Annotated in this window: 22 protein-coding genes and 1 pseudogene (1 of these 23 only partly in view); 12 read left to right on the top strand and 11 right to left on the bottom strand. The window is 70.7% G+C overall.

The features are described from left to right. Positions 1-210 precede the first annotated feature (210 nt). From ACFYNS_RS27440 to ACFYNS_RS27430, 3 genes are all read right to left on the bottom strand, one after another. Positions 211-1,116 carry a hypothetical protein gene (locus ACFYNS_RS27440; RefSeq protein ID WP_388605533.1) on the bottom strand — a complete coding sequence of 302 codons (906 nt, stop codon included), beginning with the start codon at positions 1,114-1,116 and terminating at the stop codon, positions 211-213. A 107-nt stretch (positions 1,117-1,223) separates the two neighbouring features. Next, positions 1,224-1,853, bottom strand: coding sequence for a hypothetical protein (locus tag ACFYNS_RS27435; RefSeq protein WP_388605532.1), 630 nt, complete (start codon positions 1,851-1,853; stop codon positions 1,224-1,226). 384 nt (positions 1,854-2,237) lie between these two features. Next, entirely contained in the window at positions 2,238-2,663 is a 426-nt protein-coding gene (locus ACFYNS_RS27430) for a hypothetical protein (RefSeq protein WP_075003322.1), read from the bottom strand. Between the two features lie 149 nt (positions 2,664-2,812). Between ACFYNS_RS27430 and ACFYNS_RS27425 the strand changes: the two genes are divergently transcribed. The 4 genes from ACFYNS_RS27425 (at position 2,813) to ACFYNS_RS27410 (ending at position 6,505) form a co-directional block, all read left to right on the top strand. Then, positions 2,813-3,454, top strand: coding sequence for a DUF998 domain-containing protein (locus ACFYNS_RS27425; protein WP_360292806.1), 642 nt, complete (start codon positions 2,813-2,815; stop codon positions 3,452-3,454). A gap of 42 nt (positions 3,455-3,496) precedes the next feature. Then, entirely contained in the window at positions 3,497-3,868 is a 372-nt protein-coding gene (locus tag ACFYNS_RS27420) for a YciI family protein (RefSeq protein WP_360292803.1), read from the top strand. 193 nt (positions 3,869-4,061) lie between these two features. After that, positions 4,062-5,279 (top strand): RNA polymerase sigma factor, encoded by a 1,218-nt coding sequence (locus ACFYNS_RS27415; protein WP_388605536.1) that lies wholly within the window; start codon positions 4,062-4,064, stop codon positions 5,277-5,279. Between the two features lie 890 nt (positions 5,280-6,169). Further along, positions 6,170-6,505, top strand: a complete 336-nt coding sequence (locus tag ACFYNS_RS27410) for a hypothetical protein (RefSeq protein ID WP_360292798.1) — start codon at positions 6,170-6,172, stop codon at positions 6,503-6,505. A 239-nt stretch (positions 6,506-6,744) separates the two neighbouring features. On the opposite strand, the gene ACFYNS_RS27405 is transcribed toward ACFYNS_RS27410, so the two are convergent. Next, positions 6,745-7,377, bottom strand: a complete 633-nt coding sequence (locus tag ACFYNS_RS27405; protein WP_388605531.1) for a helix-turn-helix domain-containing protein — start codon at positions 7,375-7,377, stop codon at positions 6,745-6,747. Positions 7,378-7,489: 112 nt separating this feature from the next. Here ACFYNS_RS27405 and ACFYNS_RS27400 point away from each other — a divergent pair, with 112 nt between their 5' ends. From ACFYNS_RS27400 to ACFYNS_RS27380, 5 genes are all read left to right on the top strand, one after another. Then, positions 7,490-8,563, top strand: coding sequence for an alpha/beta fold hydrolase (locus ACFYNS_RS27400; protein WP_388605530.1), 1,074 nt, complete (start codon positions 7,490-7,492; stop codon positions 8,561-8,563). Positions 8,564-8,966: 403 nt separating this feature from the next. After that, positions 8,967-9,554: a class I SAM-dependent methyltransferase gene (locus ACFYNS_RS27395; RefSeq protein WP_360292789.1), complete on the top strand. Its 588-nt coding sequence runs from the start codon at positions 8,967-8,969 to the stop codon at positions 9,552-9,554. A gap of 749 nt (positions 9,555-10,303) precedes the next feature. Next, entirely contained in the window at positions 10,304-11,662 is a 1,359-nt protein-coding gene (locus ACFYNS_RS27390; protein WP_388605529.1) for a rhodanese-like domain-containing protein, read from the top strand. Between the two features lie 103 nt (positions 11,663-11,765). After that, on the top strand, positions 11,766-12,131 hold the full coding sequence (locus tag ACFYNS_RS27385; protein ID WP_360292783.1) for a rhodanese-like domain-containing protein: 366 nt from the start codon (positions 11,766-11,768) through the stop codon (positions 12,129-12,131). Continuing rightward, entirely contained in the window at positions 12,128-12,871 is a 744-nt protein-coding gene (locus ACFYNS_RS27380) for a sulfite exporter TauE/SafE family protein (RefSeq protein ID WP_388605528.1), read from the top strand. The genes ACFYNS_RS27385 and ACFYNS_RS27380 overlap by 4 nt, the downstream gene beginning before the upstream one ends. A gap of 74 nt (positions 12,872-12,945) precedes the next feature. Here the strand turns inward: ACFYNS_RS27380 and ACFYNS_RS27375 are convergent, their stop codons facing one another. Next, a complete protein-coding gene (locus tag ACFYNS_RS27375; RefSeq protein ID WP_388605535.1) occupies positions 12,946-13,233 on the bottom strand; it encodes a metal-sensitive transcriptional regulator in 288 nt (95 codons plus the stop codon). A gap of 80 nt (positions 13,234-13,313) precedes the next feature. Between ACFYNS_RS27375 and ACFYNS_RS27370 the strand changes: the two genes are divergently transcribed. Continuing rightward, a complete protein-coding gene (locus ACFYNS_RS27370) occupies positions 13,314-13,889 on the top strand; it encodes a rhodanese-like domain-containing protein (protein ID WP_360292779.1) in 576 nt (191 codons plus the stop codon). A gap of 136 nt (positions 13,890-14,025) precedes the next feature. Here ACFYNS_RS27370 and ACFYNS_RS27365 read toward each other — a convergent pair whose 3' ends face one another. The 3 genes from ACFYNS_RS27365 to ACFYNS_RS27355 all read right to left on the bottom strand — a co-directional run bounded on the left by ACFYNS_RS27365 (position 14,026) and on the right by ACFYNS_RS27355 (position 16,172). Beyond that, positions 14,026-14,829 (bottom strand): SDR family oxidoreductase, encoded by an 804-nt coding sequence (locus ACFYNS_RS27365; RefSeq protein ID WP_360292776.1) that lies wholly within the window; start codon positions 14,827-14,829, stop codon positions 14,026-14,028. 119 nt (positions 14,830-14,948) lie between these two features. Next, complete coding sequence (locus ACFYNS_RS27360) at positions 14,949-15,707, bottom strand: SDR family NAD(P)-dependent oxidoreductase (protein WP_388605527.1); 759 nt, start codon at positions 15,705-15,707, stop codon at positions 14,949-14,951. Positions 15,708-15,875: 168 nt separating this feature from the next. Further along, entirely contained in the window at positions 15,876-16,172 is a 297-nt protein-coding gene (locus ACFYNS_RS27355; protein WP_388605526.1) for an Atu4866 domain-containing protein, read from the bottom strand. A 136-nt stretch (positions 16,173-16,308) separates the two neighbouring features. On the opposite strand from ACFYNS_RS27355, the gene ACFYNS_RS27350 reads away from it, so the two are divergent. After that, positions 16,309-17,160, top strand: coding sequence for a helix-turn-helix transcriptional regulator (locus ACFYNS_RS27350; protein WP_388605525.1), 852 nt, complete (start codon positions 16,309-16,311; stop codon positions 17,158-17,160). Positions 17,161-17,275: 115 nt separating this feature from the next. On the opposite strand, the gene ACFYNS_RS27345 is transcribed toward ACFYNS_RS27350, so the two are convergent. From ACFYNS_RS27345 to ACFYNS_RS27335, 3 genes are all read right to left on the bottom strand, one after another. Then, positions 17,276-18,448: a nitric oxide synthase oxygenase gene (locus tag ACFYNS_RS27345; RefSeq protein WP_360292765.1), complete on the bottom strand. Its 1,173-nt coding sequence runs from the start codon at positions 18,446-18,448 to the stop codon at positions 17,276-17,278. A 251-nt stretch (positions 18,449-18,699) separates the two neighbouring features. Beyond that, entirely contained in the window at positions 18,700-19,932 is a 1,233-nt protein-coding gene (locus tag ACFYNS_RS27340; protein WP_360690602.1) for a cytochrome P450, read from the bottom strand. A 54-nt stretch (positions 19,933-19,986) separates the two neighbouring features. Then, positions 19,987-20,709 (bottom strand): class I SAM-dependent methyltransferase, encoded by a 723-nt coding sequence (locus ACFYNS_RS27335; RefSeq protein WP_360690599.1) that lies wholly within the window; start codon positions 20,707-20,709, stop codon positions 19,987-19,989. Positions 20,710-21,558: 849 nt separating this feature from the next. Between ACFYNS_RS27335 and ACFYNS_RS27330 the strand changes: the two are divergent. After that, positions 21,559-40,498, top strand: a pseudogene (locus tag ACFYNS_RS27330) (non-ribosomal peptide synthase/polyketide synthase) (its annotated part continues 3,272 nt past the right edge of the window); the annotation flags it as partial.

Here is a 40,498-nt window from a genome sequence, read left to right as displayed (position 1 = left end):
CCCTGAACGCCTTCGACATCACCTTCGACGGCCGTCTCTCCGCAGCTCGTCAGTGACCCCAACCACCCTGGTTACACCGCTCGTTTGACAGACCCAAACAGAGCCGAACGATTTGCAGTCCTGGGGGTCGGCAAGCGGGGCGGATTCCGCTCAGGGGGCTCCCGTCGCAAGGCCGCCCCACTCCAGCTCGAGGGCAGGAGGACGTTCCTGTCAGTCCCGGACGATGGACTGTATTTCCTTGACCGTGACGGCTTGTTCGTAGGTGGAGTTGCCGGCGGGAAGGGTGGGCTCACCTACCGGCTGACCGTTCGGGTCGGCGGAGTCGGTCCAGGTGACGTCCCACACAACAGAGGCTGAGAAGGGGTACGTGTCCCCCGATCTCGAGGATCGCTTGTAGGTGATGTTGCAGTCCGCGTCTTCGGAGTCGACCTGGTAGCCCCCGTTGGCTTTGGACAGGCCGTATGTGCACGACTTCGGTTCGGCGTTGTCCGTACCCGCTTTCACGGTGAGTGCCTTGGGAGTGGCCACCGTGGTCGCCGCAATGTTGACCCCGAGGTGGTCGATGCTCGCGGTCACCCACACCCGGTTCAGCGGCTGCTTGAAAACGATCCGGGTCTCCAGGTTCACCACCTGGCGGCCCGGGCTGGGGCTCAGCTTCACCGGGGGCGTCGGGAGCTTGGTGTTGTCGTACGCGATTCCGGCGAGCAGTCGCGGATCAATGGCTGCCGGGTCTCCCGGGGGATTCCCCTTGGGTACCCAGATTTCGCGTTCCTTGGCCAGGCATTCTGCGTCATCCTTGCCTGCCTCATGGTGCAAGGACCACCACAGACCCTTCTTGCCGATGTTGTAGTTCTGCTTCTCCCGCTTCTTCTGATACGCCTGGTACTCCTCCGCGTAGTCGCCCAGCACCTGCGGGGTGGGGCTCTCCGACCGCAGTGCCTTCTTGTATGCCTTCGGCTTCCACATCGGTTCGTACCAGCACGCCGGAGGCTTCCAGTTCGCTGCGGGGGCGGGTGTCATCGGCGTACCGGAGGCGGGAGCGTTGCCGTGGACGGCGATGTGCATGCCCACGGTGTCATTGCCGTCGCTCTCCGGGGTGGGCCTCTCCTCCACCACCGTGCCACCCTGCCCGTCTCCCAAGCCCGCATGCGCTGGGGACGCCACGGCCAGCAGAAGGACTGTGGTTCCCGCTGTCGCCATGCACGTGCGTCCTGTACGTCTGCTCACGGTTGGCACTCCGTGGCCCCTTTGGTCGCTTGCGTCTGCGATACCTGCCACTGCTTGCCGTCGATCTTGACCAGCCCGGCCTTCCAGGCGACGAAGTCGTCCTTGCTGGGCGTCGTCTTGAGTGTCTTCCCCGACTTCTTGTCCTTGGCGAAGGCATTGCGCTGCGACTCGCAGTACCGCACCCATGCGGCCTTCTGCGTCAGGTCGGTCACCTTGAAGTCGTAGTAGCGGAGAGAGCCGGTGAACGTCTTGTTGTCCTTGGCGAACCTCGTGATGTCCTTGCCCCAGTACTGCAATGCGGGATGCTTCCAGTACCTGATCATGTTCTTCGTCGCCGGATCCGCCTTGGTGTACGCCTCGACACGTGCCTTCGCGGCATACTCCGTGGCCTGCAGGACCTCGTCTTTCCCGGCGTCCTCTGACCGCACGCCCTTGAAGTCCAGCTTGAGATCATCGGGAAGGTCGAATGTCGGCGCCTGAGCGGCCGGTGACTCCTCAGCGGGGGAGGACTCCGCCTCTTTTTCTCCCCTGTTCGCGCCCGCGATCTTCTCGTCCCCGCCCTCGCGCTCTCCGTCGCCACCGCAACCGGTCACGAAGAGGGCACACGCGAATCCCAGAGCAGCCATCGTCCTCGTGGCTCGGCGCGGAAGATGGCGACGACGATGCACGATGCGCTCCCTGGGGGAAGGTTCGGCGACAAGTACAACCCGCGATGATAACAGTGTTCGTCACGTGAACATGATGTCCGACTGCTCACGGTGATGGACTGCGCCACGTCTGTCGAAGGCTGGTCATGTTCTGGAGTTCCTGTTCTCGACCCGTTGCGTGGAACCACGGCTGCGGTTGAGGTCGCAGTTCCTTCAGCGAGTGTTCCCTCCCCGGGAACTGGGATCCGGTTCGAGGTGTGAAGAGCTCATGCGGATACCGGCTCCAGTCCGCTACATGACGACGGTCCGCTCAGGGGCGTCGTCATGCAGCGTGCCGGTCGTGCGGTCTGTCGTGGGCCGGGGTCAGATTCGCGTCATGGTCGAGGTGTATCCGCCTCCGCCGGGGTAGACCCAATCGCCGGTCGCGGTGGCGCCGTCGGCGCTGAACGTTCCTTCGTAGTAGGCCGGGCTGCCCTTCGCGCCGGCCCAGATGGTGAGCTTGTCGCCGACCAGTTCGTAGACGTAGTCGAACGTGTTGCCGATCGAGTCGTAGTACCGCGACACGACGTCCGCACCGGTCGGCTCGCCGAACGGGCGAAGGTTCCCGATCAGTTCCATGCCGGTGACCGGCTCGCCGAACTGGGTGAGTTCCACGTGCTGGATCAGGAAGTACCGGCCGGGCATCCACTCGTACCGCACGGTTCCCTCTGCGCCGCCGGTGACCGCCCAGGTGCCGACCAGACGGTCCAGAGCCGTGAGTTCGGCGCTCGGCGGAAGGGTCTCAAACATGTCGTCCTCCTCGATGGGATCTCGCAGCCACCTCGGAGCCGTCCGGCCGCCCTCGACGTCCAGCGCCTGTGATGTACGTCACGTACATGCCGGGTCGAGATCCCGGATCCGGCGACGAGGTAGCCGGGAGACCCGCCAAGGAGGAAGCCATGACCGCCCCCGCCGTTCCCGCTGTCGCCACCGCTCGCAACCCGGACCGTCTGCTGGCCGCCGGAGCGTTCGCCGGACCGGTCTTCGCCGCGTCCGCCGTCCTTCAGATGCTCACCCGTCCGGGCTTCGACATCACCCGGCACCCGATCAGCCAGCTCGCCACCGGCGGCCTCGGCTGGATCCAGATCACCACGTTCGTGCTCGCGGGACTCGGTGGTCTCGCACTGGCCGCCGGCATCGGACGCACACTCCACGACGGAGTCGGACGGCGCGCACTGCCGGTCTGCGTCGGTGTCTTCGGCGCCGGGCTGATCGCCGCGGGGGTGTTCACCATGGACCCGGAGAACGGCTTCCCGCTGGGCACCCCGGACCGGCCGGTCGCCCGGATGTCCTGGCACAGCATCGCGCACTCCGCCTCGGCCGCCGTCGCCTTCACCGCGCTGGCCGTCGCCGCCGTCGTGCTGGCCGTGCGGTGTGTGCGTCGCCGTGCGGCACTGCCGGCCGTACTGAACGCCGCAGCCGCGCTCGTATTGGTCCTGCCCATGTCCCCGGAGCACATGAGTGTCCAGATCGCCGTGAACGGCCTGGTCGCCTTCACCTGGACCACCGTCGTCGGCACATCCCTGCGGCGCACCCCGTGACCCGCTCTACCCTCACCGCATGAGATCGAAGGGGCAACTGCGATGAAGTACCTGCTGCTCGGCTACACCTCAGCCGCCGCCTGGGACGCCGCGACCGCCGAGGAACCGTCTCCGGAGGCGCTGGCCGCGTTCGCCGTCTACCAGAAGTTCGAGCGGGAGCTGCTCGACACCGGTGAGCTCGTCAGCACCGAGGGCCTGGGCCACCCGGCGGTGAGCACCACGGTCCACCGGACACCGGACGGCACGACGGCGACCGACGGGCCGTTCGCCGAACTGAAGGAAGTGCTGGCCAGCTTCGCCGTGATCGACGTGGCCGACCGGGAACGCGCTGTGGAGATCGCCTCGCGGATCGTGGAGGTACTGGGTGAGCCCATCGAGATCCGGCCGGTCATGGGCGAGGACTTCACGTCATGACCGGCGGATCCCCGCAGGGGCCGGTGCGGCAGCCCGCCGTGCCGCCCCGATGGCCGGTGCTCCGGTGAACGGCGGCCCGCCCAGCGGTGGTCCGCAGAACGGCGCCCCGGCCTGCGGTGGTCCGGAGAACGGCGCCCCGGCCGGCGGTGCTCCGTCGGACGTCGGGCCGAAGGGGGCCGCCGACGTCGAGGATCTGCTGCGCGCCGAAGCCCCCCAGGTCCTCGGTGCGCTGGTGCGGCGCTTCGGTCGCTTCGACACGGCCGAGGACGCGGTACAGGAAGCGCTGCTGGCGGCGGTCCGGACATGGCCGGACCACGGCGTCCCGGAGGACCCGCGCAGCTGGTTGATCCGGATCGGCTACCGACGGATGGTCGACCTGCTCCGCTCCGAGCAGGCCCGGCACCGGCGTGAGCGGGACGTGGGCAGGGCCGAACTGGCCATGCGGGAAACGGGCCGCCGGGAGAGTCCCCCGCAGGAGACCGACGACAGCCTCACCCTGCTGCTCCTGTGCTGTCACCCTGCCCTCAGCCACACTTCGCAGGTGGCGCTCACCCTGCGCGCGGTCGGCGGCCTGACGACCGCCGAGATCGCGCACGCCCACGGAATTTCCGAGGCCACCATGGGGACGCGGATCAGCCGCGCCAAACAGCAGCTCACCCGGGCCGGAGCACGCTTCACCGCGCCCACCCCCGCCGACCTGCCCGCCCGTATGAGGGCTGTCATGCGGGTGCTCTACCTGATCTTCAACGAGGGGTACGCGACCTCCGCCGGTGACGAACTCGCACGTCTCGACCTGACCGCTGAGGCGATCAGACTGACCCGGACTCTCGCGGCCGCCGTGCCGGACGACGCGGAGGTGACCGGTCTGCTGGCGCTGATGCTGCTCACCGAGTCGCGGGGCGCCGCCCGTAGCGGCGAGGACGGCCGACTGCTGCCGCTGGACGAGCAGGACCGGACCCGGTGGAACCGCCCCCTGATCCAGGAGGGCACCGGGTTGATCGACAAGGTCTGGAGCCGTGGCGAGCCGGGGCCGTACCAGCTCCAGGCGGCGATCGCGGCCCTGCACGCCGCCGGGGCTCCGCAGCGCACGGACTGGCCGCAGATCGCCATGCTCTATCTGTGGCTCGAGCGCCTCACCCCGACCGCGCCGGTGCGGCTGAGCCGGGTGGTCGCGGTGGCCCGCGCCTTCGGAGCGACCCGGGGGCTGGCACTGCTCGACGACCTCAACCGGCGGCACGGACTGGACCAGGACCCCCTCACCCGGCGACGGGAACGCGCGGTGCGCGCACACCTGGTGCGGATGACGGGTGACCCGGCCGGTGCCGCGAGGCTGTACCGTGAGGCGGCCGCCCTGACCGGCAACGAGATCGAGCGCCGCTACCTGCTCGACGAAGCCGACCAGCTGATCTGACCGCCCCGACGGTGCGGCAGAGCAGAGGGTCTTTCTCTCCCCCTTCTGGAATGTCCGCCCCGTCAGAACTGTCGGCTGTCTGTTCCCAAGACGCCGTGCGCGTATCAGAATCCCGGACGTTTCGCGTCGGAAGGGCCTCTGGTGCAGGGCATGCAGATCGCCAACACCGGGGACACCAGGGCCTCCCGTGAGGAACTGGTCGCCCTGTCGGTGGCGGCCGGGCTGAACATGATGACCTCGGTCAGCAGCAAGACCAGCGTCGTCGTCACCGACAACCCCCATGCCCGGTCCGTGTCCTGTTCGCCTCACGGGCGAGTGGTCGGGGCGGGGAGAGGGCTGTTCCGGACTGGTTGTGGCGTATCCGTACCTCACGAAGACTGCTCACGACCGGGTCAAGGGGGCCGGGGTCGTCGCGTACGGGTTCCGGCCGGATGCGGGGGCTGGTGGGGCCGTCCTGCGCGCCGTCAGGTGTCCGGATTCCGATCCCGCCGGCCCCCGCCGGTCCCCAGGGGAGCCACTGTGTCGCCATCACGCCAAGCACAAGAGTTCTTCACCGGACCTTCGCAGAATGGCGGGACCGTTCCGGGCGGGAGCGGGCGCGCGTTGTCCGCCCCCTGCTGCGATGTGACGATGAGCGCGCTCGGCGACCGGCGACTGCGACGCCCCGTCACAGTGCACCGAGCTGCCGGTCGTGCACCCTGGGCGACATCAGGAGGAGTCAGATTTCGATGATGCGATCGGGATTACTTAAGGCCGTTACCGCCGCCGCCGGTGTGGCGGCAATGGCTCTCGCGGGGCTCGCCGCGACACCCGCGGCAGCAGCCGCGTCCGAGCCGTCCGCCGGTGCTGAGGCGCCCCGGGTGTCCGCGTCCGGCTTCTGGGCTTGCACAGTGCCCGCGGGCAAGACCTACACGGACACCGACCGGCGCTACCGCGGGGACTGCAACCCGAGCGGCTACGGCACCAGCTACTACGTCGTCGACCCCGCCGACGGTATCTGGGCGTGCACGGTGCCCTCGGGATTCACCTACGACGACACCGACCGGCGCTACCGCGGAGCCTGCAACCCGCAGGGTTACGGGACGGCCTACCGGCTGCGCGAGCCCCGCACCGGGATCTGGGCCTGCACCGTCCCGTCGGGCTTCTCGTACACCGACACCGACCGGCGCTACCGGGGCCCCTGCAATCCGCAGGGCTATGGCACCAGCTATCTGCTCGTGGGCTGACGAGCCCGAGGGCGCGCGGTGGCCCGGCCCGCGGGGGCGGGTCACCGGCGGCCGAGCCCGCCCGGGGCGGAGGAGCCGCGGTGCCTTCCCGGACGACGTGACAGTCGGCTCCGCCTGAGAGCCGGCTCCGCCTGACAGCCGGATCCGCCCGCCTGCCTGCCCGCCTGCGGCGTGGCCACCGCTCCGGACGAGGCGGGGGATTCTTCGGGAAGCTGACATGCCCTCATGTCGGTTCGGGCTCACGTCGTCTGTCCAGCAGCGGGTTCGGTTTCGTCCCGCCGCCGTGCTCCGGCCGCGGCGGGAACATCCGTGAGGTGAACACGTTCGCCCTGCTGCCCGTAGATGGCGATGGTCTCCGCCGCGGTGTCCTCCCGGGCGTTGCCGATCCAGTGCGGGACGTTGGTGTCGAACTCCGCGGCCTCGCCCGCCGACAGCTCCGTCCGGGTGTGGGAGAGGACGAGCTGGACCGTCCCGTGGAGTACGTAGAACCATTCCCGGCCGGGATGCACATGGAATCTCGGCGGCGGGAGTTGCGAGGCCGGCGGATAGACGACCTTGTACGCCTGCAGGCCGCCCGTCTTCATCCCGAGCGGCACGAAGGTCATTCCGTGCCGGCGGAAGGGGCGCAGATGAACCCGCGGATCGCCGGTCGTCGGCGCGGCGACGAGTTCGTCGAGCGGCACGGCGTAGGCGCGGGCAAGCGGCAGGAGTTGTTCCAGAGTCGGCCGGATGTGGCCGCGTTCGAGCCGGGAGATGGTGCTCGGCGTGAGCCCTGTCCGCTCCGCGAGCCCGGTGAGGGTGATCCCGAGAGCCTTGCGGAAGCCCCGCAGCCTCGGGCCGACGTTCTGCAGTACCGCCAGGTCGTCCCCCACGGGCCCGGCACCTCCCCCCGGATCCGCTCGTCGATCCCTCGGACCCGCTCGGCGATTTGCGGTTCTGCAAAAGAGTATGCGTTTCTGCAAGGCTGCGCTCGACGATTGCCGCATGACACTGACCCGAAGTCGGACCTCCCCTTCCCGTCGGCGACTCCTCCTGGGCGCCGGTGCGCTGACCGTCTCACTCGCCGCGAGCAGCACCGTCGGGTGGACCGCGCTCGAAGATGCTGGTGCCGCACCCGCAACCGCACCCGGCACCTCCTCCCACGGCCCCACGGCGGCGTACGACAGTGCGACGGAACACGACGTGGAATTCAACGCCACGTTCCGGCACGAATTCGCGAAAGTCCGCGGGGTGCGCATGCACTACGTCATGGGTGGCAGAGGCCCCGCGCTGGTGCTGCTGCACGGCTGGCCGCAGACCTGGTACGAGTGGCGGAAGATCATGCCGGCCCTCGCCGAGCACCACACCGTGTACGCGCTCGACCTCCCGGGCCTCGGCGACAGCAAGGGAAGCCCGGAGGGCTTCGACAAGAAGACCCTGGCCCGCTACGTGCGCGGTCTGCTGCACGACCGGATCGGACTGGAGACATTCGACCTGGCGGCACACGATCTCGGCGGTGGGGTCGGAGCGCAGTACGTCGCGCAGTTCCCCCGGCAGGTCCGCTCCTATGTGCACATGGACTATCCGCTCCCCGGGCGGAAGCTTCCCGCGGCCCAGTACCGGACCTTCTCCTGGCACATGGCCTTCAACAGCCAGCAGAAGATCCCGGAGGAACTCGTCGACAACCGGAAGGACATGCGCGCATACATCACAGCCTTCTCCGCACAAGTCGCGCACGGCGGATCCGCTTTCGGCGGCGACAGGACGAAGTCCCCCTTCACCCGGGCGGAAATCGAGGAGTACGTCCGCACCTACGGCCGCCCCGACGTACGGCATGCGGGATTCGAGCTCTACCGGAGTCTGGACCGGGACGAGCGCGACAACATCGCAGCCACTCCCGCGCACACCCCCACGCTGCTCCTCACCGCGACCGGCTCACTGGCCGCCACCCGTCCGACCCTGGCACCGATGCTGCGCAACGTCACACGCGCGGTCGAGATCCCCGAGTCGGGCCACTGGCTCGCGGAGGAGAACCCTGAGGCCGTGGTGCGCGAGATCCTGGGGTTCACCGCCGGGTGAGTCGCCCGGAAGCAGCCTGCGGGGAGCAGGTGTCGCTCGGGCGGGACGGGTCGGACAGGCCGTCGTCCGGGGCCAGGTCAGCGGAGTGGCCGCAGTCGCCTCGGTCGTTGCGCGGCGCGGGCACGGGTGGGCTCGCCGCTCCTCATGCGTGCCCGTCTCCACGGCGCCACTGCCACCGGCACGGTCCCGGCGGGCGCGGCGGCTGCGACGACCGGGTCGGTGTCGCCTCCTGGCCGTGTCCGTGCCGGGCGGGGCCGCGACCGCCCGGGCAGGCGCCGGAACTGTGCGCGTGTGGCGCGACGGGTCGTTCAGCGGTACACGTAACGTGGCGGCAGGAGACCGGCGTGCCTGGCGGACAAGCGAGGGGTCGGACCGGCTGCCGGTTGCCGGGAGGAGGAGAGGCGTGGACGCGGACGCCTGGGACGAGCGGTACAGGGCATCGGAACGCCTGTGGTCCGCCGAGCCCAACCGGTGGGTGGCCCGGGAGGCGTCCGGGCTGGCGCCGGGCCGGGCGCTGGATCTGGCCGCGGGGGAGGGCCGCAACGCCCTGTGGCTGGCCGGACGCGGCTGGCGGGTGGACGCCGTCGACTTCTCACCCGTCGCCGTGCGGCGCATCGCCGAGGCCGCGGACCGCCGGGAGGCGGAGGTGCGAGCCGTGGAGGCCGACGTCACCCGGTACGCCGCCGAAGACGCCGCGTACGACCTGGTTCTTCTCTCCTATCTTCATCTTCCCCCGCAGGACATGGCGCGGGTGCTGGCCCTGGCGTGCCGGGCCGCCCGGCCCGGCGGCACGCTGCTGCTGGTCGGCCACGACGTGGCCAACCTCGAGCAGGGGACGGGCGGGCCGCAGGATCCGCGGGTGCTGTCCAGCGTGGAGGCTGTCAGGGCCGGGTGGGAACCGTGCGCCGATGTCGTCGTGGCCGAGGTCGCACGCCGCCCGGTGGGCGAGGCCGAGGCCCTGGACACGGTGGTCCGCGCCGTCCGCCGGTGAGGTGGCCCGACGTTTCCGCTGTGCCCTCTGCGCGCCTCTGTCGTTGTCCGGCGCGCGCCCTCTGCCCGTCCTTCGTCTGCTTTCTCTGTCCTTCTGCCAGTCTGGCGCGATCCGATGGCGTGGGCCCCTCGCGGGCCGGACGGGCAGGGGCGACAGGTCCGGGTGGGGTGTCCGCCGTCGGGGGTGCGTGGGGCCATGTGCTGCTGCGGATGCGGGGTTGGCCGCGCGGGGTTGCGGATTCACGCGCCCCGGACGGCCGGACCTGACACCGCGCGGCGGCGCTGCCGCGGGGCGGTCCGTCCGGGGGTGAGCGCGGTCGGTCGCTGACCGTCACGTTCCGGCGCCGGTCGAAGGCTCGTGTGTGTCCCGGTCCGGGGCGCTGGTTCCGGGGCCCCGCATGCTCTGATCCGGCCTTTTCCGGGCTCGCCGCCGTTCGGCGGGCCCGTCCGTACCGTCGCTGCAGCCCTCCGGGCGTTCTGACATGGGCAGGAAAACACGATCTCGGTCGGCGGACCGGTCCGCTCCGCCATGTCACCGACGGGTGCGGGTGCGGGTTCCGGTCCGCCGGGCCCGGCCGGTCGCGGGCCCCGGCTCGACCTCGTCCCTCGCCCTGTCCGGGGTACCCGGCGGCCGTGCCGCACAGCGGCAGCGGTCCGGGTGCGGCTCGCTGCGGAATATACCCCCCGGGGTAAAAGTGTTACGGTGGCGAGCATACCCACGGGGGTAATTTCTCGGGAAAGGAGTACCCGGTGTTCTTCGTCGACACGATCGAGATCGAGGGCCTGGGCAACCGCAGCTACCTCGCCGGTGGGGCGCGGACGGCGGTCGCGGTGGACCCGCCCCGCGACATCGACCAGGTGCTGGCGGCTGCCGCCCGGCGAGGGGTGCGCATCTCCCATGTGGCGGAGACGCATCTCCACAACGACTACGTCACCGGCGGCCCGGAGCTCGCCCGGATCATCGGAGCCGACTATCTCGTCCCGGCCGGTGCGCGGGTCTCGTTCTCCCGGATCCCGGTCGCCGACGGAGACACCGTCGACATCGACACGGAACTGACGCTGGCGGCCGTGGCGACGCCCGGACACACGCCGCACCACACCGCCTACGTACTCGGCGAGGCGGGGCGTCCGGTCGCCGCGTTCACCGGCGGCTCCCTGCTCATCGGCACGGTCGGCCGCCCGGACCTCGTCGAGCCGCGCCTGACCGCGCAGTTGGCGCACGCCCAGCACGCCTCGGCCCACCGCCTCGCCGATGCCCTGCCCGACGAGACCGCTGTCCTGCCCACGCACGGATTCGGCAGCTTCTGCTCGTCCGCCCAGGCCGACGGCGACACCACGACCATCGGAGAGGAGAAGGCCGCCAACACGGCCCTCACTTCCGACGCCGGCACCTTCGTCGCCGAGCTGCTCGCCGGACTGGAGGACGTGCCCGCCTACTACGCGCACATGGGCCCGGCCAATGCCCGGGGCCCCGCCCCCGTCGATCTGACCCGGCCCGCGGTCGCGGACCCGGACGGGATCGCGGCGCGGCTCGCGGCGGGTGAGTGGGTGGTGGACCTGCGCCACCGGGTCGCCTTCGCGGAAGGCCATGTCGCCGGCTCGTTCAACTTCGAGGCGGAGGGCAAGCTCGCCACCTACCTGGCCTGGATGATTCCCTGGGGCAAGCCGGTCACCCTGCTCGCGGACTCGGCGGAGCAACTGGCCGCCGCACAGCGGGAACTGGTCCGTGTCGGCATCGACCGGCCCGCCTCCGCTGCGACCGGTGGTCCTGCGGCCTGGCTTCGCGACGGGGAGCGCCCCGCCTCCTTCCCCCGTGCCACGTTCGCGGAACTGGCGGCGCGGGACGAGGAGGATGTCGTCGTCCTCGATGTGCGCCGCGACTCCGAGCGCGTCGCGGGATGGATAGCGGGGTCCGTCCACATTCCGATCCACGAGGTGCACAGCAGGCTCGGTGAGGTGCCCGGCGGAACGGTCTGGGTGCACTGCGCCGGCGGCATGCGCGCCGGTATCGCGGCCTCGCTGCTGGATGCCGTCGGGCGGCGGGTCGTTGCCGTGGACGACAGCTTCGACGCGGCTGCCGAGGCCGGACTGACCGTCGTCACCGGTTGAAACGCGCAGGGGCCGGACCGTCCGGCCCCTTGCCGCACCCCGGGACGAGACCCCGGGACGAGAACCCGGGACGAGAACCCGAACGAGAAAGGCGACGTCGACGATGTTCCTCTTCCGTAGGAGCGCACCGCGTCTGGCCGTGGACGAGGCCCGCACCCGTACCGCCGGGGACCGGCCCGCGGCGGTTCTGCTGGATGTGCGCGAGGAGTCGGAGTGGCAGGCGGGGCACGCCCCCGGTGCCGTGCACGCCCCGCTCACCGGGCTGGCAGCGGGCGCGGCCCTGCCCGCTGCCGCACAGCGCCGTCCGCTCGTGGTGATCTGCCGCAGCGGGCACCGCTCCCAGCAGGCCGCGAAGCTGCTCACCGAGCGGAACACGGACGCGGTGGACGTCGAGGGCGGCATGAACGCGTGGGCCGCTGCTGGGTTCCCGGTCGTCGACGAACGCGGGAAGACCGGCTCGATAGCGTGAGCCTCCTGGTCGTCGCCCTGATCGCCGGGGCCGTCGTCGGCCTGGCCCTCGGAGCGCTCGGCGGTGGCGGCAGCGTGCTCGCCGTACCGGCGCTGATCTATCTGCTGGGGTTCTCCCCGGCGTCCGCGACCACCGCCAGCCTGATCATCGTCACCGCGACCTCGGCCACTGCCCTCTACGGGCACGCCCGGGACGGCAACGTCGTGTGGCGGACCGGGGCGCTGTTCGCGGCCGCCGGCATCGTGCCCGCGGTCCTGGCGGGGGCTGCGGCGGGCCGCCTCCCGGCAGCCGCACTCACCACCGCCTTCGCGGTCATCGCCGCGCTGGCCGCCCTGCGCATGCTGCGGCCCGCGGACTCCGAGCCGCCCGAGCGGATACGTCCCGCCAAGGCGGCGGGGGCGGGTGCCGGGCTGGGAGCCGTGACGGGACTCCTCGGCGTCGGCGGCGGGTTCCTCGCGGTCCCCGCGCTGGTGGGGGTCCTCGGGCTGCGGATGAAGCAGGCCGTGGGCACCAGCCTGCTGGTCATCACCGTGAACTCGCTGGCCGCGCTCACCGCCCGGGCGGGTGGTGGCGGAGACCTGCGCTGGGAGGTGATCGCGCCGTTCACCGGAGCCGCGATCCTCGGGGCCTGGGACGGGAAACGCCTGGCCACGAAGATCACCGGCCGCTCCCTGCAGCGGATCTTCGCCGTCGTCCTGCTGGCGGTGGCGGCCTTCATGCTCGTGGACGTGGTCGTCTGAGGGCGCGAGCCGCCGGGCACCCGGGACGGACGGCTCGGCACGGTCGGGCGGGGCGGTGGCCCGGGGCGGTCGGATCAGGCCAGGGAGAGGAAGAGCTTCTCCAGCCGGGCGCGCATCTCGTCCCGGTCCTCTCCGGAGCGGCTGCCGTCCTCCATGTCGGTCAGGCACTGCTGCAGCCCGGTGGCGATGATCGCGAACCCGGCCCGGTCCAGCGCCCGCGACGCGGCCGCCAGCTGCGTGACGACCTCCTCGCAGTCCCGCCCCTCCTCGATCATCCGGATCACCCCGGAGATCTGGCCCTGCGCCCGGCGCAGCCGGTTGAGGACCGCCTTCAGTTCCGCTGCCGCCAGCTCAAGTTCCATCATCACTCCTCGCGAGATACCCCTAGGGGTAATCTACCGCCCCGAGGGGGCACCGCCGGAAGAAAAGGATGACACCTGCCATGACCACGCCCACCGCCCTCGGTACCGGAGAAGCCCGCACTCGGCTGCACGAGCTCACCGTCATCGACGTCCGCACCCCTGGCGAATACGCCGACGGGCACCTGCCCGGCGCGCTGAACGTCCCCCTCGACAAGCTCCGGCGGGCCCTGCCCGACATCCGCCATGCGGCCGACCGCGGCGACATCCTGGTCGTCTGTGCGTCCGGCGCCCGGTCCGAGAACGCCTGCCGGATCCTCGCCGAGCACGGCATCGAGACCGCCACCCTCTCCGGCGGCACCGGCGCCTGGGCCGCCGACGGCCACGACCTGCACCGCCCGCAGGGCGCCGGCGGCGCCACCTGGGGCATGGAGCGGCAGGTCCGCTTCACCGCCGGTACGGTCGTCCTCCTCGGCCTTCTCCTCGGCCTGCTCGTCCACCCGGCCTTCCGACTGCTCTCCGCAGGCATCGCCGCCGGGCTGGTCTTCTCGGCCCTCACCAACACCTGCGGCATGGCCGTCCTGCTCGCCAAGCTGCCCCACAACCGCCCGCGCGCCGCCGACCTCGACGCCACCCTGGCCGAACTCCGCAGCCGCTGAGTCGGATCGGTCCCACAGCCGGCCGCCCGCCGGCGCCGTCCCACTCCGTTCGGCCCCGCCTGCTGCGGGGCAGGACGGCGGCCGGCCCGAGGGCGGGACCACCGGGCCGACCGGGCCGACCGGGCCGCGAGCGGGGTCAGGCCGCGGTGAAGCCGCCGTCGGCAGCGACCACGGCGCCCGTGACGAAGCCGGACCTCGGCGAGGCGAGGAAGCACAGGACCTCGGCGATCTCCCGAGGCCGGGCCACCCGGCCCAGGGGGTGGGCATCGGCGAAGGAGGCGAGGTAGGCGCGGCTGTCGGTGCGGAACGTGTCGAGGAAGTCGGTCTCGACGACGCCCGCGGCGACGAGGTTCGCGCGGATGCCCAGCGGTCCGCCCTCCAACGCCAGCACCTTCGTCAGCTGGGCCAGCGCACCCTTCGAGGCGCTGTAGGCGGCGCCCTCGGGCAGGCCGACGGTCGACGCGTAGGAGCCCGTGCCGACGATGGCTCCGCCGCCGCGGTCCTTCATGGCCCGGAAGGCTTCGCGGGCGAAGAAGAACGCGCCACGGGCGTTGAGCGCCATGACGCTGTCCCAGTCCTCGGCCGTGGTCTCGGTGACGGGCCGGTTCAGGGCGCGCCCGGCGTTGTTGACCAGGATGTCCAGGCCGCCGAAGGCGTCCACGGCCGAGCGCACCGCGCGCATGGCGGTGTCTTCCGCGGTGACGTCGCCGGCCACTGTCGCGACCCCTGGGAACTCCTCGGGCAGCGTGGCGAGTTCGGGCCGCACATCGACGGCAGCGACGCGTGCGCCGCGCGCATGCAGGAGCGCCACGGTCGCCCTGCCCACACCGCGTGCGGCTCCGGTGACCAGGGCGACCCTTCCGGTGAATTCTGCCGCTTCGGCGGCCCCGGGAACTCCAGAGGCTTCGGGCACCGCGGCGGACGGAGTTGCAGAGGGCATGGTGTCCTTCCTGTGACGGGTGGGGTTGTGGCTCCGGGCAGGGAGCCGGAGGGGCAGCGGGGGCAGCGCCGCGGGAACCGGCCGTCGGCCCGCGCGGTGGGGCCGTGCGGCCGGACGGTTCAGTACGCGGTGAGCCCGCCGTCGACGAGGAGTTCCGCGCCGGTGACGAACGAGGAGTCGGCACAGGCGAGGAAGAGGACGGCGGATGCGATCTCGTCGGCGCGGCCGGCCCGGCGCATCGGGGTGCGCCGGATGTCCGGCTGCTGGTCGCCCTCCTCGTCCAGCAGGTCCTGGATCATCGGTGTGGCGATCACCCCGGGATGTATCGAGTTGACCCGCACGCCGCGTCGGGCGTACTCGACGGCGGCCGTCTTGCTCAGCAGCCGCACCGCGCCCTTGGACGCCTGGTAGGCCGCGGCCGCGCCGCTCCCCACGAGTCCGAGCACCGAGGAGGTGTTGATCACCGATGCGTCGCCGCTCGCGCGCAGCAGCGGCATCGCCGCCTTCATACCGAGCCAGGTGCCTTTCTGGTTCACGTCGATGACGCGGTCCCACGCCTCTTCCCGGGTGTCCTCGACGCCCGGCCAGTCCACGATGCCCGCGAGGTTCACGAGCACGTCCAGCGCCCCGAACCGGTCCCGGACGAGCCCGATCACCTCGTCCCACTCGCGCGCCGAGGAGACGTCGAGGCGGGCGCGGACGGCCTCGGCGCCGGCTGCCCCGACGCGGTCCGCCAGTTGCCGCAGCGGCTCCTCGGCGACATCGCTGACCACGAGCCGGGCGCCTTCGCGGGCGAAGAGTTCGGCGACCGCCGTGCCGATGCCGCCGGTCGCCCCGGTGATCAGCGCGACCTTGCCGTCCAGGCGTCGTCCCGTCATGGAATGCTCCTGTTCCTTCTCGATGTCTCCCGCCGCGGGGCCGGTTCCGCGTTCCGTCGGCCTCGGTCGCGCCGCAGCGAAGGGGGTGTAGGCGTCCGGCCGGACGCTGTCTCCGTCGTCCGGCCGGCCGCGGCGGCGAGGGGCCGCACCGGGCGGACAGCGCCCCGGCTACTTCCGCTCGCGATGGAGCACGAGGTGTTCGTGGTGGAGCACGCCGTCCCGGATCTCGCCCGTGGCGGTGAAGCCGGTGTCGTCGACGTAGTCGAGGTGGTCGCCGGTCACCGTGTAGCGGCCCGTGTACGCGCTGCGCCGGGTGCCCCGGGCCTCGTCGTAGCGGCCGTCCGGCAGCAGCTCCTGACGGATGTGGCCGTCCGCGGTGACCCACATGCCGACCACGTCGGCGTTCTCGGGGACGTTCTCGGGGACGTTCTCGGGGACATGGTCGGTGCGTGCGGTTCCGGTCATGTGAACGTCTCTCCTCGGTGCGGGGTGGGGTGCTGCACCGAGTCTGCGCAGGTCACAGAGAAGGCGACCAGGACGTCTCGAGCCTGGGTGCGGCACACCCGGGCAGCGCGGACGGCCACTGCCTAGCCTGGGGAGCATGGACGACAAGCACCTGGGGGAGTTCCTACGCGCACGCCGGGCCGGTCTGCGGCCGCAGGACGTCGGCATGGCGAGTCACGGCGTGCGCCGGGTCGCCGGACTGCGCCGCGAGGAGGTCGCAGTCCTGGCCGGGGTGAACGCCGATTACTACACCCGCCTGGAACAGGGCCGGGAGCGCAACCCCTCGCCGCAGGTGCTGGAAGCGCTCGGCCGCGCACTGCGCCTCGACACGGAGGCCCGGGCCCACCTTCACCGGCTGGCCGGGGCCGCGCCGGGCGGCCCCTCTCCCGTCCACGCCACCGACCGCGTCGGTCCCGCACTGCGTCAGCTCATGGACGGCTACGCCCGCACCCCGGCCCTCGTCATGAACCGCACCCTGGATCTGCTCGCCACCAATGCCCTGGCCGACGCGCTCTACGCCCCCTTCGGCCCGGCGGACAACCTGGCCCGTATGACCTTCCTCGACCCGGCCGGCCGGCAGTTCCACGCCGACTGGGACCGGGCGGCACAAGCGGCCGTCGCCAACCTGCGCCAGGCGCTCGGCTACGATCCCGACAGCCCGCGACTGGGCGAACTCGTCGGTCTGCTCACGGAGCAGAGTGCGGAGTTCAGCCGGCTGTGGCAGGCCCATTCCGTGCGCGGCAAGACGCAGGAGGCCAAGCACCTCGTCCATCCGGACGTCGGCGCACTGGCGTTGACCTACCAGTCCTTCGACGTCCGTGACGCCCCGGGCCAGCAACTCGTCATCTACCATGCGGAACCGGGCAGCCCCACGGCGCACGCCCTGGATCTCCTCGGCTCCCTGCACGCCACCCGGCGCCGGGCCGACTCCGATTCCGCCACCCCGTAGGACCGGGTACGGCACGACGGGGACGTGCCCCCGCGACGACGAGGCGGCCCCCGGTCCGCCGGGGGAACCGGCAGGAAGTCCGGACCGGCGCACGACCGGTAGACCCGATGTCCTCTCAGGCGGTGTCCCGCATACGGGCGGAGAGGTCGGCGCCCGGATGGAAGTTGGGGCGCTGTTCCACCTCGTCGTAGTAGCGGTGGAAGACCGGGGTGAGGCCACCGGAGACCGGAGGAACGATCCAGCTCCAGTCCGCGGTGACGGTACGGCCCTGCTGCTCCTCCTTGGCGAGGTGGGTGAGGAAGCGGCGCGACTCCGTGTGGTGATCGCTGATGCGCACTCCGGCGGCCTGAAAGGAGTGCAGTACCGCGACATTGATCTCGACGAGTGCGCGGTCCCGCCAGAGCGTGGCCTCGCTGCTGGTGTCGAGGCCCAGACAGGCGGCTACCGTGGGCAGCAGGTTGTAGCGGTCCTCGTCGACGAGGTTGCGGGCACCTATCTCGGTGCCCATGTACCAGCCGTTGAACGGGGCGAGGGGGTAGTCGACGCCGCCGATCCGCAGCCGCATGCCGGATATCACCGGGACCCCGTACCAGCGCAGGCCGAGCTGGTCGATCCGGTTGCAGTCCGGATGCCGGAGCGGAACCTCCAGGACCGCGTCCGACGGGAGGTCGAAGAGCCGGGGCTTGTCGCCGGGGGCGTCGACGACGAGCGGCAGCACGTCGAACATCCCCTCCGGGCCCTGCCAGCCCAGGCGGCGCACCGCCGCGGTCAGGTCGACGCTCACCGGGTCGCCCAGCACGCTGCCGTCCGCGCGGCGGTGGCCCGCGTACCGGACGAGTTGGTCGTTCCAGACCCGGGGCGCGGGACGTGCGGGTGTGTCGGGCGCGAAGACGGAGATCACGGGGCGGATGCGGCCGCCGTTGGTGGCCTGGCGCAGGTGATCGGTGAGGTGGTGGTGGATCTCCTCGGCCGTGTGCGCGTCCCGGCGGTCCAGCACCCGCAGGCTCTGCCAGTACAGACGTCCGATGCAGCGGGCGGAGTTGCGCCACGCCACCCGTGCTCCCCAGGTGAGCTCCTCCGGGGTGTGCCAGTAGCTGCCCGTCGCGTCGATGGCGGCCCGGACCTGCTGCAGTCGGGTGCTGAGCGGAACCGGCAGTCCCGGGTGCTCGGCGTGGAACTGGTGGAGGAACTCCTCCGCCTCGTCCCGGTCGGCGACAGGGCCCGCGGACGGTCCGGGGAGGCCGGAGGCAGCGGAGGACGCCGCTACGGGGCAGGCATCGAAGTGCACGGGTACCTCACAGAGGGGCGGAGGCCGCCCATGTCGCAGGCGAAGCCGGCCGACTGCGGCCTCGGAGAGCAAAGCTAGAGGTTAACGCCCCTGTCCAGCCGGCCGGCAGGCCGGAGGTCCCGGAAACCGATATGTCGGCGTTCAGTTCCCGCGCATCGGGTCGTCGCCGACGTTCCCGGCTTCGCCGCGGGCGTCCCGGAGTTCCGGACGCCCTCTTGGGCGCCCGGCGGCCTGGGCGCATCGCCCGCAGGTCAGGCGGGGCGCAGGACCACCGGAAGGCTGGTCATGCCGGACAGCAGGTTCGAATAGACCCGGCGGGGCTCCCCGTTCGGTTCGATCGTGGCCACGATGTCGCGGAGCGCGGTGAGCATGGCCGCGATCTCGGCGCGCCCGAGGTATGCGCCGAGGCAGAAGTGCGGCCCGTAGCCGAAGGCGATCTGCTTGTTCGGAGTACGGGCCAGGTCGAAGCGGCCCGGGTCCGCGAAGACCTCTTCATCCATGTTGGCCGAGTTGTTCCAGAGAGTGACGATGTCGCCGGCCTTGATCTCCTGCCCGCGGTCGCCGACCGGAACATCCTCCAGCGCGGACCGGCCGAAGTGGATCGCGGGCGTCGTCCAGCGCAGGACCTCCTCGACGGCCGTGGAGACATCCACCTCGCCGTCGAGCAGCGCACGCCACTGATCCGGGTGTTCGAGGAACGCCGCTACGGCACCCGTCATCGAGAGCCGGCTGGTCTCGTCGCCGCCGAGGATGAGGCTGTAGCAGTTGACGACGATCTCGTCCATCGTGAGCGGCTTGCCCTCGAGGGTGCCGGTGGCGAGCATGCTGACCGCGTCCGTACCGGGGTTCTTCCGGCGCTCGGTGGCCAGCTTCTCGAAGTAGGCGAGGATGTCGTTGCGTGCCTGCCAGGCGACAGCGGGGGACTGGGCCGCCCCGTCCGATCCCAGCGCCGCCTCGGTGCACTCCAGTACGAAGGGACGGTCCGCCTGCGGCACGGCCATGAGGTCGCAGATCGCGTTGAGCGGGATGTGCGCGGCCACGTCCCGTGCGAAGTCGCACTCCTCCCGCGCGACGGCGTCGAGCAGGAGCTGCCGGGCGGCTGCTTGGATGTTCTCCACCACCCCGGTGAGCACCCGCGGCGAGAACGCCTTGAGCAGGATCCTGCGCAGATCATTGTGACGCGGACCGTCCGTCACCGCGGCCATCATGCCCGCCGCCGAGTCACCGCCCATCAGGAGCGTGGTGAGAACATTCCCCTTCTCGGAGGTGAAGCGCGTGGTGTCGCGGTAGAGGGTGGAGACGTCCTCGTGGCGCGAAACGACCCAGAAGCCCTCCGACCCGCCCACCGGCCGGTGCTTGTAGAAGGGCTGTTCCTTCCGCAGCCGCTGCCACACCTGGGTGAGGTCATACTCGGTGTGCGTGCGCGGATCGGCCAGATCCAGTGTGTCCAGAGCACCGGAATCGGGCGTGATGAGGCTGGACATGCAGGGGGACTCGCCTTCGGTACGGAGGTACTGCGGAGCTGCGCCGGAAAGCATCTACCCGGGGTGCTGCGCTGGGGCGCCGTCCGAATGGGTGTAGAGCCGGGTCGTGTAATAGTCGGTGTCCGGTGAGGCCAGCGTGTCGCCCAACTGTGTCCAGGCTGCGCGCTGTTCCACCTCGGGAAGGAGAGCCGACCCCACCAAGCACATCACCGCTGAGCGCGGGGTCCGGGCGAGAGACGCCTCGATGTTGTCGAGGACTGTAGCGGCGACGGTGGCGGAGAAGGGTTCGTAGAAATAGAAGAACCCCGCGTCGTCGGGGATCTCGAGGTCCCTTGCGTCCTTGTGGTGGATCTCGATGGGGCTCCGGGGCGCCGGTGAGTTCTTGGTGGTGTGCTCGACATTCCTTCTGGCGGTTGCACAGAGATCGGAGGAGTAATCAACGCCGATGACTCTCTTGAAAGGGAACTCGGCCGCGATGAGCAGCACACGCCCCTTTCCTGAGCCGAAGTCGACGAAGGAGATCCTCTCGTACCGGACACCGGCTGCGGTGATGGCCGAGCGCACCGTGCGGACCGGGGTCGGCGAGTATCGTGAATTGTTCTCCAGGGTGCTGTCGTCGGCCTCCAGGATTTCCCAGGGCTCCACCGGTGCGCCTGTCTCCACGCCGAGCGACGTGTCGAATCCTTCAATGTTGTCGATCTCGGCCAACGTCCCATCGAACTGCTGCTGATTTTCCAGAATCTCCAGGGCGCTTCGCCGGGCATTGTTTTCTTGCATGAACTTTGCACGTCCCTCGAGTTCGGACGGGGGTCGTCCCTCGTACGGGTGGGTGGACGGTCCGTCCGCGCGCGGAGTCGGTCGGGCAGGCAGAGTGCAGCTCTCCCCGGACGAACGAAGTGGAAACGGTGTGAAAACAGGACGAATGAACGCAGAGAACACGGCCCCTGCCGTCACCGGCTGAACACGCTATGCGAGAACATTGACCTTGGCATATGAGGTAGATCACATTCTGGCGAGCCCGCGGAGGCCCGGACTGTCGGACTGTCCCGTTGGTCCGCGTTCCCACCGCAAGCCCCGCGGAGGGCCTTGCTCCACGAGCGTGTTGGATGCCCAACTCACCTAATAGACGGCGGGTTTGACGGTTACTGCGGCGGCCTGGAGGGTGCCGGGAATCCGACCTTGACACGTCGTGGGTCGGGTGTGTTTCACTCCGGGGGTACGCGGCCAATATGGCGCTGCCCGGGCGTAGTTACGCCCAACGAGACGACAAGGCGCTACGGGGGGCTTTGTGTTGGGGTCCGAAGACGACCGACGATGCCGGTGCGGTGCGCTCGTAGCGGGCGACCTCAAGGTGGGCGATTGCGGCGGGGTGCCACGTGGGGGACGCGGTAGGGCCGATACGCGATAGCCCCGGCTCCCGCACCGCGAGATCTGCCGAACAGCTCTGACACCACGGCTTCGGTCTTCATTTTTTGCAGCCGGCATTCCAACGCCGTCTTCCCTTTCCTCTTCCCAACCTGACTTTCTCACGCCTGCTGACAGCTACTCCGCTGTCCTCTTGCCACGCGGGCTCGTCCACCCGATGAGCCAGGTGCCGCGGGGGCGTGCCCAAGGGCTTTTGTCCGACGACCCAGAAGGAATCAGCTCGTGATCCCGTTGTCCTTCGCTCAGCGTCGCCTGTGGTTCCTGCACAAGCTGGAGGGACCGTCGGCCACGTACAACATGCCGCTGACGCTCCGGCTCAAAGGCGATGTCGATGCGGAGGCGCTTCGGGCGGCACTGCGGGACGTGATGGAGCGGCACGAGTCTCTGCGGACGGTTTTTCCGGAGGTCGACGGCGAGCCGCAGCAGCTCGTCCTTCCTTCGGATGCGTTCGAACTCGTCTGGGAGAGCAGGTCGGTCTCCGAGAATGAACTGCCGCATGCTCTGGACTCCGCTGCCCGCCACACGTTCGACCTCTCTTCGGACGTCCCTCTGCGTGCGTGGCTGTTCCGGCTTCGGCCCGACGAGTGTGTCCTGATGCTGCTCATGCATCACATCGCCGGTGACGGCTGGTCGATGGCTCCGCTGACGCGTGATGTGGTGGAGGCGTACACCGCCCGTGTCGAGCAGCGCGATCCGGAGTGGTCCGAACTTCCAGTCCAGTATGTCGACTACACGCTCTGGCAGCGTGAACTGCTGGGTGACGAGAACGACCCGGAGAGCGTGTTCTCCGAGCAGGTGGATTACTGGCGTGCGGAGCTGGCGGATCTGCCGGACCAGGTGACCTTTCCTACCGACCGGCCCCGACCGACCACGGCCGGCTACGAGGGCGCCCAGCTGACGTTCGAGCTGGACGCTGAGTTGCATCGGGGTCTGGTGGAGTTGGCGCGGCGGTCGAACACGACGGTCTTCATGGTGTTGCAGGCCGGTATGGCGGCGTTGCTGACGCGGTTGGGTGCGGGGACCGACATCGCGTTGGGCAGTGGTGTGGCCGGCCGTACGGATGAGGCCCTCGACGACCTCATCGGCTTCTTCGTCAATATGTTCGTCCTTCGGGCGGACACTTCCGACGACCCCGCCTTCGAGGACCTGCTCGCGCGTATCCGACGGGCGAGCCTGGCGGCGTACGAGCACCAGGATGTGCCGTTCGAGCGCCTGGTGGAGTTGCTGAACCCGAACCGTTCCACCTCCCACCACCCGCTCTTCCAGGTCGCGCTTGTCCTCCAGAACGCACCGACGGAGGAGTTCGAACTTCCCGGACTCCAGGTGCAGGCCGAGGTGATCGGTTCCGGGACGTCGCGGTTCGACATGCTCGTCTCCCTCACCGAACGCCATGACCGCGTCCATGGCCCGGCCGGCATCGAGACCGTCGTCGAGTTCGCGACGGAGTTGTTCGATCGGGGTTCGGTTGAGGGGTTGTTGGCGCGGTGGGTGCGGTTGTTGGAGCAGGTGGTGGTGGATCCGTCGTTGTCGGTGGGTGCGGTGGAGTTGCTCTCGGGTGTGGAGCGGGAGCGGCTGGCCGGGTGGAATGACACGGGGGTGGTGTTGCCGGAGGTCTCGCTTGCGGGGTTGTTCGAGGAGCAGGTGCGGTGTGACGGGGATGCGGCGGCGGTGGTGTGTGGTGAGGGGTCGCTGTCGTATGGGGAGTTGAATGCGTGGGCGAATCGGCTGGCGCATTGGCTGGTGGGGCGTGGTGTGGGGCCTGAGGTGTTGGTGGGGGTGGAGTTGCCGCGGTCGGTGGAGTTGGTGGTTGCGGTGCTCGCTGTGGTGAAGGCGGGTGGTGCGTATGTGCCGGTCGATCCGGAGTATCCGGTCGAGCGGCGTGCGTTCATGATCGAGGACGCGGATCCGCTGCTGGTGTTGAGGGACGAGGAGTTGGCGCAGGATCTGTCGGGCTTCCCGGAGATCGACCCCGGAGTGGCCGTCGAGGCGGCGCATCCAGCGTACGTGATCTACACCTCTGGCTCGACGGGCCGGCCCAAGGGCGTTGTGGTCTCGCACCGCGGTGTGGCCAGTCTGGCCCGTGCCCAGGTGGAGGGGCTGGGTGTCACCCCCCGCAGTCGGGTGCTGCAGTTCGCCTCACCCAGCTTCGACGCGGCGTTCTGGGAGCTGGTGATGGCTTTCGGGTCCGGCGCCGCGCTGGTGGTGCCGGAGGGCGGTCGTCTGGTGGGGAAGGACTTCCACCGCGTGGTCGCCGATCAGGCAGTCACGCATGTGACGTTGCCGCCGTCGGTGTTGGGGGCCGTGCCGACGGGTGCGGAGTCCGGGCTGCCGTTGTTGGAGTCGGTGGTGTTGGCGGGTGAGGCGGCGCCGCCGGAGTTGATCGGGCGGTGGTCGGTGGATGGCCGTCGTGTGGTGAATGCGTACGGGCCGACGGAGTCGACGGTGTGCGTGTCGATGAGTGGTGAGCTGGGCGAGGCGGACGCGCCGATCGGCCGTCCCCTGGTGAACACGCAGGTGCATGTGCTGGATGAGGTGTTGCGGCCGGTTCCGGTGGGTGTGGTGGGTGAGTTGTATGTGTCGGGTGCGGGGTTGGCGCGTGGTTATCTGGGGCGTGCGGGGTTGTCGGCGGAGCGGTTTGTGGCGTCGCCGTTCGAGCCGGGTGCGCGCATGTATCGGACGGGTGACCTGGTGCGCTGGCGTGTGGATGGCCAGCTGGAATTCGCGGGCCGCGCGGACGAACAGGTCAAGGTACGCGGCTTCCGCATCGAGCCCGGAGAGATCGAATCCCGACTGGCCGACTGTGAGGGAGTACGTCAGGCAGCAGTACTCGTACGGGAGGACGAGCCGGGCGATCAGCGGATTGCTGCGTACATGGTGCCGGACCTGGAGACGGCGGCCTCGATCGGGGCCAACAATGAGGCAGCGGCCCAGGTGGAGGAATGGCGCGAGACCTATGACTCGGTGTATTCGGGTGTGGGGTCGGGTGGTTTTGGTGAGGATTTCGCGGGGTGGGACAGTTCGTATTCGGGTGAGCCGATTCCGTTGGGTGAGATGCGGGAGTGGCGGGATGCGGTTGTCGAGCGGGTGCGTGGGTTCGGTGGTGGCCGGGTTCTGGAGATCGGGGTGGGGTCCGGTCTGTTGATGGGGCATTTGGCTTCGGGTGTTGAGGAGTATTGGGGTACGGATCTGTCGGGTGCGGTGATCGAGCGGCTTCGTGGTCAGGTTTCTGAGGCGGGGTTGTCGGATCGGGTGTGGTTGCGGTGTCAGGCGGCGGATGTGGCCGGGGATTTGCCGTTGGGGTATTTCGACACGGTGGTGCTCAATTCGGTGGTGCAGTATTTCCCGGATGGGGAGTATCTGTCCCGGGTGGTGGATCGTGCGCTGGGGTTGTTGGCCCCGGGTGGCCGGCTGGTGGTGGGGGATGTGCGGCATGCGGGTTCGTTGCGGGTGCTGCATGCGGCGGTGCATGGGGATCGGGGTGTGCAGGCGCGTGCGGTGGTGGATCGTGCGGTGTTGTTGGAGAAGGAGCTGGTGGTGGCTCCGGAGTTCTTCACGGACCTGGCGGAGGGTGATGGCCGTGTGGGGGCTGTGGATGTGCGGCTCAAGCGGGGTGGGTATCACAACGAGCTGACACGGCACCGGTATGAGGTGGTGCTGCACAAGGCGCCCACCACGGTGGTGGATGTCGCTGAGCTGCCTTGTCGTGCCTGGAGGCCGGAGTTCGACCTCGCCGAAGCGGAGTCACCGATTCGAATCACCGGCATCCCCAATGCGCGGCTGGTCGGGGAGGTGGCTGCCGAGCGCCGTCTCGACGGTCTCGACGCGGGGGATCTGGGTTCCGGGGTCGATCCGGAGGAGTTGGTGCTTCGGGGTGCTGAGCTGGGATTGCGGGTGGTGGTGACCTGGTCGTCCCGCTCGGTGGCCTTGTTCGATGCGGTCGTGCTGCCCGACGGCGGAGACGGGTCTGTGCTTTCGGGTGTGTATGTTCCGGCTGCTTCGGGTGGTCCGTGGGTGAACAGTCCGGTGGCTGCGCGGGGCATTGGGACTGTGGTGAAGGCTGCGCGTGAGCGGCTGGTCGAGGGGCTGCCGGAGTACATGGTGCCCTCGGCGGTGATGGTGCTGGACCGGCTGCCGCTCACACCGAACGGAAAGCTGGACCGCAAGGCGCTGCCCGCACCTGAGTATGCGGTGAGTGCGGGTGGGCGGAAGGCGCGGACTCCGCGCGAGGAGACGCTGTGCGGGCTGTTCGCCGAGGTGCTGGGGCTGGAGCAGGTCGGGATCGACGACAGCTTCTTCGACCTGGGCGGACATTCGTTGCTGGCCACGCGCCTGGTCAGCCGTATTCGCAGTGTGCTCGGGGTGGAGTTGCCGATCAGGGACGTGTTCGGCGCACCCACCGTGGCCGGTCTCGCCGGTCGGTTGAGTGCGGCGGAGGGGCAGATGCGCACCCCGCTGGTGCCCATGCGCCGGCCCGAGGCGGTGCCGCTGTCGTTCGCGCAGCGTCGCCTGTGGTTCCTGCACAAGCTGGAGGGCCCGTCCGCCACCTACAACATGCCCCTCGTCCTGCGGCTGCGGGGCGGCGTCGACGCGGAAGCGCTGCACACCGCGCTGCAGGATCTGGTCGTCCGGCACGAGTCGCTGCGAACCGTCTACTCCGAGGTCGGGGACGAGCCCTGCCAGGTGGTGCTCGATGCAGCGGGCGCGGAGCTGCAGTGGCAGCGTCGCCAGGTGACGGAGGAGGAACTCCCCGAGGCGTTGGGAAACGCCGCCCGCCATGCATTCGACCTCGCCTCCGAGATGCCGGTGCGTGCGTGGCTTTTCGAGGTGGGACAGGAGGAGTGTGTCCTGCTCCTGCTCGTGCATCACATCGCGGGTGACGGCTGGTCGATGGGCCCGCTGGCGCGGGATGTGGTCGCGGCGTATACGGCGCGTGCGCAGGGCGGTGTGCCGCAGTGGTCGGAGCTGCCGGTGCAGTACGCGGACTACACGCTGTGGCAGCGTGAACTGCTGGGCGACGAGAACGACCCGGACAGCCTCTACGCCCAGCAGGTCGGCTTCTGGCGCGACCGGCTGGCGGACCTGCCGCAGCAGGTGACGTTCCCGGCCGATCGGCCCCGCCCCGCGGTGGTCTCCTATGAGGGCGCGCACCTGCAGTTCGAGTTGGATGCGGGGTTGCATCGGGGTCTGGTCGGGTTGGCGCGGCGGTCGGACACGACGGTGTTCATGGTGTTGCAGGCGGGTCTTGCGGCGTTGCTGACGCGGTTGGGTGCGGGGGAGGACATTCCGCTGGGGTCGCCGATCGCGGGGCGTATGGACGATGCGCTGGACGATCTGGTCGGTTTCTTCGTGAACACGCTGGTGCTGCGGACGGACACATCGGGGAACCCGAGCTTCGAGGAGTTGCTGGGGCGGGTGCGGGAGTCGAGTCTGGCGGCGTACGCGCACCAGGACGTGCCCTTCGAGCATCTGGTGGAGCTGCTCAACCCGAACCGTTCGACCTCCCACCACCCGCTCTTCCAGGTCATCCTCGGGCTCCAGAACGCCCAGGAGGGCTCCTTCGAACTCCCCGGCCTCCACGTCACGGCTGAGGGCGTCGATCTGGGCGTGGCCAAGACCGACCTGGCGGTCAATGTCATCGAGCGGTACGACGACGCGGGCGAGCCGACCGGCATCGAGGCACTCGCCGAGTTCGCCGAGTCCCTGTACGACCGCTCCACGGTCGAGGGCTTCGCCATGCGGTGGGTGCGGCTGCTGGAGCAGCTGGTGGCGGATCCCTCGGCCCCGATCGGTCGGGCCGAGCTGCTGACCGGACCGGAGCGGGACCGGATCCTCTCCGAGTGGAATGACACGTCCGCCGAATGGAACGACGGTACGTCGGTCGAGCCCCCAGCCGAGACGTTGGCCGGACTGTTCGAAGCCCGGGCCCGCCGCACCCCCGAGGCCACCGCGGTGGTGTTCGCCGGCACGCGAGTCGGCTACGGGGAGCTGAACGCGCGGGCGAACCGGCTGGCGCACTGGTTGATCGGTCGTGGTGTGGGGCCGGAGAAGCTGGTGGCGGTGGAGTTGCCGCGGTCTGTGGAGATGGTCGTCGCCGTCCTGGCGGTGTCGAAGGCCGGCGGCGCCTATCTGCCGCTGGACCCCGACCTCCCGCGGGACCGCCGGAACCTCATGCTGGAGGACGCACAGCCGGTGCTGGTCCTGGATCCGGACACCATGGCACAGGATGTGTCCGGCCGGCCGGAGACCGACCCGCCGCGCGACGCAGCTCTCCACCACCCGGCGTACGTCATCTACACGTCCGGCTCCACCGGCACCCCGAAGGGCGTGGTCGTCACACACACGGGTGTCGCCGCGTTGGCGCGCACCCAGGTGCGGCGGCTGGGTGTGTCTCCCCAGAGCCGGCTGTTGCAGTTCGCCTCGTCCAGCTTCGACGTGGCCTTCGGCGATCTGTGCACCGCGTTCGCCGGGGGCGCCGCGCTCGTCCTTCCCGAATCGGGGCAGCTGTCGAGCGAGGCACTCCTGCGGCTGCTGGCCGATGCGGAGGTCACCCATGTGCAGCTTCCGGTCTCGGTGCTGCGCGCGCTCACCTTCGACGGGGTCGAGTCGGCCCTTCCCCACCTCGAGACCGTGGTGGCCGGGGGAGAGGTGTGTCCGCCGGAGCTGGCGGCCCGCTGGTCCGCGGGGCGCCGCATGCTCAATGCGTACGGTCCGACAGAGGCCACGGTCTGCGTCACCACCCACACCGTGACCGACAGCGAGCCGTCCTCCGGCGGCGTCGTCCCGATCGGACGGCCGGTGGCCGACACCCGCGTGTTCGTGCTCGACGCGGGCCTGCGACCGGTTCCCGCGGGCGTGCCGGGCGAGCTGTATGTGTCGGGTCCCGGGCTTGCTCGCGGCTATCTGCGGCGTCCCGGGCTGACGGCGGAGCGGTTCGTGGCGTCGCCGTTCGAGCCGGGTGCGCGGATGTACCGCACCGGCGACTTGGTGCGGTGGCGTGCGGATGGCCAGTTGGAATTCGTGGGGCGCGCGGACGAGCAGGTGAAGCTGCGGGGCTTCCGGATCGAGCCGGGGGAGATCGAGTCGCTGCTGGCCGGCTGCACGGGAGTGCGGCAGGCGGCGGTGGTGGCGCGTGAGGACGTGCCCGGTGACCAGCGACTCGCCGCGTACGTGGTGCCGGAGGAGTCCGAAGGGGCTGCCGTCGCCCTTGATCCGGCGACGCTCGTTGCGCGGCTGGCCGAGGGGCTGCCGGAGTACATGGTGCCGTCGGCGGTGATGGTGCTGGGCCGGTTGCCGTTGACGCCGAACGGAAAGCTGGACCGCAAGGCGCTGCCGGCCCCCGAGTACACGGCCAGTGCGGGCCGGAAGGCGCGGACTCCGCAGGAGGAGGTGCTGTGCGGGCTGTTCGCCGAGGTGCTGGGGCTGGAGCGGGTCGGCATCGACGACGGCTTCTTCGAGCTGGGCGGACATTCGCTGCTGGCCACGCGCCTGGTCAGCCGTATTCGCAGTGTGCTCGGGGTGGAGTTGCCGATCAAAGACGTGTTCGGCGCACCCACCGTGGCCGGTCTCGCCGGCCGCGTGGCTGCACTCGAGGGGCTGAGGCGTACCCCGTTGATCCCCGCTCCCCGGCCCGAGGCGGTGCCGCTGTCGTTCGCGCAGCGTCGTCTGTGGTTCCTGCACAAGCTGGAGGGCCCGTCGGCTACCTACAACATGCCCCTCGTTCTGCGGCTGGGAGGCGGCGTCGACGCGGAAGCGCTGCACACGGCACTCCGCGATGTCGCGACGCGGCACGAATCGCTGCGTACGGTCTTCCGCGAGCTGGACGGCGAGCCTCACCAGGTGGTGCTCGACCCTGTCGATATCGCGTTCGGCTGGGACCACCGAGCCGTGACGGAGGAGGAGCTGCCGGACGTTCTGGCCGAGAAGGCCCGGTACCCCTTTGACCTCGCTTCTGAGATACCGGTGCGTGCGTGGCTGTTCGAGGTGGGACAGGAGGAGTGTGTCCTGCTCCTGCTGATGCATCACATCGCGGGTGACGGGTGGTCGATGGGTCCGTTGGCGCGGGATGTGGTCGCGGCGTACACGGCGCGTGCGCAGGGTGGTGTGCCGCAGTGGTCGGAGCTGCCGGTGCAGTACGCGGACTACGCACTGTGGCAGCGCGAGCTGCTGGGCAGTGAGGACGATGCGGACAGCGTGTACGCGCAGCAGGTTTCCTACTGGCGTGACCAGTTGGCGGCACTTCCCGAGCAGGCGACGTTCCCGGCCGACCGCCCCCGCCCGGCCGTCGCTTCGCACGAGGGAGCCTCCCTCGCCTACGAGTTGGATGCGGGGTTGCATCGGGGTCTGGTCGGGTTGGCGCGGCGGTCGGACACGACGGTGTTCATGGTGTTGCAGGCGGGTCTTGCGGCGTTGCTGACGCGGTTGGGTGCGGGGGAGGACATTCCGCTGGGGTCGCCGATCGCGGGGCGTATGGACGATGCGCTGGACGATCTGGTCGGTTTTTTCGTGAACACGCTGGTGCTGCGGACGGACACGTCGGGGAACCCGAGCTTCGAGGAGTTGCTGGGGCGGGTGCGGGAGTCGAGTCTGGCGGCGTACGCGCACCAGGACGTGCCCTTCGAGCATCTGGTGGAGTTGCTGAACCCCAATCGTTCGACCTCCCACCACCCGCTCTTCCAGGTCATCCTCGGGCTCCAGAACGCCCAGGAGGGCTCCTTCGAACTCCCCGGCCTCCACGTCGAGACGGGCGGGGTCGACCTGAGTATCGTCAAGACCGACCTCGAACTGAACGTGATGGAGCGCCACAGCCTCGGCGGTGCTCCTGGCGGCATCGCCATGGCCGTCCAGTACTCGGTGGAGCTGTTCGACCGCAGGACCGTGGAGGCCTTCGCCGCGCGGTGGGTGCGTTTGTTGCGCGCGGTGGTTGCCCGGCCGGAGTGCCGGATCGGCGCGGTGGAGCTGCTGTCCGAAGGCGAGCGGGAGCTGGTCCTGGGCGAGTGGCCGGTCGGCGGCGGCCCCGGCCCGGCGACGGCTTCGTTGCCGCAGTTGCTGGAGGAGCGGGTCGTGGCGTCGCCGACGGCGGCTGCGGTCGAGGACGCCGACGGAGCGGTGTGGACGTACCGCCTGCTGAATGCGAGGGCCAATCGGATCGCCCATTGGCTGATCGGTCAGGGCGTGGGCCCGGAACAGCTGGTGGGCGTGCTGTTGCCGCGGTCGGCCTCGCTGCTGGCGGTGGTGTGGGGGATCCTGAAAGCAGGGGCGGCGTACGTGCCGGTCGACCCCGAGTACCCGGCCGAGCGCATCGCCCACATACTGGGCGACTCCAACCCGAGCCTGCTGCTGACCGATCTCGAACTCGTCGACAGGGTACCGGGCCAGGGCGTGCGCGAGGTCGCTTGTCTCGACTCTCCGGATGTCGAGGAACTGCTCGCCGCGCAGCCGGACAGGGACCCGGTGGACGCGGACCGGGTGGTGCCCTCGCACGTGCGGCAGCTCGCGTACGTGATCTATACCTCCGGGTCCACCGGCATGCCGAAGGGCACGGCGGTGACCCACACGGGACTGGCGGCACTGGGCGCAACGTTGCTGGAGCGGACCGCGGCGGATGCCGGCAGCCGGGTACTGCAGCTGGCCCCCATGGCGTTCGACGCCTCGGTGCTGGAGATGATGCTCGCACTGACCTGTGGCGGCACGCTGGTGGTTCCAGGTGTGGTGCGGCTGGCCGGGGAGGAGCTGGCACGCTGGCTGGTGGACCAGCGCATCACGCATGCGTTCATTCCGCCGTCGGTGCTCGCGACGCTTCCGCAGGGAGCGGAATCGAACCTGAAGGAGTTCCGTTCACTGATCGTGGGCGCCGAGGCGTGTCCGCCGGAGCTGGCGGAACGGTGGGCGCCGGGGCGTCGCATGGTCAACCTCTACGGGCCGACGGAGACGACGGTGGCCGCGACGATCAGCAGTCCGCTCAGCGGGCCGGAGGCGCCGATCGGATATCCGAACCAGGGGGTGCGCGCGTATGTACTGGACGCTCGGCTGGGGCCGGTAGCGCCAGGAGCGACCGGTGAGCTGTACGTGGCAGGGCCGGGGGTCACGCGCGGGTATCTGGGGCGTCCGGAGCTGACTGCTGGTCGGTTCGTGGCCGACCCGTTCGGCCCGGCCGGATCCCGCATGTACCGCACGGGAGACGTGGTGCGCTGGCGAAAGGACGGCCAGCTCGACTACCTGGGCCGCGGCGACGACCAGATCCAGATCCGCGGCTTCCGGGTGGAGCCCGAGGAGGTCCGGCATGTGCTGGCCGGGCATCCTGCTGTGTCCCGTGCGGTGGTGGTTCCGCGGGGGGACGGACACGGTGGTCTCGTCCTCGTCGGCTATGTCGTGCCGGACCGTGACACCGCCGAAGGCTTCGCTCCCGACCGGGTGCGCGCCGACCTGCGTCTGCAGGTCCCCGAGCACATGGTGCCTGCCGCGCTCGTGCCCCTGGCCGAGGTGCCGCTACTGCCCAGCGGGAAGATCGACCGGCAGGCGCTTCCCGATCCGGAGTTCGCCGCCGGCGGGGGCGCCGGTCGGGCGCCGCGTACTGTGCGGGAGGAGCTGCTCTGCGCGCTGTTCGCCGAGCTTCTGGGACTGGAGCGGGTCGGGATCGACACCAGCTTCTTCGATCTGGGCGGGCACTCGCTGCTCGCGACACGGCTGGTCAGCCGGATACGTCAGGCGCTGAACGTCGAAGTGCCGCTGCGTGTTCTGTTCGGTGCCCCCACCGTTGCCCAGCTCGCGGAGCACATCGTCGGCCGGCTCGACGGTGAGGCAGTCCGCCCCGCCCTGCATCGGGCAGGTGAACGCCCCGAGAGCGTGCCCCTGTCCTTCGCGCAGCGCCGCCTGTGGTTCCAGCACAAGATGGAGGGCCCGTCCGCCACCTACAACATGCCGCTGCCGCTCCGGCTGCGGGGCAGCGTGGACCCGGCGGCGATGCGGGCGGCCCTGCAGGACGCGGTCGGCCGGCACGAGTCGCTGCGTACCGTCTTCCCCGAGTCCGACGGTGAGCCGCGGCAGCGGGTCCTGGACCCGGCCGACGCCGCGTTCGGCTGGGAGCACCGGCAGGTGACCGAGGCGGAGCTGCCGACGGTGCTGGACGAGGCAGCCCGCCATACGTTCGACCTGAGCGGTGACGTGCCGTTCCGGGCCGCGCTCTTCGAGATCGGCCCCGACAACTGGGTGCTGCTGTTGCTGCTGCACCACATCGCCGGTGACGGCTGGTCCATGGGCCCCCTCGCCCGCGACGTGGTGACGGCCTACACGGAGCGCTGCCGGGGCCGGGCACCGGAGTGGGAACCGCTCCCCGTGCAGTACGTCGACTACACGCTGTGGCAGCGGGAGCTGCTGGGCGCCGAGGACGACCCCGGGAGCCTGTACGCGCAGCAGGTGGACTACTGGCGCGGACGGCTGGCGGGACTTCCGGAGCGGATCGCCCTGCCAGCCGACCGCTCCCGGACCTCGGCCGCCTCCTTCGAGGGCGCGTCCGTCGACTTCGCGACGAGCGCGGAGGTGCACCAGCGCCTGGCGGACCTCGCCCGCGAGACGGGCGCGACGGTGCCCATGGTCGTGCAGGCGGCGCTGGCCGCGCTGCTGACCCGGCTGGGCGCGGGCACGGATGTTCCGCTGGGCTCGCCGATCGCCGGACGGATGGACACCGCGCTGGACGACCTCGTCGGCTTCTTCGTGAACACGCTGGTGCTGCGTACGGACACCTCGGGCGATCCGAGCTTCCGGGAGCTGGTGGAGCGGGTGCGCGAGACGAACCTGGCGGCGTACGCGCATCAGGACGTCCCGTTCGATCACCTGGTGGAGCTGCTCAACCCGCGGCGCTCGTCCGCGCACCACCCGCTCTTCCAGGTCATGCTGGTGATGCAGGACAACCCCACTGGAGCGTTCGAGCTGCCCGGTCTGGAGGTCGCGGGGGAGCCGGTCGACATCGAGACCGCCAAGGTCGACCTGTCGGTGAACGTGCTGGAGCGGCACACCGAGTCCGGCGCGGCCGCGGGAATCGTCGGCGCGGTGAAGTACGCCACCGACCTCTTCGACCGCTCGACGGTGCGCAGCGTTCTGGACCGGTGGACGCGGCTCCTGGAGCAGGTGGCGGCCGACCCCTCGCTGACCGTCGGCCAGGTGGAACTGCTGGCCGAGGAGGAGCGCGGGCAGTTGCTGACCACTTGGAACGACACGGCCGTCGAGGTGCCGCAGGCGACGCTCTTCGAACTGTTCGAGACGCAGGTGCGGCGCAGCCCCGACGCCGTGGCACTGGTCTGCGGTGAGCGGTCACTCTCCTACGGGGAGCTGAACGCGCGCGCCAACCGGCTGGCGCACTGGCTGATCGGCCAGGGTGTGGGGCCCGAGAAGCTGGTCGCGGTGGAGCTGCCGCGGTCGGTGGAGATGGTGGTCGCCGTCCTGGCCGTGCTCAAGTCCGGCGGCGCCTACGTTCCGGTCGACCCCGAGTATCCGCGCGAGCGGCGTGAGCTCATCCTCCGCGACGCGGCGCCCGCCCTCGTGCTCGACGGGGGCACGCTCGCCCGCGACCTGTCCGGGGAGCCGGACACCGATCCCGAGATCGACGTCGAGATGGAGCACCCGGCGTACGTCATCTACACCTCCGGCTCGACAGGCCGGCCCAAGGGCGTGATCGTCGAGCACCGCGCCGTCGCCAACTACCTCAACTGGACCACGCACCATTACCCGGCGGCCCGGGGCGCCACGCTGGTGCCGACCTCGATCGCCTTCGACCTCACCGTCACCGGCCTCTACACGACTCTCGTGGTCGGCGGACGCGTCTACCTGTCGGCCCTGGAAGACGTGCCGACCGAGAGTGGCGGCGTGCCGGTGGCGCTGGCCAAGACCACGCCCTCGCATCTGCCGATGCTGAGCGAACTGCCCAAGCACCGGTCGCCCGGCGAGATGCTGATCCTCGGCGGTGAGGCGCTGACCGCCGAGGCTCTGGCCGAGTGGCGCGCCGCGCACCGCAGGGTCACCGTCGTCAACGCGTACGGGCCCACCGAGACCACCGTCAACTGCACCGAGTTCCGCATCGGCCCGAAGGACAAGCCGGCCGCGGGAGCCGTCCCCATCGGGCGCCCCTTCTGGAACATGCGGGCCTACGTACTCGACGCGCGCCTCAACCCGCTGCCGGCCGGCGCCGTCGGCGAGCTGTACATCGCCGGCGCCCAGCTGGCCCGCGGCTACCTGGGCCGCACCGGTCTGACCGCCGAGCGTTTCGTCGCCTGCCCCTTCGAGCCCGGCGCGCGCATGTACCGCACCGGCGACCTGGCAAGGTGGCGTGCCGACGGCCAGCTCGAGTATTCCGGCCGCGCCGACGAGCAGGTCAAGGTGCGCGGGTTCCGCATCGAGCCGGGTGAGGTGGCCGCCGCCCTGCTCGACCACCCCGAGGTGGGGCAGGCCGCCGTCGTGGCCCGCGGGACCGAGCGGGACGACACCCGCCTCGTCGGCTACGTCGTACCGGCCGCCGGGCACTCCTCGGTCGACTACGCCGCGCTGCGCGCCCACCTCGCCGACCGGCTCCCGGAGTTCATGGTTCCGGCCTCGGTCGTCGTCCTCGACGAGCTGCCGCTCACCCCCAACGGCAAGCTGGACCGGCAGGCCCTGCCCGCCCCGGAATTCACCGCGCTCAGCGACGGACGCACTCCCCGAACCCCCGAGGAGGAGCTGCTGTGCGGGCTGTTCGCGCAGGTCCTCGGCGTGGAGCGGGTGACCGTCGATGACAGCTTCTTCGACCTGGGCGGCCACTCACTGCTCGCCACCCGGCTGGTCGGCCGGATCCGTGCGACCCTGGGCGCCGAGGTGCCGATCGCCGCCGTCTTCGAGTCGCCGACCGTGGCCGGGCTCAGCGCCCGCCTCGACGCCGGCGGCCGGACCCGCACCCCGCTCGCGCCCATGCCGCGGCCGGAGACGATCCCGCTCTCCTTCGCACAGCGCCGCCTGTGGTTCCTGCACCGGCTCGAAGGCCCCTCGTCCGCGTACAACTGGCCGCTCGCGCTGCGCCTGTCCTCGGCGGTCGACCAGAACGCGCTGCGCGCCGCGCTGAACGACCTGGCGGTACGGCACGAGTCGCTGCGCACGGTCTTCACGGAGACGGACGGTGAGCCCCACCCGGTCGTGCTCGACCCGTCCGAGGCCGCCGTCCCCCTCGACGTGGAGCACGTGCCCGCCTCCTCGCTGCACCGGGCCGTGCAGCAGGCGATCGGCCACCGCTTCCGCCTCGACAGCGCGCCCCCGGTGCGGGCCTGGCTGTTCCTTCCCTCCACCGAGGCCGCATCGGACGGCGCGGCGGCAGCCGAACCGGCCGAGCCGGCCGGCCCGGTACTCGTCGTCCTGATGCACCACATCATCGGCGACGGCGCCTCCCGCGCCCCGCTGATGCGCGACCTCGGCCGTGCCTACGGCGCCCGCCTGGCAGGCGCAGCGCCCGACTGGGAGCCGCTGCCCGTCCAGTACGCGGACTACTCGATCTGGCAGCAGCAGCTCCTGGGCACGACGGACGAGCCCGGCAGCCTGGCCGCACAGCAACTCGCCTACTGGCGGGAAGCCCTTGACGGCATCCCGGCCCAGCTGGAGCTGCCCACGGACCGGCCGCGGCCCGCCGTCGCCGGCTACCAGGGCGACACGCTGGACTTCACCCTGGACGCCGAACTGCACGCCGCTCTGCGGCAGGTGGCGACCGACTCCCGGGCGACGCTGTTCATGGTGGTGCAGGCCGGCTTCGCCGCCCTGCTCTCCCGGCTCGGCGCCGGCCATGACATCCCCGTGGGCGTTCCGATCGCAGGCCGGACCGACGAGGCCCTCACCGACCTGGTGGGCTTCTTCGTCAACACGCTCGTACTGCGCACCGACACCGGGGGCAACCCCCGCTTCGACGAAGTCCTCGACCGCGCCCGGGACACCGCGCTGAGCGCGTACGCCCACCAGGACCTGCCCTTCGAATTCCTCGTGGAAGCGCTCAACCCGGTCCGGTCACAGGCCAGCAACGCGCTCTTCCAGGTCATGTTCCAGCTCCACAACGTGGCGGCACCGACGCAACGGTTGCACGACGTCGAGGCCGCGCCCTACCCGCTGGAGGGCGACAACGCGAAGTTCGACCTCTTCCTCAGCCTCGCCGAGACGCAGGACGAGGAGGGGCGGCCCGCCGGACTGAGCGGAACCCTGGAGTACGCCACCGAACTGTTCGACCGTGCCACGGCAGAGCAGATCGCCCGGCTCTACGAGAATCTGCTGCGCGCCGTGGCGGCGGACCCGGCGGTACGCGTCGCCGACGCCGAACTGCTCTCCGAGAAGGAGCTGTCCGAGACCCTGGTGGACCGCAACGCCACCACCGCACCGGCCCCCGCGGCACTCGCGCACACCCGCTTCGAACGACAGGCGGCGCTGACCCCCGAGGCGCTCGCCGTACGCGCCGGAGACCGGACGGCCGACTACCGCCACCTGAACACCCGCGCCAACCGGCTCGCCCGGCTGCTCCTCGACCGCGGCATCGGCCGCGAGAGCGTGGTCGCGCTGGCGCTGCCCCGCTCCGTGGACATGGTCGCGGCGCTCCTTGCCGTACAGAAGGCGGGCGCGACCTATCTGCCGATGGACCCGGCACACCCCGCCGACCGGCTCGCCTACGTCCTCCGGGACGCCGCGCCCGCCGCACTCGTCACCACCGCGGACATTCGCGAACACCTGCCCGCGGCCCGACCGGACCTCGTCGTCACACTCGGCGACCCGGATGTGGAGCAGCAGCTCGCGGAGTGCTCACGGCACGATGTCACCGACGCCGACCGGCGCTCCCCGGTCCACCCGGCCGACGCCGCCTACGTCATCTACACCTCCGGCTCGACCGGCCGGCCCAAGGGCGTGCTGGTCTCGTACGGGAGCCTCTCCCAGTTCCTCGACTCCGTCGGCGCCCGCCTGGGGCTCACCGCACGCGACCGCATGGTGGCCGCCACCACCCTCACCTTCGACATCGCCGCCGTGGAGCTCTACGCCCCGCTGCTGGCCGGTGCGAGCGTCGAGGTCGCCACCGACCGGGTCGGCAAGGACCCCATCGCCCTGCACCGGCTCATCCGGGACAGCGGCGCCACCGTCTTCCAGGGCACCCCCTCGGTGTACCGCGCGATCCTCACCCACGACCCCGAGGGGCTGACCGGCGTCCGGCTCCTCGTCGGCGGCGAGGCGCTCTCCGCGTCGCTGGCCGAGCAACTGCACGCCCAGGGCGGCGGAGCGGTCAACCTGTACGGGCCGACCGAGGCCACCGTCTGGATCACCGCGAGTGAGGTGACCGGCCCGCCGCTGCCGCCGATGATCGGACGGCCGCTGCGCAACGCCCAGGTGTACGTCCTCGACTCCCGGCTGCGCCCGGTGCCCGACGGCGTCCCCGGAGAGCTGTACCTGGCGGGCCCGTTCCTGGCCCGCGGTTACCTGGGGCGGCCCGCACTCAGCGCCGAGCGCTTCGTGGCCGACCCGCACGGCGCACCCGGCACCCGCATGTACCGCACCGGCGACCTGGCCCGATGGCGTGCCGAAGGCGGACTCGAATTCGTCGGCCGCGCCGACGACCAGGTCAAGGTACGCGGATTCCGCATCGAACCGGGCGAGGTCGAGGCGGCACTGTCCCGGCAGCCGGGTGTCGCCGAGGCCACCGTCCTGGTGCGGGAGGACGCCGACACTCCGCAGCTCGTCGGCTACATCGTCCCCGACCAGGAGTGGGCGCGGCGCAGCGACCACGCGGAGGACGGCCGCCGCGTCGACTCCTGGCGTGAGGTCTACGAGTCGGTCTACCGCGGCCAGGCCGACAGCGGCGGCTTCTGGGAGGACTTCGGGATCTGGACGAGCAGCTACGACGGCTCCCCGATCCCCCTGACCGAGATGCACCAGTGGCGCTCCGCCGCTGTCGCGGAGATCCTCCGGCTCGCCCCCCGCAACGTCCTCGAACTGGGCGTCGGCAACGGGCTGATCCTCTCCCAGGTCGCACCGCACTGCGACGCCTACTGGGGCACCGACTTCTCCGCCGCGGCTGTGGAGAGCCTGCGCGCACGGACGGCCGAGCGGCCCGAGCTGGCCGAACGCGTCGAACTGCGGGCTCAGGCCGCCGACGACACCAGCGGCCTTCCGGAGGGCTTCTTCGACACCGTCGTCCTCAACTCCGTCGCCCAGTACTTCCCGCACGCCGACTACCTGGCCCGGGTCGTCCGCGAGAGCCTGCGGCTGCTGGCCCCCGGCGGTTCCCTCTTCCTCGGCGACATCCGCAACCTGCGGTTGCTGCGCCACCTCCAGGCCGGTGTCGTCTCCCACCGCCCGGAGGCCGCCTCCGCACCGCAGGAAGCACAGGCGCTCCTGGAGCAGCGGATCAGGGAGGAGGAGGAACTGCTGCTGGCACCGGACTTCTTCGTGCTGCTCGGTGAGACCCTCGAGGACGTCGGCGGGGTCGAGGTCCGCCTCAAGCGCGCCGAGCACGCAAACGAACTCTCCCGCTACCGCTACGACGTCGTCGTCCACAAGACCCCGTCCGCCCCGCAGACCGCCACCGACCTGCCGGAGCTGACCTGGGAGGCGGTGGGCGCCGACGCCGGGGGGCTGTCGGCCGCCCTGCGCGCGCACCCGGCCGGGCTGCGCCTGGCCGATGTCCCCAACGCCCGGCTGCGCGCCGACCACCTCGCCCTGCGGACCCTGGAGGGAGGCGGCGACCCGGCCGTGGACTCCCCGGCCGGCCTGGACCCGGAGGCCGTGCACGGACTCGCCGCGGCGCTGGGCATGGAAGCCGTCACCACCTGGGCCAACTCCGGTCGGGACGACTGCTTCGACGCCGTCGTCAGGCCCGAGGGCACCGGCACCCCGGTGGCCGCCTACCGCGGCTGCGACACCACCCGGACCGCCGCACCGCACGCCAACAGCCCCGCCGCGCACCGGCGCACGGTCGAACTGAACCGGGAACTCCGCACCGGCCTGCGCACCTGGCTGCCGGAATACATGGTCCCCACCGCCTTCGTGGTGCTGGACAGGATGCCGCTCACCCCGATCGGCAAACTCGACCGCAAGGCGCTGCCCGCTCCCGACTACCGTGCCCTCCAGCAGGGCCGGGCGCCGCGCACCGCGCAGGAAACGGCGCTGTGCGCACTGTTCGCCGAGGTGCTGGGTCTGGAACAGGTCGGGATCGACGACAGCTTCTTCGACCTGGGCGGCCACTCGCTGCTGGCCACCCGCCTGGTCAGCCGTATCCGCACGGTGTTCGGGGTGGAGATCGCCATCGGCACCGTGTTCGACGATCCGACCGTCGCCGGACTCGGCCAGCACCTGTCCGACGGTGAGCGGGCCAGCGCCGCACTGGTACCGATGCCGCGGCCGCACCACATACCGCTGTCGTACGCACAGCGCCGGCTGTGGTTCCTGCACAAGCTCGAGGGCCCGTCCGCCACCTACAACATGCCACTGGCACTGCGCCTCACCGGCCGTGTGGACCAGGAAGCACTGCACACCGCGCTGCTCGATGTCGCCGCCCGGCACGAGTCGCTGCGCACCGTCTTCCCCGAGACCGACGACGAGCCGCACCAGATGGTGCTCGCCCCACACCAGGCCGCGGTCCCCTGGGAGACCCGCGCGGTCGCCGCGGACGAACTGCCCGCGGCGCTCGAGGCCGCCGCCTGCCACGCCTTCGACCTCGCCACCGAGCCGCCGCTGCGGGCCTGGCTCTTCGAGGAGCCGGAGGGCGGCAGCGACACGTGCGTGCTGCTGGTGCTGATGCACCACATCGCGGCCGACGGCTGGTCCCTGGCCCCCCTCGCCAAGGACCTCGTCGCCGCCTACTCCGCACGCTGCGCCGGCAGCGCGCCCGAGTGGGACGCCCTCCCCGTCCAGTACGCCGACTTCACCCTCTGGCAGCAGCAGGCCCTGGGCCGCGAGGACGACCCGGACAGCGCCATCGCCCGGCAGGTGGCTTTCTGGCGGCAGATGCTGGCCGGAGCGCCGGAAGAACTGAACCTGCCCACCACCCGGCCCCGTCCCGACCGGCCCAGCCACCAGGGCGCGACCGTCACCGTCGAACTGCCCGCCCACGTCCACCGCGGACTGGCCGAACTGGCCTCCGCTTCCGGCGCCAGTGTCTTCATGA

Source organism: Streptomyces sp. NPDC006925, assembly GCF_042869575.1.
Classification (GTDB): domain Bacteria; phylum Actinomycetota; class Actinomycetes; order Streptomycetales; family Streptomycetaceae; genus Streptomyces.
Note: the sequence above shows the minus strand (reverse complement) of the source record. Positions and strands in the feature narration are given on the sequence as shown.

Bases quoted from the DNA above. Each gene is read 5' to 3' on its own strand.
- ACFYNS_RS27400 (WP_388605530.1), top strand. From the start codon at position 7,490: ATGACACTGACCCGAAGTCGGACCTCCCCTTCCCGTCGGCGACTCCTC.
- ACFYNS_RS27365 (WP_360292776.1), bottom strand. From the start codon at position 14,829: ATGCCCTCTGCAACTCCGTCCGCCGCGGTGCCCGAAGCCTCTGGAGTT.
- ACFYNS_RS27430 (WP_075003322.1), bottom strand. From the start codon at position 2,663: ATGTTTGAGACCCTTCCGCCGAGCGCCGAACTCACGGCTCTGGACCGT.
- ACFYNS_RS27360 (WP_388605527.1), bottom strand. From the start codon at position 15,707: ATGACGGGACGACGCCTGGACGGCAAGGTCGCGCTGATCACCGGGGCG.
- ACFYNS_RS27335 (WP_360690599.1), bottom strand. From the start codon at position 20,709: ATGCAAGAAAACAATGCCCGGCGAAGCGCCCTGGAGATTCTGGAAAAT.
- ACFYNS_RS27370 (WP_360292779.1), top strand. From the start codon at position 13,314: ATGACCACGCCCACCGCCCTCGGTACCGGAGAAGCCCGCACTCGGCTG.
- ACFYNS_RS27355 (WP_388605526.1), bottom strand. From the start codon at position 16,172: ATGACCGGAACCGCACGCACCGACCATGTCCCCGAGAACGTCCCCGAG.
- ACFYNS_RS27375 (WP_388605535.1), bottom strand. From the start codon at position 13,233: ATGGAACTTGAGCTGGCGGCAGCGGAACTGAAGGCGGTCCTCAACCGG.
- ACFYNS_RS27420 (WP_360292803.1), top strand. From the start codon at position 3,497: ATGAAGTACCTGCTGCTCGGCTACACCTCAGCCGCCGCCTGGGACGCC.
- ACFYNS_RS27350 (WP_388605525.1), top strand. From the start codon at position 16,309: ATGGACGACAAGCACCTGGGGGAGTTCCTACGCGCACGCCGGGCCGGT.
- ACFYNS_RS27435 (WP_388605532.1), bottom strand. From the start codon at position 1,853: ATGGCTGCTCTGGGATTCGCGTGTGCCCTCTTCGTGACCGGTTGCGGT.
- ACFYNS_RS27385 (WP_360292783.1), top strand. From the start codon at position 11,766: ATGTTCCTCTTCCGTAGGAGCGCACCGCGTCTGGCCGTGGACGAGGCC.
- ACFYNS_RS27340 (WP_360690602.1), bottom strand. From the start codon at position 19,932: ATGTCCAGCCTCATCACGCCCGATTCCGGTGCTCTGGACACACTGGAT.
- ACFYNS_RS27425 (WP_360292806.1), top strand. From the start codon at position 2,813: ATGACCGCCCCCGCCGTTCCCGCTGTCGCCACCGCTCGCAACCCGGAC.